The sequence below is a fragment of the Curtobacterium sp. ME12 genome (assembly GCF_903970855.1).
In the GTDB taxonomy this organism is placed as follows: domain Bacteria; phylum Actinomycetota; class Actinomycetes; order Actinomycetales; family Microbacteriaceae; genus Curtobacterium; species Curtobacterium poinsettiae_A.
In genome coordinates, this window is record NZ_CAJCKD010000008.1 from 56,246 (window position 1) to 109,715 (window position 53,470).

The window sequence follows — 53,470 nt, forward strand, 5'->3', positions numbered from 1 at the left end:
ATGGCGACGACCACGCTGACCCACGCGCCGACGCAGGCGCAGCCACAGCACCGCACGGCCGCCCCGGAGCACTCCGGGGCGAGGACGCAGCAGGCGCCCCCGCCCCCGCTGACACACCGCGCACCCGCGCTCGACGGACTCCGGACCCTCGCCATCCTGGTCGTCGTCCTGTACCACCTGCACGTGCCGCAGTTCGAGGGCGGCTTCATCGGCGTGACGGTGTTCTTCGTGCTGTCCGGCTTCCTCATCACGACGCTGCTGCTCGGCGAACGGCGTCGCACCGGGCAGGTGCGCCTCGGCTCGTTCTGGGTGAAGCGGCTGCTCCGCCTGTACCCGGCACTGCTCGCGTTCGTCGTCGTCGGGCTCCTGCTCTGGAACTGGGTCGGTGACTACAAGGGCGCTTCGCTGCAGTCGGGCGAAGCGGCGTTCATCGCGCTGACCTACACGGGCAACCTGTTCCGCGCCTTCTGGGACACCTCGCAGGGCGTCTTCGCGCACACGTGGAGCCTGTCGATGGAGGAGCAGTTCTACCTGGTCTGGCCGCCGGTGCTGGTCCTGCTCGCCGCACTCCGGGTCCGCCGCCGCTGGCTCCTGACGGGGCTCGGGGTCCTGGTCGTCGGGGCGTCGGCGGCGTCGTGGGCGAGCTACCGCAGCCCGAGCGGCGGTGCCACGCCCGACGTCTACTTCTCGCCCGTGCTCGGGGTCGTGCCGCTGGCGATCGGCTGTGCACTGGCTCTGCTGCTCGACGACGAACGGGTGCGCGTGCGGGCCGCCGGGATCCTCGGGCACGTGGCGACCTGGCTCGGTCTCGTGCTGCTGGTCGGAGTGCTGCTCTGGATCGACGACGACTGGACGCGGCACGCGTCGACGTTCGGCATCGTGCTGCCGCTGACCGGGCTGATCGCAGCGGTGACGATCGGTGGGCTCGTCTCGGTCCGCTCCCCGGTGTCGGCCGCCCTGGCCTGGACGCCGGTGTCGTGGTTCGGCCGCCGGGTCTCGTACTCGGCGTACCTCTGGCACCCGCTGGTGATCGCCCTGCTCGGCACCTTCGCGATCGGCCCGTGGGGCACGGTCGGCCTGGTCGGCGCGGTGGTGATCGTGTCGATCGGTGCCGCGTACGCCGTCGAGGTCCCCGTCGAGCGGTTCCGCGCACGGGTCCGAGCGGGTCGCCGGGCAGCAGCCCCGCGCAGCACCTCGAGTGAGCAGAAGACGTCGAGTACGGCCCGCTGACCCGACGTCTTCTGCTCGCTGAACGCCGCGGTGAACGGTCACCGTAGGCTCGCCGACGTGCCCATCGAACGCGTCGACGTCCTCGTCGTCGGCGGCGGCCCCGTCGGGCTGTTCCTGGCGGCACTCCTCGCGGCGCGGGGCGTCGACGTCCGCGTGTGGGAACGCCGGGCCGAGCCGCCGACCGGTTCGCGGGCCATCGGCATCCACCCGCCGTCCCTCGACGCGTTCGCCGCGATCGGCGTGGACACCGCGGTGCTCGCCGAGGCGTCACTGGTGCGAGCCGGCGTGGCCCGGAGCCGCGGTCGGACCATCGGCACCCTGCGCTTCGACCGGGCATCGCCGACCCATCCGTACGTGGCCACCCTCGACCAGCACCGTACCGAGTCCCTGCTCCGGGCCAGCGCATCGAGCGCCCTGCGGACCGGGACCACCCTGACCGCGCTGTCCCGGCAGGCCGACCACGTCGACGCCGTCGGGACCGGACCGGACGGCGGCACCGTGACGCTCCGCGCAGCCTTCGTCGTCGGTGCCGATGGTGCGCGGAGCGCCGTCCGCGACCTGCTCGGCATCGGGACGACCGGGCGCGAGTACCCGGACCGCTACGTGATGGGTGACTTCGCCGACCCCGAGGCGCCGTCGGCACGGTCCGCCGCGCTGGTCGACGTCGGCCCGGACGGCGTCGTCGAGTCCTTCCCGCTGCCGGGCGCACGGCGCCGGTACGTCGCCCTGGTGCCGGACGACGACGCGTTCGCTTCGGCCGAGGGCAGCTGGACGAGCACGCCCGACGCCGCGGTCGTCGCACGCCTGGCCGCGCTCGTCGCCGAACGGACCGGGGTCGTCCCCGACCCCGCGAGCTGCTCGATGACCAGCGGCTTCCGGGTGCGCCGCCGCACTGCCGAGCGCGTCGGCGTCGGCCGGGTCGTGCTCGTCGGGGATGCCGCCCACGAGATCAGTCCGATCGGCGGGCAGGGCATGAACCTCGGGTGGCTCGACGCTGCCGAGCTGGCGCCCCTGCTGGCGGGCGCGGTCCGCACCGGCGTCGCCGGTCCGTGGCCGGGCTACGCCGCCCGCCGCCAGGCAGCCGCCCGCCGCGCGGCACGGCAGGCCGAGGTGAACATGGCACTGGGCCGTCCGCTCGGCCCCGTCACGGCGACCGGCCGGGAGGCGCTGCTCCGGACCGCCCTGTCGCTGCCGACCGCGCACGGCCTGGCTCGGCTCTACGCGATGCGCTGGGCCTGACGGCCCGCGTTCTGCGCAGTCGCGGCGCGCGTTCTGCGCAGTCGCGGCGCGCGGTCGGGGCGATCGCGCGATCGCGCGGTCGCGCCGTGTGTTCCGCGTCGTCAGGCGACGAGTCGCGCGCCTGCGAAGCCGAGCTCGACGACGAGCACGAGGGACGACGCGATGACCAGCCGGAACAGGGTGCGTGATGCGCGTCCCGCGAGCACCAACCGGACGCCGACGACGGCGAGCACCGCCACCACGACGGCTCCGAGGACCGCGAGCACGATCCCGGGCCCCTGCACGGGGTCGTCGCCGAGCACCTGTCCGCCGAGCACCAGGGCGGCCGCGACGACGAGCGAGGCGAACGCGACGATCCCCGCGCCGCGGAGCCCGAGGCGGTGCGGGAAGCCCCGTACTCCGGTGGCGTCGTCGTCGACCAGGTCGGGCAGCACGTTGGTGCAGTGGATCGCGATGCCGAAGACGGCCCCCGTGGCGATCGCCCACCACGCCGGCCACTGCCCCTCCGGCCCGGCCGCGACGGACACGACGGGCAGCAGCCCGAAGGCGACGACGAACGGCGCCACCGACCACACCGAACGCTTCAGCCCGGCGTCGTAGGCCCACCCGGCGGCGACCAGCACGAGGTGCGCGACCGCGGCGACCGGCCCCAGGAACAGCGAGAGCACCACGGCGATCCCGGCGGTGGCGTACGCCGCGGCGCGGACGGTGCCGACGGCGATGAGGCCGCGGGCCACGGGCTTGTCGCTCCGCCCGACGGCTCGGTCGCGGTCCGCGTCGATCCAGTCGTTCGCCAGGCCGATGGACAGCTGCCCGGCGACAACCGTCAGCGCCACCAGCACCACGAGCCACACGGGGTGCCCCACGGCGGCGGCGATCACCGCGGCGAGGACGGTCACGGTGACCGTGGGCCCCGGGTGCGACGACGCGAAGAGCAGTCGTGCGGTCGACGGGGTGCGGCTGGCGGTCACCCGGTCAGCGTACGGATCGCTCCTGCGCGGTCGTGCCGCCGGTCACGGGACCGCGGGCACCTGGACGCCGAAGCGGTCGACGAGCTCGCGCTTGAGCACCTTGCCGCTCGGGCCGAGCGGCAGCGCGTCGAGGACGTGCACCACCCGGGGGTACTTGTACGCGGCGATCTCGGCGGCGACGAAGTCGACCAGGACCTGCGGCTCGACGGACGCGCCGGAGCGCAGGACCACCGCTGCCTCGATCTCCTGCCCGTGGACCGCGTGCGGCACGCCGAACACCGCGGCCATCGCGACGTCGGGGTGGGTGGCGAGGACCTCCTCGACCTGCCGCGGGTACACGTTGTAGCCGTTGCGGATGATCATGTCCTTGGTGCGGTCGACGATCGTCAGGTACCCGTCGTCGTCCTTCGTGCCCAGGTCACCGGTGCGGAACCACCCGTCGACGATGGCCTCGGCGGTGTCCTCGGGCCGGTCGAGGTACCCGTTCATCAGGTTGTGGCCCCGGATCACGAGCTCGCCGATCTCGCCGCGCGGCAGCATGACGATCGCGTCGCGGACCTCGGGGTCGGCGATCTCGACGTCGATGCCCCAGACCGCCGTGCCGATGGTGCCGGGCCGCGGCGGTCGCCCGACGTGGTTGAAGGTGGCGACCGGCGAGGTCTCGGTCAGCCCGTACCCCTCGTGGATCGGCGCGTCGAAGACCTGCTGGAACCGCTCGAGCACCGCGAGCGGCAGCGAGGCCCCGCCGGAGATCGCGTACCGGAGCGTCGGACGGGCCTCGGAGCGGGTCGCGGCGTCGAGCAGCGCCATGTACATCGTCGGGACGCCCATGAAGATGCCGCAGCCGTGCTCGACCATCGCGGCGAGCGCCGTGTCACCGTCGAACTTCGGCAGCATGACGAGCGTCGCGCCGGTCCGGAACCCGGTGTTCATCGTGCAGGTCTGCCCGAACGTGTGGAACAGCGGCAGGGCGCCGAGCAGGACGTCCCCGCGGTGCATGTCGAACGTGGTCATCAGGTTGGTGTTGACCTGTTCGAGCAGCGCGAAGTGCGAGCCCTCGGCACCCTTGGGCTGGCCGGTGGTGCCGCTCGTGTACAGGATCGTGGCGGTGTCGAACGGGTGCCGCGGCACGTAGGTGTCGAGCGGTTCGCTCTGCGCGGCCAGGGCCTCGAGCCGGTCGGGGCCGGCCGCGGACCCGTCGTCCGTCGTCGCCGGTGCGAGCACGGTCACGACGTCGACCCCGGCGAGCTCGGCACCGGCGGCGCCTTCGCCGAGCAGCGGGGCGGCACAGACGAGCAGGGTCGCGCCGCTGTCGCGCAGGACGTACTCGATCTCGCGGCGCTTCAGCAGCGCGTGCACGGGCACGGCCACCGCGCCGAGGGCCAGGGTGGCGTAGTAGACGCGGGGGAAGTCCGCGACGTTCGGCACGAGCATCGCCACCTTCGACCCCTCGGTCACGCCCCGTGCCCGGAGTGCCCCTGCGTAGGCCAGGGTCTGCGCCCACAGCTCGGCGTAGGTGGTGCGGACGTCGCCCACGATGACGGCGACGTCGTCCGGGTACCGTGCCGCGGACTCGGCGAGGATCGCCGCGACCGACGCGGTCGCGCGGGTGGTGTGGGTGTCGTGCATGCCGGTCTCCGTCTTCCTCGACGACCTCGTCGTCGTCACCGCCGATCCTACGGCTGGACCCGCCGGACTGGTCAGGCAGGCCCGAGCCTCCGGACCGGTCAGGCAGGCCCGAACCGGCGGACCACTCAGGCAGGCTCGGCCCGGGGCCCCGGTCAGGCCGCGGACGCCGTGGGTTCCCGCCGCCGGATGAGCACCCCGGACGCCAGGGCGATCCCGAGCAGGACGACGAGTCCGCCGACGGGCTCGTTCCACCGCACCCGCTCCCCCAGCACGAGCACCCCGAGCGCCACCCCGACCACCGGCGTCAGGTACGTGACGGTGGAGGCGCGGCCGGCACCCCACGCCTGCACGAGCCGCGTGTTCCAGGCGTAGGCCAGCCCCGTGCCGACGCAACCGAGCGCGATCATCGCGGCCACGATCCTCCCGTCCAGCTGCACCGGACCGGTCGCGATGACGGGCGCGACCAGCAGGAGCATCCCGGAGGCCAGCGTCAGCTGGACCGTCGCCAGCGTGACCGGGTCGTACGCGCTCGCCACGGCCACCCGGCGCAGGTAGGCGAGCCCGACGCCGTAGGAAGCGGTCATGCCGAGCAGTGCGACCTGCCCCGGCACGCTCGCCAGGACCTCCGGGTCGGTCAGGACGTCCCACGGGCCGACCAGCACGAGCACCCCGACGATGCCGAGCACGATCCCGAGCACCTGTCGTCCGCGGAGCCGTTCGGACGGCACGAGCACCGCGAGCGCGGCCAGCGTCATGATCGGCGTGGTCGCGTTGTAGATGCTCGCGAGCCCGGACGGCACCGTCTGCTCGGCCCACGCCATCAGCGACGACGGGACCGCGTTGAGGAACACCGCGACGACCGCCAGGTGCGCCCAGGTCCGCGGCTCCCGTGGCCACCGGCGCCGGGTCGCCAGGAGCACCACGACGAGCGTCGCCCCGCCGAGCACGGTCCGCACGGTGGCGACCTGCTGCGGGGCGAGTCCGTCGAGGCCGATCTTCGCGAAGAGGAAGCTCGAACCCCAGGTCAGTGCGACGAGGGCGTAGAGGAGGGCGTTCACGAGGTACAGTCTCGGCAGATGCGCGGCATGTGGCGAACGCATGTCGCTCATGGACACATGAGGAGGACGCATGACCGTGTCGGTCCAGCAACTGCGCGCGTTCGTCGCCACGCTCGACGCCGGGTCCTTCACCGCGGCGGCCGCCGCGCTGGGTGTCGGCCAGTCCGCGGTGTCCCACGCCGTCGCCGGGCTCGAACGCGAGGTCGGCGGTCCCGTGGTGCGCCGTGGCACGGTCGCCGCCGCCACACCGCTCGGCGACCGCCTGCTGGCCCACGCCCGGAGCGTGCTCGCCTCGGTCGAAGCCCTGGAGGCGGTGGTCCGGCCCGCCACGGCGCGCGGCACCGTGCGCCTCGCCGCCGTCCCCACCGTCTGCCAGGGCCTGCTGCCGCGGCTCCGTGAGCTGTGGACCGTGACCCTGCCGGACGTCGACGTGCAGGTCTACGAGGGGGACGACGACGAGATGCCGGAGTGGCTCGAGGCCGGCACGGTCGACGCCGCCGTGCTCGTCGACCCCTCGCCGGTGCCCGACGGTGGCGTGGTCGTGGCGCGGGACGAGATGGCCGCCGTGATCCGCCGCGACCACCCCCTCGCCGAACTGCCCGCACTCACCCTCGACGACCTGCACGAGGACGGTCTGGTGGCGGGCGGCGGCGGCTGCGAGTACCAGATCCAGAAGCTGCACGAGCTCGACGGCCGACCGTTCCGCTACGCCCACCGGGTGCGGGAGATGAGCACGATGTTCGGGATGATCCAGCGGGGCGAGGGCGTGTCGATCGTGCCGACCCTGGGCCGCGGGATGCTGCCGCCCGACCTCGTGATGATCCCGATGGCCCGGCGGCTCGAACGGACCCTGGTGCTGAGCGGTCCGTCGTCCCGTGCGTGGCACCCGCTGGCGCGGGCCCTGGTGGACGCGGTCTGAGACGGACAGTCCCCCGGTCAGGCAGCTCCGGCAGCTCAGGCAGCTCCGACCTTCGGCGGATCCGCTCGTCCCGACAGCTCCCTAGGCTCGGGGCATGACCTCGACCGCGCTCCCCGCCGTGCCGCTCGGGCAGCGTGTGTGGTCCCAGACCTGGCGTGTCGTCGTCGCGGCCCTGACCGGGCTGCTCACCGCGGGGCTCGTGTGGCCGTCGATGGACACCCGCGGCTGGAGCGACCTGCACGTCGGCGCGCTGATCCTCGGCGATGTGGGAGCCGGCCTGGTGGCCCTCGTCCTCCTGCCGTTCCGGCACCGGGCACCGCTGGTGATCACGGTCGTCATCGCTGCCCTCAGTTCGGTGTCGACGTTGGCGGTCGGGGCGGCCGCGATCGCCACGGTGTCACTGGCCACCCGGCGCCGGGCCGTCGAGCTCGCCGTCGCCGGTGCGGTGCTGCTCGGTGCCACGGTGCTCTACGACGTCGTCCTGGCGCCCCAGGGCGACGCCATGCCGCTCTGGCAGATCGTGGTCGCCGGCGCCGTCGGCATCGCCCTGCTCGTCGCGATCGGCATCGGGATCGGCCAGCGCCGGGCGCTGCTGCTGTCCCTGCGCGAGCGCGCAGCCCTGCTCGAACGCGACCAGCAGCTGCGCGAGGACCGTGCCCGCGAGCAGGAACGCGCCCACATCGCCCGCGAGATGCACGACGTCCTGGGCCACCGGCTGTCCCTGGTCGCGCTGCACGCCGGTGCGCTCGAGTACCGCGGCCCGGGGCTCACCCCCGACGAGACCGTCGCGGCGGCCGGGGTCGTGCGGGCCGAGGCGCACTCCGCGCTCACCGACCTGCGCGACGTCCTCGGGGTGTTGCGCGACCCCGCGGCGAACGGTGGCGACGAGGTGACCGGCACCGCGCCTCCGCAGCCGACGCTCGTCGACCTGCCCGCACTGCTCGACCAGGCGCGTTCCGGCGGTGCGACCGTCCGGGCGCGTGTCGACGCCGACGGCACGGCGGTACCGACCGCCGTGGGGCGACACGCCTACCGGATCGTGCAGGAGTCGCTGACGAACGCCCGCAGGCACGCCCCCGGGGAGCTCGTCGACGTCGTCGTCGAGACCGTCCCCGGTCCGGCGATCCGGGTGGTGGTGTCGAACACACTGGCCGACGGACCTGCGCTCGGCGACGACTCCAGGCACGCGGCCGGACACGGCCTGCGCGGGCTCGCCGAGCGCGCCCGACTCGTCGGCGGGAGCTTCCGCGCCGGCAGCGACGACGGTCGCGTGCACGTGGTCGAGGCGGTGCTGCCGTGGACCCCGTGACCGCTCCCGTCCGCGTCGTCCTGGTCGACGACGACCAGCTCGTGCGCGTCGGACTCCGCATGGTGCTCAGCGGCGACGACGGCCTGGTGGTCGTGGGCGAAGCGGGCGACGGGCTCGAGGCCGCGGGCGTCATCGCCGAGACCGCGCCCGACGTCGTGCTCATGGACATCCGGATGCCCCGGTGCGACGGACTCGTCGCCACCGAACGAGAACTGCGCCGCCGACCAGACCTGGCCGTCCTGGTGCTGACGACCTTCGAGGGCGACGACCTCGTGCTCGGAGCGCTGCAGGCCGGCGCCCGCGGGTTCCTGCTCAAGGACACCCCGCCGCACGAACTCGTGCAGGCCGTGCGGACCGTGGCGGCCGGGCGCTCGATCCTGTCCCCCTCCGTGCTCGACCGGGTCATCGCGTTCGCGGCCGGAACCCGCTCCGGCCGGATGACCGGTGGTCCGGGCGGCGGACCGGCCGGACCACCGGCCGGCACCGCTCCGGACGGCACCGACGCGCGCCGGCTGCTCGCCCTGCTGACCGAGCGGGAGCGGGAGGTCGCGCTCGCCGTGGCGAACGGGGCGTCCAACGCACAGATCGCGGCCGACCTGTACGTGGGCCTGGCCACCGTGAAGACGCACGTCGGGCACGTGTACGAGAAGTTCGGCGTCGAGAACCGGGTACAGCTGGCACTCGTCGTGCACGCGGCCCGGCGCGGGGACCCCACCGGGTGACCGGGTGACCGTCGGCTGAACGGTCGACGGTGGTCCCTCGGCAGGATGGGCCGATGGCCGAGACGCACGTGAAGACCTTCACCACCGCGGACGAAGCGGCAGCCGAAGCCGCCGGGCTCGCCTGGCTCGCCGAGGCCGAGGACACCGGAGGCACCCGCATCGCCCGCGTGCTCGGGCGCCCGAGCCCGACCGTGCTCGACCTCGAGCTGATCTCCGACGGCTCCCCCACCGCCGCCCAGGCCGAACGGTTCGGCCGCTCCCTCGCGCACACGCACGCCGTCGGTGCCGACCACTGGGGCGCGCCGCCCGCCGGATGGACCCGCGGTGCGGCGCTGCGGATGGGCGCTCGCGCACGCCGTTCGTCGCGACCGAGCAGGCACCGGCGACCTGGGGCGAGTTCTTCGCCGAGTACCGCATCCGCGACTTCGTCCGCCGCATCGTCGACGCCGGCGGGTTCGACCGCGCCGAGGCCGCCGTGTTCGAACGGGTCGCCGCACGCGTGCAGGACGGCACGCTCGGGTCGCCGCAGCCCGCGCTCGTCGGGGACCGACCCGCGCGCCTGCACGGCGACCTGTGGGCCGGCAACGTCCTCTGGCCGACGGACTCGTCCGAACCGACCGGCGCCGTGCTCATCGACCCGATCGCGCACGGCGGGCACGCGGAGACCGACCTGGCACTGCTCGGGCTGTTCGGGCTCCCCCGCCTCGAGACGGTGCTCGCCGCCTACGACCGGGAGTCACGGCTGGCGGACGGCTGGCAGGAGCGCGTCGACCTCCACCAGCTCGCGCCGCTGCTGCTGCACGTGTTCCTGTTCGGCGGCTCGTACACCGGCGCCGCGATCCGGGCAGCGCAGCGGTACGCCTGACCCCTCGCACCGTGCGAGGGGCGCCGCACGAACGGTGCGAGGTTCCACACTCCGTGCGACCCCGCGTGCCTCGCACCGAGCGCGGAACCTCGCACCACGGCAGACCGCCCCCTCGCACCGTGCGAGGGGGCGCACCGTGCGTCCTTAGGCCGCACACAGCCTGCGCAGTGCAGCAGTCGGGGAACGCCCCGGATGCTCATCGACATGACCACGTACCCGATACCCGTGACCGACCGACGCGATGCCGCGCGCAGTGCCGCGCGGGATCGGCGCCGCCCGCCCCTCGCCCGACTGTTCCTCGGCGAGCGCGAGGACGCCCGCTGGCTCCGGCCGGCGTTCTGGGCGCTCCTGACCGTGACCGCCGTGGTGTACCTGTGGGACCTCAGCATCTCCGGGTACGCCAACAGCTTCTACGCCGCCGCCGTGCAGGCCGGCACGAAGTCGTGGGAGGCGTTCTTCTTCGGCTCCCTCGACTCGTCGAACTTCATCACGGTCGACAAACCGCCGGCTTCGCTGTGGGTGATGGTGCTGTCCGCCCGGCTGTTCGGCTTCTCGAGCACCAGCCTGTTGCTCCCCCAGGCACTGATGGCCGTCGGTTCGGTCGCCCTGGTCTGGGGCACGGTCCGCCGCACCCTGGCCCGACTCGGCGCCACCACCGCGAACGTCGGCGCCCTGCTCGCGGGCTTCGTCGTCGCAGCGACCCCGGCGGCGGCGCTGATGTTCCGCTTCGACAACCCGGACGCCCTGCTCGTCCTGCTGATGACCGCCGGAGCGTACTGCACGGTGCGGGCACTGCCGCAGGGCAGCTGGAAGTGGATCGCGCTCGCCGGGGTCGCCCTGGGCTTCGCGTTCCTGACGAAGATGCTGCAGGGCCTGCTCGTCCTGCCCGCCTTCGGCCTCGTCTACCTGTTCGCCGCCCGCACCGGCTGGGGCCGACGCGTGACCGGTCTGCTCGTCGCGGCCGGCTCCCTCGTGGTGGCCGCCGGTTGGTGGGTCGTCGCCGTTTGGCTCTGGCCCGCCGAGTCGCGCCCGTACATCGGCGGCTCGACGAACAACACCGTCCTCGACCTGGTGTTCGGCTACAACGGCCTCGGCCGGATCTTCGGCGGCTCGGGCAACGGCGGCGGAGGCGGCGGCATGACCGGCGGGACCGCCGGAGGCTCGTTCGGCGGCTCGACCGGTCTGGACCGCCTGTTCTCGTCGGAGATGGGGCTCGAGATCTCGTGGCTCCTGCCGGCAGCGCTCATCGCCCTGGTCGTCGGCCTGGTCGTCGTCGGCCGCCGGCACCTGGCCGATCCCGCACGCGCAGGTCTGGTCCTGTGGGGCGGTTGGCTCCTGGTCACCGGACTCGTGTTCTCGTACATGTCCGGCACGATCCACCCGTACTACACGGTCGCCCTCGCCCCGGCCATCGCCGGACTCGTCGGCACCGGCGGTGCCCTGCTCTGGCACGCACGAGCCCGGTTCGTCGGCCGCCTCGGCCTGGCTGCGATGATCGGCGTCACGGCGTTCTGGGGCTGGTGCCTGCTGAACGAGAACCCGACCTGGCTCCCGTGGCTGCGCTGGGTGATGCTCACCGGTGGGCTGCTGTCCGCAGCGCTGATCGTCATCGGCAGCGTGCCGTCGCTGCGCAGGCTCGTCACGGTCGGCGTCCTCGCCGGCACCCTGTTCGGGCTGTCCGGCACCACCGCCTACGCCCTCGCGACGACGACCGTCGCGCACTCCGGTTCGATCCCGAGCGTCGGTCCGGCGGGCAGCAGCTCCGGCGGGATGGGCGGCGGTGGTACCGGTGGCTTCCCGGGAGGCACGGGCGGACCGGGTGGGTCGACCTCCGGTGCCGACGACGGCGGCTCCGACAGCACGTCGGACACCCAGCAGGGTCCCGGCGGGACCCCGCCCGAGGGCGGGTCCGGCGAGGCACCGGACGGTACGACCGGCGAGGTGCCGGAGGGCACCACCGGGCAGGCACCGGGCAGTGGCCAGGACGGCACGGACGACGCGACCTCCGAGGCTGGGTCGGGGACGGGCCTCCAGGCCGGGGGTGGTGGCGAGGGTGCGTCGACCTCGTCCGCCCTGCAGGAGCTGCTCGAGGCATCCGACGCGAAGTGGGCGGCCGCGGTCAACGGATCGCAGTCGGCCGCGCAGCTCGAACTCGACACCGACACCGCCGTGATGGCGATCGGCGGCTGGTCGAGCGACCCGGCACCGACGCTCGCGCAGTTCAAGGCGTCCGTCGCCGACGGCGACATCGGGTACTACGTGTCGTCCGGCTCCGGCGGTGGCATGGGCGGCGGTTCGTCCACCGCCTCGGCGATCCAGGAGTGGGTCGCGGCGAACTACGAGTCGACGACCGTCGGCGGCCAGACCGTCTACGACCTGAGCAGCACGAAGTGACCGGCGACGAGGGCGCGGTGGATAGGCTCCGGGACATGCCCGGCCCCCCGCTGCAGCGCACCGACGGCTCCCCCGTCCGCGCCCTCGTCGTCGACGACGAGCACGCCCTGGCCGAGGCCGTCGCCCTCGCGTTCGCGGGCGACGGCTGGGCCGTGCGGTCCGTGCACCGCGGGCGCGACGTGCTGTTCGCGGCCCGGGAGTTCCAGCCCGACGTGATCGTGCTCGACGTGATGCTGCCGGACATCGACGGGTTCGAGGTGCTCGAACGGCTCCGCGACGCCCGCGACGGCGTCCGGGTGCTGTTCCTCACCGCACGCGACGCCCCCGAGGACCGGCTCACCGGGCTGACCGGCGGCGGCGACGACTACCTGACCAAGCCCTTCGGCATCGAGGAGCTGCTCGTCCGTGCGCGGATCCTGGCGCGCACCTCGGCCCGGGTCGCCGCGGCCGGGGTGAGCGCCGAGGTCGTGGTCGGGGACCTCCGGCTCGACGAGGACGCCCGCTCGGTCAGCCGTGCCGGGGAACGCATCGAGCTCACGCCGACCGAGTACGAGCTGCTGCGGCACCTGGCCCGGAACGCCAACCGGGTGCTGTCCCGCGAGCAGCTGCTGGCGAGCGTCTGGGGCATGGACTTCGGCACGTCGTCGAACCTGGTGGACATGTACGTGTCGTACCTGCGGAAGAAGCTCGACGCCGGACGCGAGCCGATGCTGCAGACCGTCCGTGGGGCGGGGTACGTGCTCCGGCCGGCGACGTGAGCCGCCCCGGGCGCACCGGGCGTGTGCCGTCGCTGCGCTGGCGGATCGTGGCGGCCGTGGCCCTGCTGCTCGTGGCGACGAACGTCGTCGTGGGGGCGGTGACCGTCGTCGCGTTCCGGGGGTACCTGGTCGACCGATTGGACGCGGAGCTGTCGACGGCGGCGATGCGGACCGTCGGCGGACGGGACGGGGCCGAACCGCCGCCGGGGGCGTCCGGGCCACCGCCGGGGTCGTCGTCGTCCTCGTCCTCGTCGTCGGACTCCGATGATCCGCCGGATCCCGACAACGCCTTCATCGGTGCGCCGGGGCAGTCGGCGGGCACGGTCATCGCCATCGTCCGCGACGGCGACGTGGTGCTCGGTGGCTACACCGACGGTGACGGTGACCAGCGCCGTCTGACGGCGGCGCAGCAGCGGACCCTCGCCGCGGTGCAGACCGGCGGCGACCCCGTGACGGTCGGACTCGGCGCGCTCGGCGACTACCGGGTGCAGGCGGTCGGCGACGACGGCGACGTGTTCGTCACCGCGCTCCCCCTCGGTGACCTCGACGCCGCGATCGCTCGGTTGCTGCTCGTCATCGGGGTCGTCACGGTGCTCGGGCTCGCCGTCGCCTCGTGGGCCCTCACGGTGCTCGTCCGTCGATCGCTCCGGCCGCTCGAACGGGTCGCCGCGGTGGCGTCCGGCGTGACCGCGCTCGACCTGGAACGCGGCGACCCGGACATCCCCGTCCGCGTGTCCGACTCCGACCTGCGCGCGAACCGCGAGGTCGCGCAGGTCGGCAACGCGCTGAACCGGCTGCTGGGCCACGTCGCCCGGGCGCTCACCGTCCGTCGTGACGCCGAGGCCGGCATGCGGACGTTCGTCGCCGACGCCTCGCACGAGCTGCGGACCCCGATCGCCACCGTCCGGGCGTACGCCGAGCTGTCGGAGCGGACTGCCGACCTGGACACCGTGCACCGCAACGTCCAACGGATCGGACGCGAGGCCGTCCGGATGGGCGACCTCGTCGACGAGCTGCTGCTGCTCGCACGGCTCGACGCCTCGGCCCTGGCGTCGGAGTCGCCGGCGTCGCAGGTCGTCCGCGAGCCGCTCGACCTGACGTCGCTCGTGGTCGAGGCCACCATGGACGCCCGTGCGACCGCGCCGGACCACCGGTGGACGTTGCAGATCGTGGACGACCAGCCGGTCAGCGTGGCCGGCGACGAGGTGCAGCTCCGGCGGGTGGTCACGAACCTGTTGACCAACGCCCGGACGCACACGCCGCCGGGGACGGCCGTCGTGGTGTCGTTGCAGTCGGTGCCCGGGTCGGGAGGTGCCGTCGTCCGCTTCGTCGTGGCGAACGACGGGCCGCCGATCCCCACCGAGTCCCTGGCGACCCTGTTCGACCGGTTCACCCGGGGTGAGGCCTCGCGCTCACGGGAGCACGGCACGAGCGGCCTCGGGCTCGCGATCGTGCGGGCCGTGGTCCTGGCGCACGGCGGCGGTGTGCGGGTCGCGTCCGAGCCCGGACGGACCGCGTTCACCGTGGACCTGCCGGCCTCGGGCGGGTCGACGGGGGGCGCTTCGGGCGGGTCGACGGGGGACGCTTCGGGCGCTTCGTGCGCTTCGGGCGCTTCGTGAGCAGGAGATGTCGAGTGCCGCGACCGCACTCGACATCTCCTGCTCACCGAACGCCGCCCGGGTCGCATACTGGTCCGAGAACGCCCGACGAGGAGGCCCCGTGACGAACGCGTACGACAAGCTCCCGGGCCGCCCGGACCCCACCGACCTGGTGGTCGAGGTCCCGGCGTTCGAGGACGACCGCCCCCAGCCCGAAGCCGCTCCGCCCGCCGCGGCGCCAGAGCTCGTGGCCGCGACCGAGTTCGCGCGCTCCTCGCACGCACCGCCGACGGTCCGCCGGACGCAGATGCGGGCGGGTGCCTGGATCGCGGGCGTCCCGATCGCGGCACTCGCGGTCGTCGCGATCGTGCAGATCCTGCTGCCCCGCTGACCGAGAGCGCCACTGATATGTAGAGTGGTACGCCGTGGGGACGCGGTGGTGACGACAGCGACGAACGGGTACCGAGAGATCTTCGTCGATGAGTCGAAGGTCAAGGACTACCTCCTCGTCGCCGTCTGCCTCGAACGCTCATCGACACGGGCCGCACGGTCGGCACTCACCGGCCTCGTCCTGCGTGGGCAGTCGCGCCTGCACATGCGGAAGGAGAGCGACGCCCGTCGCCGGCTGATCCTCAGCACGATCGCGTCCTTACCGGTGAAGGTCGCGGTCTTCCGTGCCGTCAAGGACGGGCGATCCGACACAGCACGCCGTGCTGCGTGCCTCAGACGACTCGTCGCCGCCACCGCGGTGTCCCCGCGCGTCAGCGTGTGCTTCGAACGGGACGAGACACTCATCCGCAAGGACCGACAGTGGATCGTCGAGGCGACGCGGGACTCGGGTGGCGCCCGTCTGGTCCACCGCCACGAGACGGCTGCACACGAGCCGCTCCTGGCCCTGCCGGATGCAGTCGGGTGGGCGTGGGCGAAGGGCGGCGACTGGAGACGTCGTTGTCCACCGGAGATCACCGTGATCGACGTCTGAAACGCGCAGAACCCGAGCGCCCAACCGTCCGGATGGGTCTCGGGTCCACTTCTCGAAGCTCAACGCAACGAGCACGATCACGCTACCACCGTGCCATGTCACACGCCAGGACCGGCAGACGATGGCACGGCGATCCGGCGTCGTCCGGATCGTCAGACGATCGACCAACGTCGAGGCGCATCGCGTGCATCCGCGTCGGAGCGCACGCAGGCTGGGTCCTGTCCGAGCAAGACGACCCGAACGGGTCACCACTGCAGAGATGGGAAACACGATCATGAACTCGTTCAAGCGCACGTCCGTGAAGCTCCTCGCCGGCACCGCCCTCGGTGGCGCCGTCATCGCCGGGGCGTTCGTCGCAGCCCCCGCGCAGGCCGCCGAGCCCGCGCCGCCCAGCACCTCGTCGTCCGTCGGCGGCAGCGTCAACGTCAACCTCGACCCGGTCGCGATCGTCAACGCGATCAAGGACGCCGTCAACGACCAGAGTGATCGCGGCGGCGCCGTGCAGTCGGCACTCGACGTCGGCTACTGGAACGCCGGCAACCCCGACCGCCTCACCGTCGCGGTGGTCAACAAGAACCAGGACATCACCGTCGAGGGCGACGTCGCGGACGCCCAGTCGATCGACATCAAGGGTGGCAACTACGTCATCTACTGGTTCAAGGGCCCCGGCAAGATCACCAACAACGGTGACGGCGGCTGGCTGAACTGGGGTGCGTTCGGCACCATCGAACGCATCGACAACGTCATCCACGTCAACGGCGGCTGACCACCCCGTTCGTCGGCGACGCCCCCTGGGACCTCGGTCCCCGGGGGCGTCCCCGTGTGCGGTCGACCTCAGGGAGCGTCGTCGTCCGTCCGCGCCGCTTCGATCGCCGACGGCCGGTTGCGCGCAGCGAGCCTGAGGTCGCGCCGGGACCGGATCCAGCCCCGGACGAAGGCGACCGACACCAGCGCCGTCCGGTTCGGCGCGTTCCAGGACTTCATGAGCCGGCCGAGGTGCCAGGCGACGGCCTGCCGGCTGTAGGCGGTCTCCTTGGCGATCGCGTCGTTCGAGAGCCCGCGGGCGGCGAGCGCCAGCATCCGTTCCTCGGTCTCGTCCAGGCCGGGCGCCGACGCCACCAGGTCGATGTCGTCGGCGCCGAGTGCTGCGGTCGCGTCCCCCGACGCCCCTCCCCGCTGCTGCGCCCAGGCCTCCGCCCAGCACGAGCCGAGTTCGTGTGCCACGAGTGATGCCCGGCTCATCGCGAGCATCGTCCGTCCGGCGTGGTCGATCGTCGTCGCGTGCTCGCGGGTGGCCGTGTGCATGACGAGGGCGAAGACACGGATCGCGGGCAGGGCGCCGCGGAGCACGACCGAGACGTCGACCTGCGGGTCGTCGGCGCTGGCGGCTGCGACCTCGCGGAGCCGCACCAGGCACTCCGGGTCGAGTGGCTCCCCACGCTCGACCGCGCGCAGTGCCGCCGGGAGCACGAGCGGGACGATCTGCTCGTACCGACGCCGGAGCCAGTCGTGCCCGTCGGGTCGGATGCCGTGCAACGGTGGCGCGAGCAGCAGCTCCGTGAACTCCGGGCACCGCTCGTCGAGCGCCAGGCCCAGCCGCTCCCCGGGGAGCAGCACGGCCGTCCGTCGTGCCTCGTCGCGCTCGGTCGTCATCGTGCGTCGACGGTATCCGGACGACAGGTGTCGTGTCCGCTGCGTTCACGTGGTGTTCGTTCTTACCCGGGCCACAGCGCCCTGCCTCGGCCCCCGTAGCCCCGCTGCCGAGCATGAGCGGCATGACGGAGACGAACCAGCCCCTCGACATCGACATCGTCGTCCCCTGCTACAACGAGCAGGACACGCTCGCCGCCCACGTGCGACGGCTCCACACCTTCTGCCGGACGTCGTTGCACCACTCGTGGCGGATCACGATCGCGGACAACGCCTCGACCGACGACACCGCCCGGATCGCCGACGACCTCGCCGCGATGCTCCCCGGCGTCCACGCGGTGCACCTGCCCGAGAAGGGCCGGGGCCGCGCACTCAAGGAGGTCTGGGCGGCATCGCCCGCGACCGTGCTCGTCTACGTGGACGAGGACCTGTCCACCGACCTCGCCGCGCTCGACCCCCTCGTGGCACCCCTGCTGTCGGGGCACTCGGACCTGGCGATCGGCACCCGGCTGGCAGGTTCGTCGCGCGTGGTGCGCGGCAGCAAGCGGGAGTTCATCTCGCGCTCGTACAACCTGCTGCTCCGGACGACGATGGGGGTGTCGTTCTCGGATGCGCAGTGCGGGTTCAAGGCGGTCACGAAGGCCGCTGCCGACCACCTGCTGCCGTTGTGCGAGGACGACGCCTGGTTCTTCGACACCGAGCTGCTCGTGCTGGCCGAGCACGCGGGACTCCGCATCCACGAGGTCCCCGTCGACTGGGTCGACGACGTCAACTCCTCGGTGCACATCGCGTCGACCGCGACCGAGGACCTGAAGGGCATGTGGCGGGTGTCGAGGAACATCGCCACCGGGCGGGTGCCGATCAGCACGGTCTACACGGCGATCGGTCGGCAGCCGTTCAGCCCACCGAGCGTCGGGTTCCTCGGGCAGGTCCTGCGGTTCGGGGCGATCGGGGTGCTCTCGACCCTGGCGTTCGCCGCCCTGTACGCCCTGTTCCGGCCGGCGATCGGTGCCCAGACCGCAGACTTCCTCGCGCTGCTGGTCACGGCGATCGGCAACACCGCTCTGAACCGACGGTTCACGTTCGGGGTGCGAGGCCGTGCGGGAGCGGGTCGGCACCACGTGCAGGGCCTGGTCGTGTTCGGCGTCGCCTGGGCGATCACGTCGGGGTCGCTGGTGGTGCTGCACGCGTCGGTACCGGGCGCTTTGCACGGTGCGGAGATCGCGGTGCTGACGGCAGCCAACCTGGTGGCGACCGGCGTGCGGTTCGTGTTGTTCAAGGCGTGGGTGTTCCGTGCTCGCCGGCGCCCGGAGCTCATCCGCCCCGGCACCACCCCGGCGGCCGACGCCAGCACGGCGGTCACCGAACCGATCGCGACCGCCGAACGCACCGGTGACCGCGCCGCCTGACACCGCGAGCAGCACGGCAGCGACCCGCCGCGCCGCCCATCCGGTGCGAGGTCGTCCGCTCCGTGCGGCGCTGCGGCCTCGCACCGAGCGATCACCCTCGCACCACCGCGAGAACGCCGCACGGTGCGCCACACCACCCGTGTTGCACGGTCGGTATACCAAGCCGTAGCATCGCCGTACCGCACCACCACCCCACAGGGCCCGACTGCCACCATCGGTCTGCCCGCGGCGAGCGCTCCATCGATGCAGCCCGCGCCGTCCGCTGCCGGCAACGCCCCACTGGACCCGCACGTGAACCCCACCTCTTTCGGTCTCTACGACCCTGCCCGCGAATCGAGCGATTGCGGCGTCGGTTTCATCACCCGTCTCGACGGGACACCGAGCCACGACGTCATCCGCAAGGGCGACGAAGCGCTGTGCTCCATCCCGCACCGCGGCGGCAAGTCCGCCGAGGGTGTCGGTGACGGCGCGGGCGTCAGCATCGACCTGTCGGTGGAGTTCTTCAGCGCGATCACCGGCGAGCAGCTGCGCGCCGGGCACTTCGGCGTCGCGAACTGCTTCGTGCCGAGCGGCGCCGGCCCGGCCGCGGACGCCGAGCGCGCGCGTGCGCAGCAGACCGTCACGGACGCCATCGAGCAGCAGGGCTTCGAGCTCCTGCTCGTCCGCGACGTCCCGGTGGACCACTCCGTCGCGCGCCCCGAGGCCGAGCAGTACCAGCTGCCGATCCTGCAGTGGGTCTTCCGTGCACCGTCCGACTGGGACCGCACCGAGGTCGACGCCGCCGCGAACCGCGCCCTGCTCGCGATCGAGGCGGTGTCCTACGCGCAGGCCGCCGCCGAGCGTGCCGAGCACGCCGCCCTGTACCCGCTCTCGCTCAGCGCCCGGACCCAGATCCTGAAGGGCCGGCTGAACTCGGGCGAGGTGATCGGGTACTTCACCGACCTCCGCGACCCCCGGCACTCGGTGCGGACGCTGTACTTCCACACCCGGTTCTCGACGAACACCGAGCCGCACCCGACGATGGCGCAGCCGTTCCGCCTGATGGCGCACAACGGCGAGCTCAACACCGACCGCAAGAACCGGCTGTCGGACGAGGCGCTCGCGCGGGCCCGCACCCGGAGCATCGTGCGTCCGCCCGGGCAGTCGGACTCGAGCCGACTCGACCAGACCCTGCAGAGCCGCGTGTTCGACGACGGGCTCGAGATCATCGAGGCCGTGGTCTCGCTCATGCCGCCGGCGTGGGAGAACGACCGCACCCTGACCCCGGACGTCCGGGACATGCTCGAGTACTTCTCGCTGTACGAGGAGAAGAACGACGGCCCCGCCGCCGTGATCTTCAGCGACGGCGACGTCGTCGGCGCCCGCCTGGACCGCCTGGGCCTGCGGCCGCTGCGCACCGTCGAGACGGCCGAGTACCTGATGGTGTCGTCCGAGGCCGGCCAGGTCGAGTTCGACGCCGACGAGGTCGTCCACCGCGGCCGCATCGAGGCCGGCGGCATGCTCGTCGTCGACCACCGCACCGGCACCCGCATGCGCACGGGCGAGGTGCTGCACATGCTCGCGGCCCGCCGTGACTACGGCGCCCTGCTCGACGCCGCCCGCGTGAACCTGGACGACGTGCCCGCTCCGGACTACGAGCGCACGACGTCCACCCTGGGCTACGACGGCGACCTGTCGCTCGCGGGGCGGTACGTGGCGTACTCGTTGAACCAGGAGAGCTTCCGGTTCATGCTCGACCCGATGCTGCAGAACGGGTCGGAGCGCATCTCGGCGATGGGCTACGGCAACGCGATCAACGCCCTGAGCGACACCGAGGGCGGCATGGCGAAGTACTTCTCGCAGCGCTTCGCCCAGGTGACGAACCCGCCGCTCGACTCGATCCGCGAGGCCGACGGGATGTCGATGCGCGTCGCGCTCGGCGCGAAGCCGGACGGCACGGGCACCACGGGGCGTCAGCTCGTCGTGCAGTCCCCGATCCTCGGGCACCTCGACATGGTGCGGCTGCGCGAGCAGGACATCGTGCCGCTCGAACGTTTCGACATGCTCTACGTGCCGGTGCCCGACGACGAGCAGGCCAACGCCGACGCGGTGCGCGGCGCGCTGGACGCGCTGTGCGACGCGATCGAGGCGTTCGCGGCGCGCGGTGGGGGGATCGCGGTCGTGACCGACCGCGAGGTGTCGTCGACCCGTGCGCCCCTCCCCGTGATCCTGGCCGTGGCCGCCGTCAACCAGCGGCTCATCGAGACCGGTCTGCGCCTGCGGGTGTCCGTCGTCGCGGAGAGCGGTCAGCTGCCATCGTCACACCACGTCGCGACCGCGCTGGGCTTCGGTGCCGCCGCTGTGTACAGCTTGAGCGCTCGGCTGCGTGCGGAGGAGAAGTACCCCGCCGCACCCGCACCCGCCGGCGAGCTGACCGCGACCGACCTCGCACTGAAGCAGTTCCGCAAGGCCGCCGAGAAGGCCCTGGCGAAGACCATGGGCCGCGTCGGCCTCTGCACCGCCGAGAGCTACATCGGTGGCGAGTTCTTCGAGCCGAACTACCTCGACACCGGCGACGACGTGCTCGCGCGGATCTTCCCGCACATGCAGGCACCGGTCGGCGGCGTCGGTTTCGCGCGCATCGCCCAGGCGGCGACGGACTGGCACGAGCGTGCCCGCTCGGTGGCGTCCGAGGGCCAGGTCCCGCTGCTCGGGCTGTTCAAGGAACGCTCCGACGGCGCCGGCCACTCGTTCGGCGTCGCGAGCGTCCGCGGGTTCGGTGGCATGACCGAGGAGCGCCCGGCCTTCGAACGCTCCGGCGACTCGGACGCGCTACGCCTGCTCACGCTCGGCCAGCTCGACGACTCGTTCGGCATCACCGACGCCGCGTACCGGAACACCGGGTACGACCGACTGAGCGATGCCGAGATCGACGCGCACCGCATCACGCCGGGGTACGTCACGTTCCTGCAGACGACCCACGACGAGCGGTCCCGTCGTCCCGCCGCGCTCCGCGACGTGCTCGCGCTGCCCGCGGACGTCACCGGGATCGACACGGCCGAGGACTTCGCCCGCGAGCTCGGCCGCTTCTCGACGAGCGGCAACGCCAGCGTCACCGTGCGCGGGCTCTCCGGCTCGCGTCCGTCGGACGACCAGGACCTGCCGGGAGGCACGGAGCGGTTCCGGCTGGAGCTCACGTCGACGGGGTCCACGGGTGCACTGCGCCACGCGGCACTGGCGGACGGCCTCGCGCTGCTCCACCCGGGGCAGATCGACGTCGACGCCGTCGACGACACCGGGGTGACGCTCCGCGCCACCGGTGCGGCCGTCGCCCTGCTCGCGCTGCTGCAGAGCGCCCCGGCGAGCGTCGGGCTCGACGAGGTGCAGCCGGCCCACGAGATCACCCGGACACTGGCCTCCGGTGCGATGAGCCACGGTGCGCTCGTCGCCACCGCCCACGAGGCCGTCGCGCACGGCACGAACATGGTCGGCGGCATGTCGAACAGCGGTGAGGGCGGCGAGCACCACTCCCGGTACGGCACCATCCGCGGCTCGCGCATCAAGCAGTTCGCCTCGGGCCGCTTCGGCATCTGGGCCGGCTACCTCGCCGACCCCATGCTCGAGGAGCTCGAGATCAAGATCGGCCAGGGCGCGAAGCCCGGCGAGGGTGGCCAGCTGCCCGCACCCAAGGTCACGGTGGACATCGCCGCGGCCCGTGGTGGCACGCCGGGCGTCGAGCTGATCTCGCCGCCGCCGCACCACGACACGTACTCGATCGAGGACCTCGCGCAGCTCATCCACGACTGCAAGGCCGCTCGTGTCCGGGTGATCGTGAAGCTCGTCTCGTCCGAGGGCATCGGCACGATCGCGGTCGGCGTCGCGAAGGCCGGGGCCGACGTGATCAACGTCGCGGGCAACACCGGCGGCACCGGCGCCGCGGCGGTCACCAGCCTGAAGTACGCCGGCCGCTCCGCGGAGATCGGCGTCGCAGAGGTGCACCAGGCCCTGGTCGCGAACGGCCTGCGCCAGAAGGTCACGCTCCGCTGCTCGGGTGCGCACCAGACCGGCAGCGACGTCGTCACGAGCGCCCTGCTCGGCGGCGACAGCTTCGAGTTCGGCACGACCGCGCTCATGATGCTCGGCTGCGTGATGGCGAAGAACTGCAACGTGAAGTGCCCGGCGGGCCTGACCACGAACGCCGAGGCGTTCGAGGGCGACCCCCGCGCGCTCGCGCAGTACCTGCTCAACATCGCCCACGACGTGCGGCAGATCCTGGCCCGTCTCGGCCTGCGCTCCCTGCGCGAGGCGCGCGGCCGGACCGACCTGCTGCAGCTCCTGGACCACCCGGCCAGCGTGGGCCGGCTCGACGCCCGCGCCCTGCTCGCCCAGGTGCCCGAGAAGATCGTCGCGGACCCGGAGTACCTGGAGAAGGACTTCCACACCGACGACGCCCTGCTCGAGCGCGTCCGCACCGCGCTCGTCGACCACGCGCAGGAGCACGTACTCGTGCACGGCGTGCTGCTCGGCAACGCCGACAAGTCGGTCGGCGGCCAGCTCGGCATCGACCTCGAGCGCCTGCTCAACCACGAGCTCGGCGCCGAGGACGTCCAGGGCCTGCCCGCCGTGACGACGGACGACCGCGGACGCCGCCGGCTGGTGGACGGCGCGGTCACGATCCGCACGCAGGGCTCGGCAGGGCAGTCCTACGGCGTCTTCAACAACGACGGCGTCGTGCTCGAGCACACCGGCACCGCGAACGACGGCGTCGGCAAGAGCCAGAGCGGCGGACGGATCATCGTCCGCGCCCCCGGTGGCGGCAGCGCCGAACAGGGCGGCAACGTGCTGGTCGGCAACTTCGCGCTGTTCGGGGCGACCGGTGGACGCACCTTCGTCGAGGGCGAAGCCGGTGACCGGTTCGCCGTCCGCAACTCCGGTGCGACCGCCGTCGTCGAGGGCGTGGGCGACTTCGGCTGCGAGTACATGACCGGTGGCGCCGTCTTCAACCTCGGCGCGTTCGGCAAGGGCCTCGGCAACGGCATGTCCGGCGGGTTCCTGTACCAGTACGACCCGTCCGGCCAGGTCGCCGAGCGGGCCAGCACGGATTCGCTCCTGGTGTTCCCCGTCACCGACACCGAGCGCGGTGCCTTCCACGAGTCCGCCGCACGCCTGCTGCTCGAGTGGCACCTCGAGGCGACCGGTTCGGCCCTGGCCGACCGGCTGCTCGCCGAGTGGGACACCGCCCGAGCGCACGTGTACGTCGGCATGCCGCGTGCCCTGCTGCTCACGCAGGACGCCGGCGAGATCCTCGCGGCGGCGACCAGGCCCGACCTCCTCGACGAGCTCGCGACCTCGATCGCCACCGACAAGCTCCGCGCGTTCAAGCTCGACTACCGCGACCAGCGCACGGTGCTCGACGGCCGTGCCCCGGCGCTCGGCGACCAGGGCGAGGACATGTTCTCGCTGCTGTCGTCGTACACGGTGCTCGGGGTCGCCCAGGACGTCGCCCTCGAGCGCGTCCCGGGTGCGTTCGGTGCCGCCGACCCGCGGGTCGCCGAGGCCGTCAAGAACCTCGTGCTCACCGAGGACTTCTCCGTCAAGCAGCGCGTCGTGAAGTACCTGCGCGGCACGCTCGACCGGTTCGCCGACGACCAGCTCGCGACCCTCATCGCGATCAAGCGGCTCGACGACTACAAGCGCGCGCTCACGCAGCGGAACAACCGCAGCATGGACGCGCCGGGCACCACGGGGTGGATCATGCACCAGAACGCCAAGAACGACGGTCGCGTCCGCGAGGCCCGCTTCGACGAGCTGCTCGCCACCGCGGCGCTCGAGGACATCGCCCGCCGTGCACCGCAGGCACCGACCGAGGCGGTGACCGCGTGAGCCTGCTCCCCCCGACCGGGTCGCTGATCCCCGTCGACGCACCGTTCTCGGCCGCCCAGGAGTCCTGGCTCGCCGGGTTCATCGCGGGCATCGCCGCCGCCGGCAAGAAGGTCGCAGCCAGCGCGCCCACGACGACGATCGACGTGCTCTTCGGCACCCAGACCGGCAACGCCGAGTTCCTGGCCGACGAGCTCGTCGCCGGCGCGAAGGCCCGCGGACTCGGCGGTCGTGCCAGTGCGCTTGACGCCGTCACCCCCGAGCAGCTGGCCGAGATGTCGCACGTGCTCGTCGTCACCTCGACCTACGGCGAGGGCGAGATGCCCGACAACGCCGGGCTGTTCTGGGACGCCGTCCAGGCGAGCACCGTGCCGCGGCTCGAGGGGCTGCAGTACGCCGTCCTCGGACTCGGCGACACGAGCTACGACGAGTTCTGCCAGGCCGGCAAGCTCCTCGACACCCGGTTCGAGCAGCTCGGCGCGACCCGCATCCACGACCGTGTCGACTGCGACGTCGACTTCGAGGACCCGGCCGCACTGTGGACCGCGGCGGTCCTCGACCGCCTCGCCGCCGAGGCCGGCGCGACAGCTGCACCCGGCGCGACCCCGGGCGGTGGTGCCGGCGACGGTGCCGGCGCGACCGGCGGGGCGGGCGCGAGCCGTGCCTCCCGGCCGGGGTCGCAGTGGAACAAGCGCAACCCGTACCCGTCGCGCCTGGTCGAGAACCGGCTGCTCTCCTCGCCGCGCAGCGCGAAGGAGATCCGGCACTACGAGTTCGACCTCGGCGACTCGGGCATCGAGTACGCGGCCGGCGACGCCCTGGCGGTCGTGCCGGTGAACGACGAGGTCTTCGTGGCCGACCTGCTCGAGCAGGTCGGCGCGAACGGCGGCGAGGCGTTCGACGGCCGGCCGATCACCGAGGTCCTGCGGACCGACCGTGAGATCCGGACGCCCTCGAAGGACCTGATCGCCGACCTGGTGCAGCGCGCGCCGTCGAGCGAGCTCGCGGCCGTCGTGGCGCACGGCGACAAGCACGAGCTGGACCGCTGGCTCTGGGGACGCGACGTCCTCGACCTGCTCCGCGACGCCGGCCCGGCCGCCCCGGGACTCGACGAGCTGCTGCCGAACCTGCGGCCGCTGCAGGCGCGCCAGTACTCGATCTCGTCGAGCCCGCTGGCGCACCCGGACCGCATCCACCTGACCATCGCGTCGGTGCGCTACGGCGACCCGCACCGGATGTACGCCGGCGTCGCGTCGACGTTCCTGGCCGACCGGGTCGACCCGGACGGCACCGTCGACGTCTACCTGCAGCCGAACGTGTCGTTCGGGGTGCCGGCGGACGAGTCGGCCCCGATGATCATGATCGGACCGGGCACGGGGGTCGCGCCGTTCCGCGGGTTCCTGCACGAGCGCGCGGTGTCCGGCGCGACGGGGCGCAACTGGCTGTTCTTCGGCGACCAGCACCGGGACACCGACTTCGTGTACCAGGACGAGCTCACCGAGCTGCAGGAGCAGGGTGTGCTCGACCGCCTCGACCTGGCGTTCTCGCGCGACCAGGCCGAGAAGGTCTACGTGCAGACGCGGATGCTCGAGCGCTCGGCGGAGCTGTTCGCCTGGCTCGAGGACGGCGCCCACCTGTACGTGTGCGGCGACGCCTCACGCATGGCGAAGGACGTCGAGGCCGCACTGCTCCAGGTGATCCGGACCGGACGCGGGCGCGGCGAGGACGACGCGCAGGCCTACCTGGCGGACCTGCGTCGCGCGAAGCGGTACGTGCGCGACGTCTACTGAGCCGCACACGGCGTGCGGCCCGCGTGACGGCGGAGCCCCGTGCGGGTGCGACGGCGGCTCTGCACGCAGGCCTGATGAGTCCGCCCCGGCCACGGAACCCGAATCCGATGGCCGGGGCGGTCCCGGAGGAGCGCCGGTCGATGGGGGCGGACCGGCGGGCCCTGCAGTGTGACGCACGCGTCGTCGACGCACAGCGTCGGTGATGCGTGCAGCGAGTCCCCTGATCCGGGACTCGCGTCCCTCGCGATTCTCGGCGACCGGTGGTTGGTCGGCACCGGACTCGCTGTGCGTCACGGACTGTTCGGGTTCCCCTCCTGCCGCGGACTCTGTCAACACCGGAGCCCGAGCAGACCGGTGCGGGGGACGACAGCCGACCGCGGTACGGAAACGGTACGACGGTGGAGAGTCCGAGCGGAACCCGTTGACCGGGACCAGCGCACGTGCTACCGCGCCGGGACCAGCGCACGTGCTACCGCGCCGGGATCAGCGCGCGGTGCTCCCGCTCGGTGTCCCCGAGGCGTCGTCCGCGTCGCCGGGCGCCACCGCCCGCGACCACGCGGAGTCGGCCGCCGTGCTGGTGTCCTGCGGCTCCGGGGTCAGCACGAGCCCGGACCCCGAGGTGGCCGAGGCGTAGAGGTCCTCGAGCCAGCTGCGGTTGATCGACGGCACCCGGCTGCCGGTGAACTTGAAGTGCAGGCTCACGTTGGGGTTCAGCCAGATCGTGCTGCGACCGTTGCCGTGGACGACGTCGTCCTTCCACGAGAACGCGAAGCGGTGATCGCGCCGGAGCATGTTGACGATGACGATCTGCAGGTGCGTGAGCGCGCGGTCGTCGATCCGCAGGTCGAGCGGTCGGCCGTCGTAGATGAGCTGCCCCATGGCTCCTTCTACTCCTGTGTTCCGGTGTGCGCGAGACCGGACGCCCAGTTCGTGATGGTGCGGTCGAACCAGACGGCGTCGACGTTGCGCTCCCAGGCGTGCTCGGCGGGTTCGCTGACCGCCAGTGTGACCGTGCCGGGGTGGGCGTCGGCGAACTCCTGACTGGCCGAGAACGGCACCGTGGTGTCCCCGGTGGAGTGGATGAGCAGGGTCGGGGGCAGCCGCCGCGGCGCACGCAACCAGGACAGCTCCCGCACGTCGACCGGCGAGCGCAGCCCCACCAGCCGGCAGAGGACCGGCGTCGCCATCGCCCCGAGGGCAGCGCCCACCACGGGGCCCGGCAGCCCCGCGCGACGGGCCTGGGACCGGACGGTGACGGCCCAGTCCAGTGCCGGGGCGACGAGCACGATCCCGGCCACGCGGTCGCGGTGCGCCGAACGGGCGAGGAGCTCGTGTGTGATCGTCGCGCCCATCGACCACCCCACGATGACGAGCCGTTCGGCCCCGTTCGCGACGGCGTGGTCGAGCGCCACCTCGACGTCCGCCCACTCGCGCGTGCCGAGGTGCGAGGCCCGGCCCTCCCACGGGGCCTCGCCGTCGCCGCGGAACGACGGGACGATCGAGGTCCAGCCGAGCTCGAGCGCCGCGGGGACGGTCCGGAGCGCGGTGACCCGGGTCGTCCGGATCCCGTGCACGTGGACGGCCCAGGTCCGGGCGGCCGCAGGGTCGGCACCCTGCGCAGCCCCGCGGTCCGGGCGTGCAGCACCGTCCGGCCCGGGCCGCACCACCCACGCTGGCGCCGGCCCCACCGGCGTCGGCAGCGACACCTCGGACCAGTCGACGTCCATCGCCGCCGGGTCCGGGTACACGTGCCCGCTCCACCGCACCCGCGACGACACCGCGCCGGTCGTCCGCACCACGGCCCGGCGCACGAACCCGGCGGCTTCGTCGACCTCGAGCACCGGCCCGACGGTGGTGTGCCCCGGGCCGTCGTGCCACAGCCCGTACTCCCCCGGCCGCACGGTGTCGTCGGTGATCGGCAGCCGCACGGAGTCCGCGTCGGACTCGATCACGGGCGTCCACCGATGGCCACCCGGCAGCACGATCCTGCCGACGACCTTCCGCAGGACGACCAGGACCGCCAGGGACACCGCCGCCAGCACCACGAGCGCTCCGAGCACCCACCACACGATCGTCACGCCGTCATCCTCCGAGGTTCCGGGTCAGGGTCCGTTCCGCCGACCGCACCTGCGCGAGTTCGGCGTCGTCGAGGGTCCGTCCCTGCACCTCGGCGTCGCGGATCGCGATGACCAGGTCGTAGGTCCGGGCCTGCGGGTCCCCCGGCCGCTCGACCGCCCGCACCGCGTGCCGACGGGCGATGCGGCGCAGGCGTCGGTGGTGCCCGCGGTGGCGCAGGTCACGGCCCCACCGCCGGAACGTCAGCGAGGCCATCGCCACGACGATGAGCACGATGCCGAGGTAGAACGGCGGGTCGAAGGCCAGGCGCAGTCCGTCCCGCACCCCGGCCGGGAAGAGTCCGAAGTGGTCGGCGGTGAGCGAGGCGACCTCGTCGACGCTCGCCACGACGACCAGGGCGAGCCCGACGCGGAACACCACGAGCGCCACCGGGTTCTGCAGCACGCCGCGGCGCAGTGTCGTCGCGGCGATCAGTCCCACGCCCACCATGTACACGGTCGCGTAGAGCCACATCGGGGTCTGTTCGATCTCGCGCACGATGAAGTGGAAGTCGGTCCCGCCACGCTCCTCGACCAGCAGGAACGGCACCGTGAACGCCACGACCACGAGGAGCAGCGCCACAGGCCGTGCCAGCAGTGGGCGCTCCGGCAGGTCGTCCGTGCTCGCGCGCAGCATCAGCCAGAACGCGACGGTCGCGCAGACGTTCTGCACCAGGTTGATGAGGTTCGAGCCGCCCAGGGCACCGTCGAGCGCCGGCTGCGGCACGACGCTGCCGAGGGTCAGGAGCCCGAGCGCCCCGACGCCGGTGGCGCCCCAGGCAGCCCGACCACGGGGGTTCCGCAGCACGTACGGCGTGCGGGCGAGGAAGATCAGCGCCGCGAACCAGAAGGCCGCGGCGTGCAGGACGGCCATCAGCCGTAGGCCCGCTCGTCCGCGCCCGTGGCCCCGGCGAGCAGGACGGTCGCGAGCTCGTAGGCGAACCGTTCGGCGAAGTGCTCGTCGTCGTCGGAGATGCTCACGAGCCCGGAGTCGGCGTCGAGCGCGCGACGGCAGACGTGGCCCCCGGCGGCGAACTCGGCGACGGACGACCGGGTCGGTGTGCCGACGTCGCCGTGCACCAGGTGCCCGAGCTCGTGCAGCACGCAGTGCATGCGGTAGAGCGGCGGTGCGCCGGCCGGCACGAGCACCAGGTTCTCGTGCTCGAACTGCGACACGAGCGCGGTGAGCGGACCCCAACTCGGCCCGTCGACGTCGACGACGCGCGTGGGCTTGCCGACCATCCGACCGACGCCGCTCACCACGTCGGACAGCTGCGGTGCACGAGGCAGGGTGGCCACGAGGGCACGGACGGCACCGGACGCACCCAGCTGCTCCGCCATCGCCCCTCCGATCTCCGCGGCAAGACTACCGGCAGGTCCCCCTTGCGGACGAGACCGGCCGGACGTAACCTACAACCAAATGGTTGTACGAATCGAACTGTCCGACGCCGAGGTCGACCGGGTGTTCCACGCACTGGCCGACGCGACCCGTCGTGACATCGTCCGGCGCACGCTCGTCGGGTCGTCGTCCGTCAGCGAGCTCGCGGACGCCTACTCGATGTCGTTCGCCGCCGTCCAGAAGCACGTCGCCGTCCTCGAAGGAGCCGGACTCGTGAGCAAGGAGGCCCGCGGCCGCACCCGCATCGTGCGCGCCGAGCCGGAGCAGCTCGACCGGGTCCGTGCCCTCCTCGACGCCTACGGCCGCCTCTGGCACCGCCGGATGGACCGTCTGGGCGACCTGCTCAACGGCGACGCGTCCGGACGCCCAACACCAGACGACACCTGACGACACCAGGAGCGATGATGCCCACCACGTCCGTCCACACCGATCCCGACACCCGCTCGATGACCCTCGTCGCCGAGTTCCCCGTCCCCGTCGAACGCCTCTGGGCCGCCTTCGCCGACCCACGCCAGCTCGAGCGGTTCTGGGGACCGCCCGCGTTCCCCGCGACGTTCACGACGTTCGACCTGCGCCCCGGTGGCCGTGCCGACTACCGGATGACGTCTCCGCAGGGCGAGCGGTTCCACGCCGTCTGGCAGGTCACCGAGGTCGACGAGCACCGTCGCATCGTCTTCCGCGACCTGTTCACCGATCCGGAGGGCACGGTCGACGAGTCGCTCCCCACCAGCGAGACCGTGTTGTCGTTCGAGCCGGCCGACGACGGCTCGCGGGTCACCGTGGTGTCCTCGTTCGCCTCGACCGCCGACCTCGACGCGATGCTCGAGATGGGCATGCTCGAGGGCTACCAGCAGGCGTTCGGCCAGCTCGACCGGGTGCTCGCCGACCTGCGCGAGTGGGCCCTCGGTGCGGGCACCGAGACCGAGGTCCTCGACGACACCCACGTCCGGATCACCCGGGCGTTCGCGGCACCGAGGCACCTGCTCTGGCGCGCGCACACCGAGCCCGACCTGGTGCGCCGGTGGCTGCTCGGACCCGACGGGTGGGAGATGACGGTGTACGAGAACGACCTGACCCCGGGCGGCGCGTTCCGGCAGGCCTGGGCGCCGACGGGTGACACCGAGGGCGAGCCCTTCGGGTTCGAGGGCGAGAACCTCGTCGTGGAACCGGAACGCCGGATGGTGTCGACCGAACGCATGACCGGGGCGCCCTTCCCGCCGAACACGAACGACCTGCAGTTCGACGAAGCCGACGGCGTCACGCTCATGACCCTGCTCGTCACCTACCCGGACCGCCAGCAGCGGGACGCGATCCTCGCGACCGGCATGACGGAGGGCATGGAGGCCAGCTACCGGCGGCTGGAACGCGAGGTCCTGTCCGCAGCGTGACCAGTGGACGGACAGGAGGCCCGTGGCGGCGCCGCCACGGGCCTCCCGTCCGTCCCGGTATCCGGTCTAGGACGCCTCGTAGTGACGCGCGCCGCCGCGCACGCCGGCGAACCGGAACGGCGCGGTCGTGACGCGCGGACGCTCGACGTCCTCGCTGGTGGCGGCACCCGCGGCGTGCAGCGCGCGGTAGGCGTCGACCGTCAGCGGGACCCGTGCCTCGAGCAGCGACCGCACGCGACCCGCACGGCGGTGCTCGCGGTAGTCGGGCCGGACGGTGCCGGTGATGAGCTCACCGACGCTGCCGGAGCCGTAGCTGAACAGGCCCAGCCGCTCCCCCGCCAGGTCGTCGTCCAGGTCGAGCAGCGCCGCGAGCCCGATCCAGAGCGACGCCGTGTAGGTGTTGCCGGTCTGCCGGTTGTAGGTGAACCCGATCGCCAGGTCGGCCTCGTCGAACGGTGCGCCGACGTGCTGCGTGAGCTTGCGGTGCGCCTTGATCGCCATCTTGGTGAAGGGCTGGTGGTGCACGAACCGGGCGATGTCGTCGTACGCCGGGCCGCCCTGTTCCGCCAGGTCGTCCCAGGCTCCGACGAACGCGTTGACGTACGCGCTCACCGAGAGCCGACCGTCGACCAGCGCGGTGGAGCGGTCGTTCGGCCGCCAGAAGTCGTCGACGTCCGCCGTGTACACGCCGGCCGCCGGCTCGATCTCGATCAGGTCCGGGTCGGCGGACACCAGGATCGCGGCGGCACCGGCACCCTGGGTCGGTTCGGCCGGGGTGTCGACGTCGTACCGGGCGACGTCGGCGGCGATGACGAGCACCCGCTCGTGCGGGGCCCGGGCGACGATGCCGAGTGCGAGCTGCACCGCGGCCATCCCGCCGTAGCAGGCCTGCTTCAGCTCGACCACGCGGACGGCCTTCGGTAGCCCGAGCAGGCCGTGCACGTACACGCCGGCGGCCTTCGACTGGTCGACGCCGGACTCGGTGGCGAACAGCACCGTGCGGATGCCGTCGACGCCGTGGCGCTCGATGAGCTCCTTCGCGGCGGCGGCGCCCATCGTGACGATGTCCTCGTCGGGCGCGGGCACGCTGAAGGCGTCCTGCCCGATGCCGACGTGGTACTTCGCCGGGTCGACGCCGAGCCGTTCGGCCAGGTCGTCGAGCTCGAGCACGTGGTGCCCGGTCGCGATCGCGATGTCGTGGATGCCGACGCCGGTCATGCCACACCCCCTGCGGGCTTCGCGCCACGGCGTTCCATGGCGACGTGGGCGGCCATCAGCTCACCCGGGTTGGTCTGTGCGGCGAGGAGCGAGAGCTCCCCGCACAGGACGGTCGCGGCGCACAGGGCGGCGAGGCGGCGGGCGTTCCCGCCCGGCTCCCGCTCCTGTCGGCAGCCGAGGCGCACCAGTGCGTCCTCGACGACGGGCAGGTCCCCGCCCTTGCCGTTGCCGACCGTGCCGACGATCAGGTGCGGCAGCGAGGTCGCGAAGTACAGGTCGCCGTCGCGGTCCTCGGCGCTCGTGATGCCCTGCGAGCCCTCGACGATGTTGGCGGCGTCCTGCCCGGTGGCCAGGTAGAAGCCGAGCAGCATGTTCGCGTAGTGCGCGTTCGCCGAGCGGATGGCCCCGGCGATCGTCGACCCGATCAGGTTCTTCGCGATGTTGAGCTCGACGATGCGCGCGGTGCTCGACCGCAGGCGCTTCTCGACGACCTCGCCGGGGATCACGATCTCGGCGATGGTGTTGCGGCCTCGGCCACGGATGCCGTTCACGGCGGTGGCCTTCTTGTCGGTGCAGAAGTTGCCCGACACCGAGACGTACCGCAGGCCCGGCTGCCAGTCCAGGATCGCCGGCAGCAGCTTGTCCGCCGCCTGCGTGACCATGTTGTGACCGGAGGCGTCGCCGGTGGTGAACGCGAAGCGCAGGAACAGCAGGTCCCCGACGATCTCCGGGTGGACCTCGATGAGCTTGGCGAACCGGCTCTGCCCGGACACGATCGCGGCGAGCTCGTCCTGGCGCGCGAGGATCTGGCCCGCGGCGACGTGGGCTGCTGCCGCGCTGTCGGCACGGACCACGACCGAGCGGGTCATGCGCTCGTCGACGACGGTCGCGACGATGCCGTCCTCGACCATGCGCGAGATGCGGGCGCCGCGGCCGACGGACGGCCAGAGCGGCGACTCGTAGGTGGCGAGGGGGACCTCGTGCTCCCCCTGCACGGCGTTGCCGCTGACGCGGATCGGACCGACCCACTTGGTGGGGATCGGTGTGAGCAGGTCACTCATCGAGGGCTCCTTCTGGTGCTCGCACCGCAACGCTGAGGTGTCTGATGTCGTGCGCCTCCCAGGCGCGGTGGATGCCGGCGGGGTCGGTGTCCGCCGGGACGAGCGCGATGCCGCAGTCGCCGCCACCGGCACCGGACGGCTTCGCCGCCCCACCCGCCGCCTCGACGACGTCGCACAGGGTCGCGAGACGCTCGGTCTCGATCTGCGACCCGACCGAGTCGCCGAGGCGCTGCAGCAGCCCACGGGCGCGTCTGAGGGCGCCCAGCGTGCGCTCGGCGTCGCCGGTCTGGAGGCCCGTGGTCAGGTCGTCGACGGCGCTGCGGCTCTCGTCGAGGAACGCCTGGTACCCGCCGTTGCGGTGCCGACGCACCACGTCGACGAGCTTCGTGGTGGACGCGGGCGAGCCGGTCCAGCCGACGAGCAGCTGCAGGTTCTCGGGGGCGGGCAGCCGCTGGACGTCGAAGCCGTCCCATGCGTCGGCGTCCGTCAGGATCGCGGACACGGCGTGGTCGCCGAGCATCGCGGCGAGGCGCTCGCGGTCCGGGGCGCTGTACCGCAGCCAGCCACCGAACGTGCTCGCGGCGAGGTCGCCGCCGGAGGCCCGCGGGTTCACCCGGATGGTGGCGAGCAGGGCGACCTGGAAGCGCTGGCGCTGCGTCAGGCCGATGCCGTAGAAGCGGTCGAGTGCGCCGACCGTGGCGACGGTGACCGCAGCCGAGGACCCGAGGCCGAACTTCCGCCCGCTGGCGTCGTCGAGCTGGCTCTCGATGCGCAGGTCGTGGAACCGCGGGGCGATGCCGTGTTCGGCGCGGAGCTTCTCGACCAGGTCGATCGTGGCCATCACGTAGTCGTACGGGTGGTGCTCGCGGTCGAGCGCCAGGCCGTCCTCGGCACGGGTCCACGTGAGCGGCAGGTGCCCGTACTCCTCGGAGTGCACGCTGCCCGCGCCGTGGCCCTCGCGCACCTTCGCCGTGATGGCTCGGTCGAGGGCGATCAGGACGGACGGTTGGCCCGGCTCGACGACGGCGTACTCGCCGGCGACGAACAGCTTGCCGTGTGCACGGAACTCGATCACTGCGCGGACTCCTTCTGGTCGGGATTGCTCCCGATCTCTTCGGAGCGGAGCACCCGCGCGGCAGGTCCGGTGCCGGACTCGATGACGTCCCCCAGCGACGCGAGCGCCCCGGCGACGGCCGACCGGTCCTGCGGCTTCGTGAGCACGACGACGTTCGGGCCCGCGTCGGCCGTGGCGTAGGCCTCGGTGCCGCCGGCACGCAGCTCGGCGACGGCGTCGAACACGGCGACGCTGCGGGCGTTGAGGTAGCGGATCGGGGGGAACGCGCCCTCGATCGTCGCGTGCATGCGGAGCGCGTTGCTCTCGGTGATCTCGCCGATGCGGGTGAAGTCGCCGGCGGCACACGCCGTGAGCATGTCGCCGACGGTCTCGGTGGTCGAGGTCACCCAGGCCGGGTAGAAGGGCGACGTCGCGATGGTGCGGCGCATGGCCTCACGCGATCCGATCGGTTTCGGGCCGGCGTCGATCGTGACCACGACCATGGCCATCGGCGGGGCGGGGATCGGCTCGGCGAAGGAGCCCTGGTCGTCGCCGGCGTGCCAGACGGCGACACCACCCGGGATCGAGCGCGTGGCCGAGCCGGAACCGCGACGGGCCAGACGGGACAGGTCGCGCTGCGACAGGTCCAGGCTGTAGGCCGCGGCGGCCGCGGTCGCCAGGGCGGCGAAGCCGGACGCGCTCGATGCCAGCCCCGCGCCGGTCGGGACGGTGTTGTCGGACACCACCGACGCCCGCTCGGACGACCCCGCGAGCTCGCGCACCAGGTCGAGGAACTGCTGCACTCGCCCCAGCGCACCGTCGTCGACGACGTGACCGTTCAGCGTGAACGCATCACGCGCCTCCCGTCCGCCGTCCACCGTGACGGTGGTCGTCGTCGGGAACACGTCGAGCCCCATCGAGACGCTGCCCGTGGCGGGCAGCGCGAGCTGCGCGTCCGCCTTCCCCCAGTACTTGACGAGGGCGATGTTGGGGTGCGCGACGGCGGTGGCTGTCAGCAAGCGCGGGCTCCGATCGTGGTGGTCCAGGTGGCTGCGGCCCCTGCGCCGCGGAGTGCGGCCGCGATGCGGTCCGCGTGGTCGTCGTCCGCGGCGAGCGCGAGGACGCACCCGCCCCGCCCGCCGCCGGTGAGCTTCGCGCCGAGGGCGTCCGCAGCACGTGCGGCGTCGACGAGCCGGTCCAGGTCGTCACTCGACACGTCGAGTGTGCTGAGCAGGTCGTGCGCGGCGTCCATGGTGGCACCCAGAGCCTGGGCGTCGCCGTCCTCGAGTGTCCCCCGTGCCCGCCGGGCGAGCGCGCCGATCCGGTCGATCACGGCACCGACGCCGGTCGGGTCCTGGTCGTGGCGGGCGCGGACGGCCGACACCGCCTGTCGGGTGTGCCCGGGGACGCCGGTGTCCGCGACGACGAAGGTGAACCGGGCGCCGAGCGTGACGGGTTCGATGTGCCCGCCCTCGAACCAGACCGGCGCGGACGCGACGACGCCCCGGGCGTCGAGGCCGGACGGTCGGCCGTGGGCGACGCGCTCGCACTCCTGGATGAGCTCGTGATGGGTCTCGACGTCGAGGGTCTCGCCCAGGGCGTCGGCGACGGCGGCGGTCACGGCGGCGGCGACCGCGGCGCTCGAGCCCATGCCGCGTGCTGTCGGCACCTCGCTGTCGACCCGGACGTGGAAGTGCCGGTCGGTGACCCCGAAGTGGCGCAGGGTCGCGGTGACGGCGGTGACGGTCGGCATCACGGCGGCGGGTGCGAGGTCGAGGGGGCCGGTGTGCACGGTCGACTGCAGGCTGTGCCCGGGCTGCTCGGCGTCGGCGGCGACCGGAGTCACCGTCGCAACGACCCGTGCGTCGAGCACCGGCAGGACGAGAGCGGGTGCGCCGTAGACCACGGCGTGCTCACCGATCAGGATCGTCTTGCCGTGGGACGACGCCGATCCGTTGCCGGGGGTCGTGGTGTTGTCGAGGTCGCTGCTGGTCATCGTGGGTCACGTCAGCCTAACCGCCCGGGCCGTCGGCGTGTTCGTCAGCTGGGCATCCGCTGCATCGAGTTGTGCACAACTGGGTTGCGTGACAGTGTGGACATATGCCCGTGACCGACGAGATGGTGTGCTTCTCCCTCTACGCGGCGTCCCGTGCCACCACGCAGGCGTACCGCACGATGCTCGAACCCTGGGGTCTGACGTACCCGCAGTACCTGGTGCTCGTGACCCTGTGGGTCGAGGGCGACCAGACCGTCTCGAGCCTCGGGGAACACCTGCAGCTCGACTCCGGCACCCTCTCGCCGCTGCTCCGCCGCATGGAGCAGAGCGACCTGGTCCGCCGTGCGCGCCGCAGCACCGACGAGCGCGTGGTCACGGTGACCGTCGGCGAGCGCGGGCGCGAACTGCGGTCCGAGCTGAGCGGCATCCCCGCGCGCATCGCCGCCGGGATGGGCCTGGCCGACGAACGCGCCGCCGCCGAGCTCATCGCGACGCTGCACCGGCTGACCGAGACGATGCACGCGGCGGCCGACCCCGAGCGTGACGCCGCCGGCGCTGGCGCTGACGCTGGCGCCGTTTCGCGCTGAGCGACACCGCACGCCGCCGTGCGCCCGTGAACTGTCGCTGATCGCGAGAGCACGCCGCACACCCACTTCACGATCCGCCCCACAAGGAAGGAACCCCATGGAAACCCTCTACACCGCCGAGGCCCTGGCCACCGGCGAAGGCCGCAACGGCCACGTCGCCACGAGCGACGGCACGGTCGAGTTCGACCTCGCCATCCCGAAGGAGATGGGTGGCTCCGGCAACGGCGCCAACCCCGAGCAGCTCTTCGCAGCCGGCTACGCCGCCTGCTTCCACTCCGCACTGCAGGGCGTCGCCCGCAGCCAGAAGGTGAAGATCACCGACTCGTCCGTCGGCGGACGCGTGTCGATCGGCCCGAACGGCAACGGTGGCTACCAGCTCGCCGTCATGCTCGAGGTCGTCATCCCCGGCCTGGAGCACGACCAGGCCCAGGCCCTCGCCGACGCTGCCCACCAGGTCTGCCCGTACTCGAACGCGACCCGCGGCAACATCGACGTCACCATCGTCGTCTCGGAGGACTGACCCGTGAGCACCACCACCCCCACCACCATGCGCGCCGTCGTCCACGAGACGTTCGCCGAGCCCGCCGACGCCCTCGAGGTGCAGGAGCGCCCCGTCCCGACGCCCGGCGCCGGCGAGGTCCTCGTCCGCACGGTCCTCTCCCCCATCCACAACCACGACCTGTGGACCGTCCGCGGCACCTACGGCTTCAAGCCGGAGCTCCCCGCGGCCTCGGGCACCGAGGCACTCGGCGTCGTCGAGGCGCTCGGCGAGGGCGTCACGAACCTGCAGGTCGGCCAGCGCGTCGCCGGCGGCGCCTTCGGCGTCTGGGCCGAGTACTACACCGCGAACGCCGCCGGACTCGTGCCTGTGCCGGACGCGATGTCCGACGAGGCCGCCGCCCAGCTCGTCTCGATGCCGTTCAGCGCCATCAGCCTGCTGCACTCGCTCGACCTGCACGAGGGCGACTGGATCATCCAGAACGCCGCCAACGGTGCGGTCGGACGCATGGTCGCCCAGCTCGGCGCCGCCCGCGGCATCAACGTGATCGGACTCGTCCGTCGCGCCGCCGGAGTCGACGAGCTCCGCGAGCAGGGCATCGAGCGCATCGTCGCCACCGACGCCGACGACTGGCAGGACCAGGTCGCGGCGATCACCGGCGGCGCCCCGATCATCGCGGGCGTCGAGTCGGTGGGTGGCAAGGCGGCCGGCGACATCGCCTCGGTGCTCGGCGAGGACGCCACCCTCGTCGTCTTCGGCGCGATGGCGTCCCCGACGCTCGAGATCCCGTCGGGCAAGGTCATCTTCGGCCAGCTCACCGTGAAGGGCTTCTGGGGCTCCGTCGTCAGCAAGACGATGCCGGCCGAGACGAAGGGGCAGCTCTTCGGTGAGCTCATCACCCGCGTGCTCGACGGCTCGCTGACGCTCCCCGTCGCCGAGACGTTCGCCTTCGAGCAGGTCCGCGACGCCGTGCGCGCCAGCGACACCGCCGGCCGCGTCGGCAAGGTGCTCCTGCGCCCGTAGCGCGACCAGCAGACGGACGGGAGGCCCGTGGCGGATCCGCCACGGGCCTCCCGTCCGTCCCGGAGTGCGTCCCGTCGGCGTCAGCCGCCGATCACGTGGATGCCGTAGGCGGCGAAGAAGCCGAGGACGGCGATGAGGCCCGTCCAGGGTCCGGTCTTCCGGAACGCCTCCGGCAGCATGGTGTCGGCGAGCATCGCCAGGATCGCTCCCGCGGCGACGGCCGTCACCGCGCTCTGCACCCCGGCCGGGGCCTGCCCGAGGATCGCGTACCCACCGAGTGCCGACAGGGCGCAGGCGAGGGCGATGGCCCCCCACACCGTGAAGACGTAGCGGGCACCGCGGCCGTTCGCCTTCATGTCCGAGGTGCTCGACAGCCCCTCCGGCAGGTTCGAGATGATGACGGCCGCGACGACCGCGATGGACAGCGACCCACCGGCGGCGAGTCCGACGCCCTGCACCGCCGTCTCCGGGATGCCGTCGAGCAACGCGCCGAGGGCGATGCCGAGTCCCGTGCCCGAGCCGGGTGACCCGGCTCCGCTGCGCTTCTTGCGCGCACCGCGCCGTTCCAGCAGGACGTCGAGGCCGACGTAGACCACCGCTCCACCCAGGAACCCGGCCATCGCCGTCCAGAACGTGCCGGACCGGGTGGCCTCGGCGACCAGGTCGAAGGAGAGCGCGGAGATGAGGACGCCGGCACCGAAGGCGGTGATCGTGGCGACCACGGTGCGCGGCACGCGGACGAACCAGGCGATCGCGGCGCCGACGACGAGGGCGAGACCGGAAGCCAGGCCGGCCCCGGTCGCCAGGAGGAGGGGATGCACGCGTCGAGTGTAGGAACCGGGTGGTGGGGACGCGCCAAGGTCACCCGGACACGATTGCGTGCCCATGGTGCGCAGAAGACGTCGGGTGCCCTGGGGCGACCCGACGTCTTCGGCGCACTCGGTGCAGCGTGGTGCGGACTAGCGGCGCGACGCCTTCACGGGGACGGTGAAGATGTTGCCGGTGGTGACGCCCTCCTCGACCTCCTCGAGGGTGCGACCGCGGCTCTCGGGAACGAACTTCCAGATGAAGAGCAGCGCCAGCAGCCCGACGACCCCGAAGCCGAAGAAGGTCCCGGTGATGCCGGTCGCGGCGACGATCGTCGGGAAGTACAGCCCGAGGAACGCGTTCGCGATCCAGAGGCAGAACACCGAGATGCCCATGCCGAGCGCACGGATCTGCGTCGGGAAGATCTCGGACAGCACGACCCAGACGGCGATGTTGAGGAAGGTCTGCATCGAGCCGACGAACGCGACGACGAGGAACAGGATGACCCACGGGCGGGCCGGGTTGCCGTCCGGCAGCGCCACCGAGGCGATGCCGATGAGGAAGTGGCAGACGGTCGTCAGCGAGAACCCGATGATCAGGGTCGTGCGACGGTTGATCTTCTCCATGTTGGAGATGGCGATGATGCCACCGATCACGGCGATGACGCCGGGCGCGATGTTGGCGATGAGCGCTGCCGACTGCTCGAAGCCCGACTCGATCAGCACGGTCTGGCCGTAGTACATGATCGAGTTGATGCCGGTGAGCTGCTGCGCGACCCCGAGCCCGGCACCGATGAGCACGATGCGGATGAGCCACTTGTTGCCGAGCAGGGTGCGCCAGCCGCTGACCTTCTGCAGCTTCGCCTCGAGGTCGTTGGTGCGCTTGATGTCGTCGAGCTCGGCGTTCGCCCGCTCCGTCGTGCGGATCTGCCCGAGGACCGAGAGTGCCTCGTCGTTGCGCCCCTTCGACGCGAGCCAGCGCGGCGACTCCGGCACGCGGAGCATGCCGACGAACAGCGCGATCGCGGGGAGCGCACAGACGGCCAGCATGACGCGCCACACGCCGTTGCCCTCACCCCACACGGTGCCGATGAAGGCGTTGACCACGAACGCAGCGAGCTGGCCGATCACGATCATGAGCTCGTTGCGGCCGGACAGCGACCCGCGGATCTCGTACGGTGCGAGTTCGGCGAGGAACACCGGCACCACCGTGGAGGCGCCACCCACCGCGAGCCCGAGGAGCACACGACCGACGACGATGACCTCGAACGTCGGCGCGAACACGCAGATCAGCGTGCCGACGAAGAACGTGACGGCCAGCAGGATGATGGTCTTGCGGCGACCCCAGCCGTCGGCGATGCGGCCGCCGAGCATGGCACCGATCGCGGCGCCGAAGAGCAACGAGCTGGTGACCACGCCCTCGGTGAAGTTCGTGAGGCCGAGCTCCGCCTTCATCGGGTTCAGGGCACCGTTGATGACACCGGTGTCGTACCCGAAGAGCAACCCGCCGAACGTGGCGACGAGGGCCAGCACGCCGAGTCGTCGGCGGTGCGGACCGGTCCCCAACGGGGGCAGTGCGACAGTCGGGGCTGTCGGTTTGATGTCGACCATTCGGTGACTCCTTCGTCGGTGATCGCGCTTCATCGCGTGGACCGATCGTAACCCGATTCCATGTCCTGTCAATTGGACATTCTGTCGTCAGGTCGTTTGGATCGGTCCACATAACGCCTGATGAGGAGGGGAGCGGTCCAATGCGCGGGTCGGGCCTAGCGCTCGTCGTCGACGGGGCCCTCGCCCAGGACGTCCCCCAACGAGGCCATGTCGGCGCCGTGGTCGGTGTAGCGGCGTACGGTCCGGCGGGCGGCGGCACTCGCGGCACCGGCCAGGGCGGGGTTGCGTCGGGCAGCGTCGGCGACGCGGCCGGCGTGCCCCGCGGTGGAGAGCAGCACGTTGGCCAGGGCTCGGGCGTCGCCGCGCTCGGGGACCCCGGTCACGGTCCACGCCGTGCGGACCTGCGCATCGGGGGTGACGCCGCGACGGGTGCCCATCCGGTGCCAGTCCGACAGGACGCCTTCGGTGCGCGAGGCCGCGCGGTCCGCCTCGCCTGCACGTCGGCGCGCGGCGTCGCGGGCGTCGGACTCGCCGCCCGTGCCCTCGACCGTGTCGTACCGGTCGGTGAGCCCGTCGGCCCGGCGCCGGACACTGTCGGCCCGTTCACGCGCTGCGACGTCGTCACCACCGGCCGCTGCGATGCGGGCGGCGTGCGCGGCGGCAGCCGCGGCGAGGATCTCCGAACGCTCCATGCCCTCGACCGTAGCCGCTCCGACCGACACCGTCGGACCGTCCGGCGCGGTGGCGGGGCGCGGCGGTGGGCGCGTTTCGCGCTGGGCGACACCTCTCGGGCCAGCGCGCGCGTGAGGTGTCGCTGAGCGCGAAACCGGCCCGGCGTCCGGCCCGCGGCCGCAGCGCACGCACACGACGGACGGGAGGCCCGTGGCGGATCCGCCACGGGCCTCCCGTCCGTCAGGTGGGGACGTGCGCTACGCGCGCAGCTCCAGGTACTTCGCGATGAGCGCCTTGGTCGACGGGTCCTGCGCGTCGAGCGCAGCCTGGTCGCCCTCGACGGCCGGCGTGACCTGCAGCGCCAGCTGCTTGCCGAGCTCCACACCCCACTGGTCGAACGAGTCGATGCCCCAGATCGTGCCCTCGGTGAACACGATGTGCTCGTACAGCGCGATGAGCTGGCCGAGGACGCTCGGGGTGAGCTCCGGCGCGATGATCGACGTGGTCGGCTTGTTGCCCGGGAACGTGCGCGCCGCGACGATCCCTTCGTCGGTGGTGCCCTCGGCGCGGACCTCGTCGGCGCTCTTGCCGAACGCGAGCGCCTTGGTCTGCGCGAAGAAGTTCGCCAGGAACAGGGTGTGCACGTCCGTGCCGGGCGCGACGCCCTTGCCGTCGCCGGTCTCGTCCTTGAGCGGACGGGCCGGGTTGGCGACCGTGATGAAGTCGGCCGGGACCAGGCGGGTGCCCTGATGGATGAGCTGGTAGAACGCGTGCTGGCCGTTCGTGCCGGGCTCACCCCAGAAGACCTCGCCGGTCTCGGTGGTGACGGGCGAGCCGTCCCAGCGGACGCGCTTGCCGTTCGACTCCATCGTGAGCTGCTGCAGGTACGCGGCGAAGCGGTGCAGGTACTGCGTGTACGGCAGGACCGCGTGGCTCTGCGCACCGAGGAAGTTCGTGTACCAGACGTTGAGCAGGCCCATCAGGACGGGCACGTTCTGCTCGAGCGGCGTGGTGCGGACGTGCTCGTCGATGGCGTGGAAGCCGGCGAGGAACTGCTCCCAGTTCTCCTTGCCGATGGCGATGACGACGCTCGTGCCGATGGCCGAGTCGACCGAGTAGCGGCCGCCCACCCAGTCCCAGAAGCCGAAGGCGTTCTCGGGGTCGATGCCGAACGCCTCGACCTTGTCGAGCGCGGTGGAGACGGCGACGAAGTGCTTCGCGACGGCGTTCTTCTTCTCGTCGTCCGCGGCGTCGGTCAGGCCGAGCCGCTCCCACAGCCACTGGCGGGCGAGGCGCGCGTTCGTCAGGGTCTCGAGCGTGCCGAAGGTCTTCGACGCGACGATGAACAGCGTGGTCTCGGGGTCCAGGTCCGCGGTCTTCTCGTAGATGTCCGCCGGGTCGATGTTCGAGACGAAACGGGCCTCGAGTCCGGGCTGGACGTAGGGCTTGAGCGCCTCGTAGACCATGACCGGGCCGAGGTCCGAGCCACCGATGCCGATGTTGACGACGGTCTCGATGCGCTTGCCGGTCACGCCGGTCCAGGCGCCGCTGCGGACCTGCTCGGCGAAGCCGTAGACCTTGTCGAGCGTGGCGTGCACATCGGCGTCGACGTCCTGGCCGTCGACGGTCAGGGGCGCGGCCGGCACGAGGCCCTCGGTCGCCTTCGGGCGGCGGAGCGCGGTGTGCAGCACGGCGCGGTCCTCGGTCACGTTGATGTGCTCGCCGGCGAGCATCGCCTGGAAGCGTTCGGCGACGCCGGTGTCCTTCGCGACCTGCAGCAGCGCGGCGAGGATCTCGTCGGTCACCAGGCCCTTGGACAGGTCGACGGTCAGGTCGGCCGCCTGGAAGGTGTACTGCTCGGCACGACCGGGGTCGCTGTCGAACCACCCTCGCAGGTCCGGGGTGAAGCCGGCAGCGATGCTGTCGAGCTTCTTCCAGCCTTCGGTCGATGTGGGGTCGACGGGAGCGGATTCGGTCACTTCGGTCCTCCTGGGGATCACGTTCGAGACGTACAGCCCGCGGGTCACGCAGCGCTGCGTCGCGGACCGTGTTCGAGCGTAGTGCGCTCCGGCAGGTGGTGCGCACAGTCGGCCGGGAGGCGCGGCTCGCGTTCGCTGCGCGCGTCACGCCTCCGGCCGGTCGCGTTCACGGCTGCGGTCGGCTTGCCGGGTCCACGGCTGCGGTCGGCTCGCCGCGTCCAGGCTGCGGTCGGCTCGCCGGGTTCACGGCTGCGCCGCGAAGCGACGCAGCCGCAGGCTGTTCGTCACGACGAGCACCGACGAGAACGCCATCGCCGCACCCGCGAGCACCGGGTTGAGCAGCCCCGCCATCGCGAGCGGGATCGCGGCGACGTTGTACGCGAACGCCCAGAACAAGTTGCCCTTGATGACGCCGAGCGTCGCGCGCGACAGCCGGATGGCGTCGCCCACCACCGTGAGCCGACCGCTCACGACCGTGATGTCGCTCGCCGCGATGGCCGCATCGGTGCCCGCCCCCATGGCGATGCCGAGGTCGGCCGCGGCCAGTGCGGCGGCGTCGTTCACGCCGTCGCCGACCATCGCGACGCTCCGCCCCTCGGCCTGCAGCCGGCGGACGGTCTCGAGCTTCGACGCCGGGGTCGCGCGGGCGTGCACCTCATCGATGCCGACGCTCGCGGCGACAGCACGTGCGGCACCGTCGTTGTCGCCGGTGAGCAGCACCGGGTGCAGGCCGAGCGCCCGGAAGCGGGCGATCGCGTCGGCGGCCTCGGGCTTCACGGTGTCGCCGACGACGACCACGCCGAGGGCCGTGCCGTTCCGGGCGACGACGACCGCCGTGCCCCCGTCGGCCTCGGCGCGATCGACGGCGTCGGACAGCACCGGGGGCAGGGTGATCGACCACGAGTGGGTGAGCCAGCGGGTCGTACCGACCAGGACCACGTCGCCGTCCACGACGGCCTGCACACCGGCGCCGGCGGTCGCGGTGAACTGCTCGGCCTCGGGCAGGTCGAGGCCTCGGGCACGGGCCGCGGTGGTGACGGCACGGGCGACGGGGTGTTCTGAGCCGTCCTCGACCGCTGCGGCGAGGCGCAGGACGACGTCCTCGGTCTCGGTGCCCCCGGGGTTCGCGGCGGCGGTGACCGACCGCAGGGTCATCGACCCCGTGGTGACGGTGCCGGTCTTGTCGAGCACGACGGTGTCGACACCGCGGGTGCGCTCGAGCACCTGCGGACCGCCGATCAGGATGCCGAGCTGTGAGCCTCGACCGGTCCCGACCAGCAGGGCGGTGGGCGTGGCGAGTCCGAGGGCGCACGGGCAGGCGATGATCAGGGTGGCGACGGCCGCGGTGAAGGCCGCGGTGACCGAGCCGCCGAACACGAGCCAGCCGACGAAGGCCAGCACGGCGAGCGCGATGACGATCGGTACGAAGACCCCGGACACGCGGTCGGCCAGGCGCTGTACCTCGGCCTTGCCGGTCTGGGCGTCCTCGACCAGGTGGCCCATCCGGGCGAGCTCGGTGTCGGCGCCGACGCGGGTGATCGCGACGACGAGCCGACCGCCGACGTTGATCGTCGCGCCGGTGACCCGGTCGCCCGGTCCGACCTCGACCGGCACGGACTCGCCGGTGAGCATGCTGAGGTCGACGGCCGAGGAGCCGTCCTGCACCAGGCCGTCACTCGGGATCCGCTCGCCGGGTCGCACCACGACGACGTCGCCCACGACCAGGGACGAGGCCGGCACGCGGTGTTCGGCACCCTCGCGCAGCACGGTGGCGTCCTTCGCACCGAGTTCGAGCAGTGCCCGGAGTGCGGCACCGGACTGCGTCTTCGCGCGGGCCTCCATGTACCGGCCGGCGAGGATGAACACCGTCACGGCCGTCGCGACCTCGAGGTACAGGTCGGTGGCCTCGGGGTCCGTGGCGAACCACGAGAACGTCATGTGCATGCCGGTCGTGCCGGCGTCGCCGAAGAACAGGGCGTACAGCGACCACCCGAAGGCGGCGAGGACGCCGACGCTCACCAGAGTGTCCATGGTGGCGGCGCCGTGGCGGGCGTTGACCCACGCGGCACGGTGGAACGGGAGCGCGCCCCAGACCGCGACGGGCGCGGCGAGCGTCAGGGCGAGCCACTGCCAGTTCGGGAACTGCAGCGCCGACACCATCGAGAGCACCACGACGGGCACCGCGAGCACGGCGGACACGATCAGACGTCGGCGCAGCGGGCCGGTCGGGTCGGCATCGGCCACGGCTTCGGCGTCAGCGGCGGCGGGCGGGGCCGGCACCGTGGCGCCGTAACCGGCCGACTCCACCGCGGCGATCAGCGCCTCGGGGTCGGCGGTGCCGTCAGCGGCGACCTGCACCTGCGCCTTCTCGGTGGCGTAGTTGACGGTGGCGGTGACCCCGGGCAGCTTGCCGAGCTTCCGCTCGATGCGGTTCGCGCACGAGGCGCAGGTCATCCCGGTGATGTCGAGTTCGACGGTGCGGTCGGTCACGAGCGCACGACCTCGTACCCCGCCTCGGCGACCGCGGCGCGGAGGGCGTCCGCGTCGACGGGTGCCGTCGAGCTGACGGTGACCTCGGACGATCCGCCGGGGACGAGTCGGACGTCGACGCCCGAGACCCCGTCGACCTCGGTGAGTTCCTCGGTGACGCTCATCACACAGTGGTCGCAGGTCATGCCCTCGACGAGCAGCGTTTCGGTGGTCATGGTGTCTCCTTCTCGGTGGTGGTCGTCAGGGTCAGGAGCGGACGAGCCGGGCGATCGCCTGGCTGGCCTCGCGCACCTTCTCGTCGGCGGCGTCCCCACCTTCTGCGACGGCCTCGGCGACGCAGTGCGCCAGGTGGTCCTCGAGCAGCGACAGCGCGACGCGTTCGAGCGCCCGGTTCGCCGCCGAGATCTGGGTGAGGACGTCGATGCAGTACGTCTCGTCCTCGACCATCCGCGCGATCCCGCGCACCTGCCCCTCGGCGCGACGGAGTCGCTTGAGCAGGTCGTCCTTGTCGCCGATGTACCCGACGTGTTCGTGCATGTCCGCCTCCACCGCTCTCAATACGGTACCCCCCTAGGGTATTCCGATCTCGTCCGGGCGCAACCGGTGGCATGATCAGCGCATGGACCCCTCGACGACGAACGGATTCCGCCGGCTGCGGTTCTCCGACGGCGAGGGTTCCGACTACTCCGCGATCTTCGCGGCCGAGTACGGCGGCTCGGACTTCGCCTCCGAGACCTTCGCCACCGACGACACCCGGTACGAGTACACGGTCGTGGGCGACGACGACCTGTCGCTGCGCACCATGCGTGCCGAGGGCGGCCGACGCGGCGGGATCATCGGCGTGCGGGACGACCACGTGGTGTTCTGGCTGACCAAGGGCCGGCTCGAGATGCACTTCGCCGACCGCACCCGCGTCGTCGAGCCGGGCAGCCCGTACATCGCCTCGGCGTCCGAGGCCTACCGGTTCGAGTCCGACGGCACCGTCTACAACGGCGTGCACGTGTCCGACCGGTTCCTGCGGAGCGTCGGCCGGGACCTCGGCTACCGCCTGCCCGACGGCCCGCTGCTGTTCGACCAGCAGGACGAGGTCGTCGCCCGGCGTGAACCCCTGCGGCACCTGATCCGCGAGCTCTTCCCGGCCCTGGTCGACGACCGCGTGCTCGGCCCGATGCGGACCGCCCTGAACCGTCGGCTGGCCGTGGTCATCCTCGACACGTTCCCCATCCGCAACCGTGGCGACGACGTGCCCGTGGCGAACCGGCTCCGCGACGCGATCCGGTTCATCGAACAGCACGCCGCCGAACGCCCCTCGGTGCCCACGATCGCCGCCGCGTGCGGACTGAGCCAGCGCGGGCTGCAGGACGTCTTCGCCCGGACGCTCGACACTACCCCGCACCGGTTCCTCCGCGACCACCGCCTGGACCGCGTGCGCGAAGAGCTCCTGCGTGCGGGCCGCGGGGGCGCGACGGGCGCAGACTGCCCACTCGTGTCGTCGGGGATCGCCGCGATCGCACGCCGCTGGGGCTTCACCAACCCCGGCCGGTTCGCCGAGACCTACCGCGAACGCTTCGGCGAGGACCCGGCCACCACGAAGCGCGCAGCACTCGCGGCGCAGCCGGAGTCCGGGAAGGCGTCGTGGCGGGTCCGGCGCGCAGTCGCGTTCATCGAGCAGCACCTCGACGACCCGCTCACGCTCGACGACGTCGCGGCCGCTGCAGGGGTGCTCCCCCGACGGCTGCAGCAGCTCTTCCGCGAGGAGCGCGGCGAGTCCCCGATGGCCTGTGTCCGCGCCATGCGGGCCGCTGCCGAGCGCAACGGCGCGGCCGGAATCGGCTGAACGGCCTGCTGGAACGCCTCAGGGGTACACACACGTCCCCGGTTCTCCGGGCATCCCTGGACATCGCCCGAGTCCGGGAATCCGCGTGTGACGAATCTCTTCCACAGCCCGTCTCATCCGTGAACAGCAACCGCTGGGAACGCCCGGCGGGTCAACGGAAGGAACGAACATGGCTGACACCATCACCCCCGCGACCACGGCCACCCGTGCCACCTCGCACGTCGGCACCAGCGGCGTCACCGGCAAGACCGTCATCGACGACACCGTCGTGTCGAAGGTCGCCGGCATCGCCGCCCGCGAGGTCAACGGCGTGCACTCCCTCGGCAACGGCGCAGCCCGTGCCATCGGAGCCCTGCGCGACGCCATCGGCCAGCGCGACTTCGGTCAGGGCGTCAAGGTCGAGGTCGGCGAGAAGCAGGTCGCCGCGGACATCGTGATCGTCGCCGAGTACCCGGTGTCGCTCCAGCAGGTCGCCGACGGCGTCCGTGCCGGAGTCGCCCGTGCCCTCGAGCAGATCGTCGGCATGGAGGTCGCCGAGGTCAACGTGACCGTCCAGGACGTCTACATCCCGGGCGACGACGACGACAACGAGGACGAGAAGAAGGAAGCGCGAGTCGCATGAGCAACACGCTGATCGGCGCCCTCATCGGCGCAGTCCTCGCCGTCGTGGCACTGCAGTTCGGGTTCTGGGGCTTCGTGCTCGTGATCGTGTTCGGTGCGATCGGGGCCCTCGTGGCCGCGCTCGCCACCGGTCGCATCGACCGCGGTGCCCTGACCGACGTGCTGACCGGACGCCGGAGCTCCCGGTGAACGCCGGCCCGAACGTCCCGGGCCGCGTCGAGATCACCGCACGCGCGCTCACCTCGCTGGCGCGGGCCGTCGCAGCCGAAGGGCTCGGCGCCCCCGCCAAGCGGGTGCGCGTCGGACTCGGCGACGCGTCGGGAGCACTGTCGCTCGACATCACCGGGCCGATCGCCGCGAGCGACGACATCGTCTCCGGGTCGATCCGGATCGCGGACCAGGTCAAGGGCCGCGTGAGCGACCTGACCGGTCGCCGCGTCGGCAGTGCCCACATCGAACTCACCGGGATCGTGCGCGAGCACGGGTCCCGTGCCCGCTAGGAGGCCATCATGAGCAACGGTTCCGTCGAACGACGCATCCGTCGTCGGAGCGTGCACCGCTCCCGCTCCACAGCAGTGGCGGTGGCGCTCGTGGTGCTCGCCCTGGTGGCCGCCTGGATCGGCACCGAAGCGGTGCTCAGCGCGATCGGACGCCCGCCGCTCGTCGCCGACCCCCAGACCGTGGTCGACACGGCGCTCCGCCCGGACGCCGCGTTCGTCACCGTCGTCGAGGTCGTCGCGGGTGCGCTCGTGCTCCTCGGTATCGTGCTGGTCGTCCTCGCGCTCAAGCCCGGCCGCAAGCACCGATCGGTCGTCGAGCACGAGCGCGGTGCGGTCGTCATCGACACCCGCATCGTCGCCTCCACCGCGGCGAACGCCGCCGGCATGGCGGCCGGTGTCCCCGAGGGGAACGCCTCCGCCACCGCCCGTGGCCGTACCACCGAGGTCCGCATCGTCCCCGTCACCGGAGTGCCGGTCGACGAGGCGAGCGTCCGCGCCGCCGTCGTGGAGCGTCTGAGCGGCCTCGACGAGCGCTTCGGCCGACGTGTCCGCGTCCGGGTCGAGGAGAAGGGAACCCTCGCATGACCAAGAGCAACCGGACCATGAACCGGATCATCCTCTTCGTCCTCGGCCTCGTCGCCGTCGTCGTCGGCCTCACCATCGGCGCGGGTGTGCTGCCCGCCGTGCAGGACGCGATGAAGCCCTACGTCGACCTGCCGAGCAACCTGGACGTCCCCGCGTCCGCGCTGTGGATCGTCGCCGGGGCCGCTGCCCTCGTGATCGTCCTGTCGCTCGTGTGGGTGTTCACCCGCGGTGGTGGCGGAACGTCCGTCGCCGTCCGCGAACGCTCGGGTGAGGACGCCGTCACGGTGAACGTCGCCCTCGTCCGCGACGTCGTCGAGCACGAGCTCGCCGGGGTCCGCGACGTCGTCGGCTCCCGCGTCGACACCTACCTGGTGCGCAAGCAGCGCGCCGCCCGGATCCGTGTCGCGGTCCGCCGCGGCGGGGACGCCGTCACCGTGCTCGACGCCGTCGACCGAGCCGTCGCGGTCCTCGACCGCACCCTCGGCCGCCCGGTCCCGGTGCTCGTGCACCTGACCGGCGGTACCCGCTCCGCGCTGGCGAAGTCGACCCGCGTCCACTGACACCGGTCAGCCGGACGCACCCCGGGCCTCCCGGCCCACCGCCACACCACCGGGCAGACGCCCACTCAGGAAAGGACCCGCCATGGGACTCGACGACAAGATCAAGAACGCCGCTCAGGACCTCGCCGGCAAGGCGAAGGAAGCCGTCGGCAACCTGACCAACGACGACGCCAAGGTCGCCGAGGGCAAGAAGGACCAGGCCGCTGCGAGCGCGAAGCAGACCGGCGAGGACGTCAAGGACGTCTTCAAGAAGTAGGTCGCACGACCGCATCGGGGCACCCGTCGAACGGGTGCCCCGATGCGTCACCGCGCAGATCCCGAACGAGGAGGAACCATGCAGCACGACCCCCGTGCGAACACGCAGGTCACCGAGGTGACCCTGCCCGCAGTACTGACGGAGCCGCTGCCCGACGACGCGAACACCGCGACGATCATCGCGCGCACCGCGGCGGAGACCGCGCTCGGCGTGCCCGGCGTGCACCACCTCGGCGGGATCGCCGCCCGTGCCGCCGACCAGCTGCGGAAGCAGCTCGGCCGCTCGGCGGGCACCGCCGGCGTGCAGGTCGACGAGCAGGACGGTGTGCTCGAAGTGCAGGTCGCCTTCGTCGTCAGCTACCCGCACCCGGTGCTGGACGTCGCCGCCGAGGTCCGGCAGCAGGTCACCGCAGCGACGCGGCAGCGGTCCGTGCCGCCGCCGGGGTACGGCTCGCCGCGGTGCTCGTCGTGCCCGTGCTGCCGACCGACATCCGGCACAACTCCAAGGTCGACCGCACCCGGCTGTCCCGCTGGGCCGGCTCGGTGCTGTCCGGCGGCCGGATGGTGCGTCCGTGAAGGTCCTGGTCACCGGGGCCAGCGGGTTCCTCGGGCAGGCCACCGCAGCCGCCGTGCGGGACGCCGGGCACGAGGTCCGGACCTTCCAACGTCGTCCCTCCGGAGTGCCCGGGGTGCAGGACGTCGCCGGGACGATGACCGACGACGCCGCGATCGCCCGCGCGGTCGACGGGGTCGAGGCCGTCGTGCACCTGGCTGCGAAGGTGTCGCTCGCCGGGGACCCGGCCGACTTCGCCCGGGTCAACATCGAGGGCACACGCTCGCTGCTGCGGGCCGCCCGTGCCGCCGGGGTCGGGCGCTTCGTCTTCGTGTCGTCACCGTCGGTCGCGCACACCGGGTCGTCGCTCGTGGGGGCCGACGCCGGTCCGGCCGAACCGTCCCGTGCCCGTGGCGACTACGCCCGCACCAAGGCCGCGGCGGAGCTGCTGGCGCTCGACGCCGACGCCCCGGACTTCGCCGTCGTGGCGGTCCGGCCGCACCTGGTGTGGGGTCCGGGCGACACGCAGCTCGTCGGACGGATCGTCGAGCGGGCTCGGGCCGGACGGCTCCCGCTGCTCGACTCCGGTGCCGCGCTCATCGACACGCTCTACGTCGACAACGCCGCGACGGCGATGGTCGCGGCGCTCGAGCGCGTCACGGACGACGGCGTCCACGGCAAGGCCTACGTCGTCACGAACGGTGAGCCCCGCCCGGTCGCCGACCTGCTCGCCGGCATCTGCACGGCGTCGGGCGTCCGACCGCCGCAGTGGCACGTGCCGGCCGCGGTCGCGCGGGCCGCGGGCTCCGTGGTCGAGGCCGTCTGGAGGGTCCGACCGGGCGAGGACGAGCCGCCGATGACCCGGTTCCTGGCCGAACAGCTGTCGACGGCGCACTGGTTCGACCAGCGGCGGACCCGGCAGGACCTCGGGTGGACCCCGTCGGTGTCGATCGACGAGGGGCTCGAGCGACTGGCGGCGGCAGCGGCTCAGGCCTCGTCGGCCGCCACGTAGACCCAGGCCGTCGAGCCCGAGGCCAGCGTGACCCGGATGCGCTGGTAGTCGGCGACCTCGTAGCCGTCGACCGCGCGGAGCTGCCACTCGTACCCGAGCGTCAGGGCCACACCCTCGACGACGTCGCCGGCAGAGCCGCGGCGCAGGATCGGGTGCAGGTCGGAGCCGCTCGTCCGGATGACGTCCGGGTCGGTGATCGCCACCCAGTCGAGCCGCCAACCGGGCAGGGAATCCGGGGTGGTCGGGACGTGGTCGCCGAACAGCGACTCCTGCACGAGCGGCTGCTGGAGCGTGCCGTAGGAGAAGACCCGGTGCGTCTCGCCGGCGCGCGGCGTCGGACGCTTGACGGGACGCGGAGCGATCGCCGGGGTCGAGGTCCAGACGAGTGCCCCGGCCAGGCCGGTCAGGCCGAGGTGCAGCAGCCCGATGACGCCGAGGGCGCTGCCCCAGAGGATCCCGGAGTCGTCGCCGAGGCAGCGGGACTGCGGCCAGACCTCGGAGTCGGAGAGGCACCCGTACCGGTTCGTGACCCCGACCACCAGCCCGATGACGCCGACGACGAGACAGACGAGCGCGAACGCGCCGAGACCGATGACCCAGCGCTGGCCGGGGGAGAGACGCTTCACGTCGCGAGGCTAGCGGACGGGCAGTGGACTCCGGGACCACCCGCGTGGGCCGACCTGGTCGGGCGGGGCGGGCCTCCAGGCCGGGACCGTGTGCACGACGTCAGCCGGTGAAGCGGGTCCAGAGCTCGGTGACGATCGGCCAGACGTCGCCCGCGCGGTCGGCGGAGCCGACGGCGACCAGGACGACGGGGACCAGGGTGACCGCCACGCTCACCAGGACGGCGAGCACGACGGCGGCCGTCGCGGTGGCGGTGTGCCGGCGGGTCAGGGCGAGCAGGAGCAGGGCGAGCACCACGACCGCACCGAGCAGTGCGATCAGGGTGACCCGGACGAACGGGAACGGCACGAGGCCGGCGGTGGTGGCGGTGACCCCGCCGAGGAACCCGACCAGCGGCAGGAAACCGCCGACCGCGACGGCGAGGACGAGGAAGACCCCGATGCCGCCGGCGAACCAGACGCCGCGGGGTCGGGGGCGCCGGTCGCGGGACCGGCGCCCTCCGGACCAGGCGGTGGTCACGGCTGGTCCCGGGGGCCGATCCGCAGAGCGTCGGGTAGGGCAAGAGTGTCCTCGCCTGTGGAGACATTCTGTGGCGCGGTTGCCTTTCAACAATTACTCTACAGCTAACAGCACGACGCGCATCC

The 53,470-nt window shown here is 72.5% G+C and carries 50 protein-coding genes and 1 pseudogene; 29 read left to right on the forward strand and 22 right to left on the reverse strand.

The window, feature by feature from the left end; translation table 11 throughout:
• Both H7A73_RS06130 and H7A73_RS06135 read left to right on the forward strand, forming a co-directional pair.
• Positions 1-1,230, forward strand: coding sequence for an acyltransferase family protein (locus H7A73_RS06130; protein ID WP_182065132.1), 1,230 nt, complete (start codon positions 1-3; stop codon positions 1,228-1,230).
• A gap of 57 nt (positions 1,231-1,287) precedes the next feature.
• A complete protein-coding gene (locus H7A73_RS06135) occupies positions 1,288-2,469 on the forward strand; it encodes an FAD-dependent oxidoreductase (RefSeq protein ID WP_259362740.1) in 1,182 nt (393 codons plus the stop codon).
• 101 nt (positions 2,470-2,570) lie between these two features.
• On the opposite strand, the gene H7A73_RS06140 is transcribed toward H7A73_RS06135, so the two are convergent.
• The 3 genes from H7A73_RS06140 to H7A73_RS06150 all read right to left on the reverse strand — a co-directional run bounded on the left by H7A73_RS06140 (position 2,571) and on the right by H7A73_RS06150 (position 6,127).
• Positions 2,571-3,440 (reverse strand): UbiA family prenyltransferase, encoded by an 870-nt coding sequence (locus H7A73_RS06140; protein ID WP_182065133.1) that lies wholly within the window; start codon positions 3,438-3,440, stop codon positions 2,571-2,573.
• Positions 3,441-3,482: 42 nt separating this feature from the next.
• Entirely contained in the window at positions 3,483-5,069 is a 1,587-nt protein-coding gene (locus H7A73_RS06145; protein WP_182065177.1) for a long-chain-fatty-acid--CoA ligase, read from the reverse strand.
• A 152-nt stretch (positions 5,070-5,221) separates the two neighbouring features.
• Positions 5,222-6,127 carry a DMT family transporter gene (locus tag H7A73_RS06150; protein ID WP_182065134.1) on the reverse strand — a complete coding sequence of 302 codons (906 nt, stop codon included), beginning with the start codon at positions 6,125-6,127 and terminating at the stop codon, positions 5,222-5,224.
• A gap of 70 nt (positions 6,128-6,197) precedes the next feature.
• On the opposite strand from H7A73_RS06150, the gene H7A73_RS06155 reads away from it, so the two are divergent.
• From H7A73_RS06155 to H7A73_RS06200, 10 genes are all read left to right on the forward strand, one after another.
• Positions 6,198-7,046, forward strand: a complete 849-nt coding sequence (locus H7A73_RS06155) for a LysR family transcriptional regulator (RefSeq protein ID WP_182065135.1) — start codon at positions 6,198-6,200, stop codon at positions 7,044-7,046.
• 94 nt (positions 7,047-7,140) lie between these two features.
• Positions 7,141-8,355, forward strand: coding sequence for a sensor histidine kinase (locus tag H7A73_RS06160; RefSeq protein WP_182065136.1), 1,215 nt, complete (start codon positions 7,141-7,143; stop codon positions 8,353-8,355).
• Positions 8,343-9,077: a response regulator transcription factor gene (locus tag H7A73_RS06165; RefSeq protein ID WP_182065137.1), complete on the forward strand. Its 735-nt coding sequence runs from the start codon at positions 8,343-8,345 to the stop codon at positions 9,075-9,077. Before H7A73_RS06160 ends, H7A73_RS06165 begins: the two co-directional genes overlap by 13 nt.
• Before the next feature lie 313 nt (positions 9,078-9,390).
• Complete coding sequence (locus H7A73_RS06170; protein WP_259362741.1) at positions 9,391-9,942, forward strand: fructosamine kinase family protein; 552 nt, start codon at positions 9,391-9,393, stop codon at positions 9,940-9,942.
• A gap of 204 nt (positions 9,943-10,146) precedes the next feature.
• Positions 10,147-12,336 (forward strand): ArnT family glycosyltransferase, encoded by a 2,190-nt coding sequence (locus H7A73_RS06175; RefSeq protein ID WP_259362742.1) that lies wholly within the window; start codon positions 10,147-10,149, stop codon positions 12,334-12,336.
• Between the two features lie 35 nt (positions 12,337-12,371).
• Positions 12,372-13,094, forward strand: a complete 723-nt coding sequence (locus H7A73_RS06180) for a response regulator transcription factor (protein ID WP_310648856.1) — start codon at positions 12,372-12,374, stop codon at positions 13,092-13,094.
• Positions 13,091-14,713: a sensor histidine kinase gene (locus H7A73_RS06185; RefSeq protein ID WP_182065139.1), complete on the forward strand. Its 1,623-nt coding sequence runs from the start codon at positions 13,091-13,093 to the stop codon at positions 14,711-14,713. Before H7A73_RS06180 ends, H7A73_RS06185 begins: the two co-directional genes overlap by 4 nt.
• A gap of 100 nt (positions 14,714-14,813) precedes the next feature.
• Entirely contained in the window at positions 14,814-15,083 is a 270-nt protein-coding gene (locus H7A73_RS06190) for a hypothetical protein (RefSeq protein ID WP_182065140.1), read from the forward strand.
• Positions 15,084-15,131: 48 nt separating this feature from the next.
• The gene (locus tag H7A73_RS06195; RefSeq protein ID WP_182065141.1) at positions 15,132-15,674 is read left to right on the forward strand and encodes a hypothetical protein; all 543 of its coding nucleotides are present in this window, start codon (positions 15,132-15,134) and stop codon (positions 15,672-15,674) included.
• 259 nt (positions 15,675-15,933) lie between these two features.
• Positions 15,934-16,440 (forward strand): hypothetical protein, encoded by a 507-nt coding sequence (locus H7A73_RS06200; protein ID WP_259362743.1) that lies wholly within the window; start codon positions 15,934-15,936, stop codon positions 16,438-16,440.
• A 68-nt stretch (positions 16,441-16,508) separates the two neighbouring features.
• Here H7A73_RS06200 and H7A73_RS06205 read toward each other — a convergent pair whose 3' ends face one another.
• Positions 16,509-17,327, reverse strand: a complete 819-nt coding sequence (locus H7A73_RS06205) for a helix-turn-helix transcriptional regulator (protein ID WP_182065142.1) — start codon at positions 17,325-17,327, stop codon at positions 16,509-16,511.
• A 113-nt stretch (positions 17,328-17,440) separates the two neighbouring features.
• Here H7A73_RS06205 and H7A73_RS06210 point away from each other — a divergent pair, with 113 nt between their 5' ends.
• The 3 genes from H7A73_RS06210 (at position 17,441) to H7A73_RS06220 (ending at position 26,382) form a co-directional block, all read left to right on the forward strand.
• A complete protein-coding gene (locus H7A73_RS06210) occupies positions 17,441-18,733 on the forward strand; it encodes a bifunctional glycosyltransferase family 2/GtrA family protein (protein ID WP_182065143.1) in 1,293 nt (430 codons plus the stop codon).
• Between the two features lie 291 nt (positions 18,734-19,024).
• Positions 19,025-24,595: a glutamate synthase-related protein gene (locus H7A73_RS06215; protein WP_182065144.1), complete on the forward strand. Its 5,571-nt coding sequence runs from the start codon at positions 19,025-19,027 to the stop codon at positions 24,593-24,595.
• Entirely contained in the window at positions 24,592-26,382 is a 1,791-nt protein-coding gene (locus H7A73_RS06220; RefSeq protein WP_182065145.1) for a sulfite reductase subunit alpha, read from the forward strand. The genes H7A73_RS06215 and H7A73_RS06220 overlap by 4 nt, the downstream gene beginning before the upstream one ends.
• A gap of 483 nt (positions 26,383-26,865) precedes the next feature.
• Here H7A73_RS06220 and H7A73_RS06225 read toward each other — a convergent pair whose 3' ends face one another.
• Genes H7A73_RS06225 through H7A73_RS06240 form a run of 4 tightly spaced genes read right to left on the reverse strand, consistent with a single transcriptional unit; the run spans position 26,866 to position 29,837 of the window.
• Positions 26,866-27,261, reverse strand: a complete 396-nt coding sequence (locus H7A73_RS06225; protein ID WP_182065146.1) for an ATP-dependent DNA ligase — start codon at positions 27,259-27,261, stop codon at positions 26,866-26,868.
• Positions 27,262-27,269: 8 nt separating this feature from the next.
• Positions 27,270-28,460: an alpha/beta hydrolase family protein gene (locus H7A73_RS06230; RefSeq protein WP_182065147.1), complete on the reverse strand. Its 1,191-nt coding sequence runs from the start codon at positions 28,458-28,460 to the stop codon at positions 27,270-27,272.
• Positions 28,461-28,464: 4 nt separating this feature from the next.
• Positions 28,465-29,370 (reverse strand): hypothetical protein, encoded by a 906-nt coding sequence (locus H7A73_RS06235; protein ID WP_182065148.1) that lies wholly within the window; start codon positions 29,368-29,370, stop codon positions 28,465-28,467.
• Positions 29,370-29,837 (reverse strand): hypothetical protein, encoded by a 468-nt coding sequence (locus H7A73_RS06240; RefSeq protein WP_182065149.1) that lies wholly within the window; start codon positions 29,835-29,837, stop codon positions 29,370-29,372. The genes H7A73_RS06235 and H7A73_RS06240 overlap by 1 nt, the downstream gene beginning before the upstream one ends.
• Positions 29,838-29,916: 79 nt before the next feature.
• On the opposite strand from H7A73_RS06240, the gene H7A73_RS06245 reads away from it, so the two are divergent.
• On the forward strand, positions 29,917-30,282 hold the full coding sequence (locus tag H7A73_RS06245) for an ArsR/SmtB family transcription factor (protein ID WP_182065150.1): 366 nt from the start codon (positions 29,917-29,919) through the stop codon (positions 30,280-30,282).
• A gap of 17 nt (positions 30,283-30,299) precedes the next feature.
• Positions 30,300-31,283: an SRPBCC family protein gene (locus H7A73_RS06250; protein WP_182065151.1), complete on the forward strand. Its 984-nt coding sequence runs from the start codon at positions 30,300-30,302 to the stop codon at positions 31,281-31,283.
• A 66-nt stretch (positions 31,284-31,349) separates the two neighbouring features.
• Here H7A73_RS06250 and H7A73_RS06255 read toward each other — a convergent pair whose 3' ends face one another.
• From H7A73_RS06255 to mvk, 5 genes are read right to left on the reverse strand one after another with little or no spacing between them, the layout of a single operon-like run.
• Positions 31,350-32,501, reverse strand: a complete 1,152-nt coding sequence (locus H7A73_RS06255) for a hydroxymethylglutaryl-CoA synthase (RefSeq protein WP_182065152.1) — start codon at positions 32,499-32,501, stop codon at positions 31,350-31,352.
• Positions 32,498-33,562: a hydroxymethylglutaryl-CoA reductase gene (locus tag H7A73_RS06260; RefSeq protein ID WP_182065153.1), complete on the reverse strand. Its 1,065-nt coding sequence runs from the start codon at positions 33,560-33,562 to the stop codon at positions 32,498-32,500. Before H7A73_RS06260 ends, H7A73_RS06255 begins: the two co-directional genes overlap by 4 nt.
• Positions 33,555-34,637, reverse strand: a complete 1,083-nt coding sequence (locus H7A73_RS06265; protein ID WP_182065154.1) for a phosphomevalonate kinase — start codon at positions 34,635-34,637, stop codon at positions 33,555-33,557. The genes H7A73_RS06260 and H7A73_RS06265 overlap by 8 nt, the downstream gene beginning before the upstream one ends.
• Positions 34,634-35,635 carry a diphosphomevalonate decarboxylase gene (gene mvaD / locus H7A73_RS06270; RefSeq protein ID WP_182065155.1) on the reverse strand — a complete coding sequence of 334 codons (1,002 nt, stop codon included), beginning with the start codon at positions 35,633-35,635 and terminating at the stop codon, positions 34,634-34,636. Before mvaD ends, H7A73_RS06265 begins: the two co-directional genes overlap by 4 nt.
• Positions 35,629-36,612 (reverse strand): mevalonate kinase, encoded by a 984-nt coding sequence (gene mvk / locus H7A73_RS06275; RefSeq protein ID WP_182065156.1) that lies wholly within the window; start codon positions 36,610-36,612, stop codon positions 35,629-35,631. The genes mvaD and mvk overlap by 7 nt, the downstream gene beginning before the upstream one ends.
• 104 nt (positions 36,613-36,716) lie before the next feature.
• Here mvk and H7A73_RS06280 point away from each other — a divergent pair, with 104 nt between their 5' ends.
• From H7A73_RS06280 to H7A73_RS06290, 3 genes are all read left to right on the forward strand, one after another.
• Positions 36,717-37,199, forward strand: coding sequence for a MarR family winged helix-turn-helix transcriptional regulator (locus H7A73_RS06280; protein ID WP_182065157.1), 483 nt, complete (start codon positions 36,717-36,719; stop codon positions 37,197-37,199).
• A gap of 97 nt (positions 37,200-37,296) precedes the next feature.
• Positions 37,297-37,719: an organic hydroperoxide resistance protein gene (locus tag H7A73_RS06285; RefSeq protein WP_071406102.1), complete on the forward strand. Its 423-nt coding sequence runs from the start codon at positions 37,297-37,299 to the stop codon at positions 37,717-37,719.
• Between the two features lie 27 nt (positions 37,720-37,746).
• Entirely contained in the window at positions 37,747-38,721 is a 975-nt protein-coding gene (locus tag H7A73_RS06290) for a zinc-binding dehydrogenase (RefSeq protein ID WP_182065180.1), read from the forward strand.
• 80 nt (positions 38,722-38,801) lie between these two features.
• Here the strand turns inward: H7A73_RS06290 and H7A73_RS06295 are convergent, their stop codons facing one another.
• The 7 genes from H7A73_RS06295 to H7A73_RS06325 all read right to left on the reverse strand — a co-directional run bounded on the left by H7A73_RS06295 (position 38,802) and on the right by H7A73_RS06325 (position 46,816).
• A complete protein-coding gene (locus H7A73_RS06295) occupies positions 38,802-39,542 on the reverse strand; it encodes a ZIP family metal transporter (RefSeq protein ID WP_182065158.1) in 741 nt (246 codons plus the stop codon).
• Between the two features lie 138 nt (positions 39,543-39,680).
• The gene (locus H7A73_RS06300) at positions 39,681-41,138 is read right to left on the reverse strand and encodes a sugar porter family MFS transporter (RefSeq protein WP_182065159.1); all 1,458 of its coding nucleotides are present in this window, start codon (positions 41,136-41,138) and stop codon (positions 39,681-39,683) included.
• Between the two features lie 155 nt (positions 41,139-41,293).
• Positions 41,294-41,830 carry a hypothetical protein gene (locus tag H7A73_RS06305; RefSeq protein WP_182065160.1) on the reverse strand — a complete coding sequence of 179 codons (537 nt, stop codon included), beginning with the start codon at positions 41,828-41,830 and terminating at the stop codon, positions 41,294-41,296.
• 237 nt (positions 41,831-42,067) lie between these two features.
• Positions 42,068-43,789: a glucose-6-phosphate isomerase gene (gene pgi, locus H7A73_RS06310; RefSeq protein ID WP_182065161.1), complete on the reverse strand. Its 1,722-nt coding sequence runs from the start codon at positions 43,787-43,789 to the stop codon at positions 42,068-42,070.
• Between the two features lie 243 nt (positions 43,790-44,032).
• The gene (locus H7A73_RS06315) at positions 44,033-46,279 is read right to left on the reverse strand and encodes a heavy metal translocating P-type ATPase (RefSeq protein WP_182065162.1); all 2,247 of its coding nucleotides are present in this window, start codon (positions 46,277-46,279) and stop codon (positions 44,033-44,035) included.
• Positions 46,276-46,494 (reverse strand): heavy-metal-associated domain-containing protein, encoded by a 219-nt coding sequence (locus H7A73_RS06320; RefSeq protein ID WP_182065163.1) that lies wholly within the window; start codon positions 46,492-46,494, stop codon positions 46,276-46,278. The genes H7A73_RS06315 and H7A73_RS06320 overlap by 4 nt, the downstream gene beginning before the upstream one ends.
• Before the next feature lie 31 nt (positions 46,495-46,525).
• Complete coding sequence (locus H7A73_RS06325) at positions 46,526-46,816, reverse strand: metal-sensitive transcriptional regulator (RefSeq protein ID WP_027466001.1); 291 nt, start codon at positions 46,814-46,816, stop codon at positions 46,526-46,528.
• Between the two features lie 82 nt (positions 46,817-46,898).
• Here H7A73_RS06325 and H7A73_RS06330 point away from each other — a divergent pair, with 82 nt between their 5' ends.
• The 9 genes and pseudogenes from H7A73_RS06330 (at position 46,899) to H7A73_RS06370 (ending at position 52,202) form a co-directional block, all read left to right on the forward strand.
• Positions 46,899-48,116 carry an AraC family transcriptional regulator gene (locus H7A73_RS06330; RefSeq protein WP_182065164.1) on the forward strand — a complete coding sequence of 406 codons (1,218 nt, stop codon included), beginning with the start codon at positions 46,899-46,901 and terminating at the stop codon, positions 48,114-48,116.
• A 169-nt stretch (positions 48,117-48,285) separates the two neighbouring features.
• Positions 48,286-48,738, forward strand: coding sequence for an Asp23/Gls24 family envelope stress response protein (locus H7A73_RS06335; protein WP_182065165.1), 453 nt, complete (start codon positions 48,286-48,288; stop codon positions 48,736-48,738).
• Complete coding sequence (locus H7A73_RS06340) at positions 48,735-48,926, forward strand: DUF2273 domain-containing protein (RefSeq protein WP_017885412.1); 192 nt, start codon at positions 48,735-48,737, stop codon at positions 48,924-48,926. The genes H7A73_RS06335 and H7A73_RS06340 overlap by 4 nt, the downstream gene beginning before the upstream one ends.
• Positions 48,923-49,237 (forward strand): hypothetical protein, encoded by a 315-nt coding sequence (locus tag H7A73_RS06345; protein WP_182065166.1) that lies wholly within the window; start codon positions 48,923-48,925, stop codon positions 49,235-49,237. Before H7A73_RS06340 ends, H7A73_RS06345 begins: the two co-directional genes overlap by 4 nt.
• 9 nt (positions 49,238-49,246) lie before the next feature.
• Entirely contained in the window at positions 49,247-49,822 is a 576-nt protein-coding gene (locus H7A73_RS06350; protein WP_182065167.1) for a DUF6286 domain-containing protein, read from the forward strand.
• Positions 49,819-50,382 carry a hypothetical protein gene (locus H7A73_RS06355; protein ID WP_182065168.1) on the forward strand — a complete coding sequence of 188 codons (564 nt, stop codon included), beginning with the start codon at positions 49,819-49,821 and terminating at the stop codon, positions 50,380-50,382. The genes H7A73_RS06350 and H7A73_RS06355 overlap by 4 nt, the downstream gene beginning before the upstream one ends.
• Positions 50,383-50,464: 82 nt before the next feature.
• Positions 50,465-50,638, forward strand: a complete 174-nt coding sequence (locus tag H7A73_RS06360; protein ID WP_182065169.1) for a CsbD family protein — start codon at positions 50,465-50,467, stop codon at positions 50,636-50,638.
• 78 nt (positions 50,639-50,716) lie between these two features.
• Positions 50,717-50,995 (forward strand): annotated as a pseudogene (locus H7A73_RS06365) (hypothetical protein); the annotation flags it as partial.
• Between the two features lie 214 nt (positions 50,996-51,209).
• Entirely contained in the window at positions 51,210-52,202 is a 993-nt protein-coding gene (locus H7A73_RS06370) for an NAD-dependent epimerase/dehydratase family protein (RefSeq protein WP_182065170.1), read from the forward strand.
• On the opposite strand, the gene H7A73_RS18050 is transcribed toward H7A73_RS06370, so the two are convergent.
• Positions 52,178-52,828 (reverse strand): gamma-glutamylcyclotransferase family protein, encoded by a 651-nt coding sequence (locus H7A73_RS18050; protein WP_259362745.1) that lies wholly within the window; start codon positions 52,826-52,828, stop codon positions 52,178-52,180. The genes H7A73_RS06370 and H7A73_RS18050 overlap by 25 nt on opposite strands.
• Positions 52,829-52,928: 100 nt before the next feature.
• Entirely contained in the window at positions 52,929-53,345 is a 417-nt protein-coding gene (locus H7A73_RS06380) for an MFS transporter permease (RefSeq protein ID WP_182065171.1), read from the reverse strand.
• Positions 53,346-53,470: the final 125 nt, after the last annotated feature.

Bases quoted from the DNA above. Each gene is read 5' to 3' on its own strand.
- mvk (WP_182065156.1), bottom strand. From the start codon at position 36,612: ATGACCAGCAGCGACCTCGACAACACCACGACCCCCGGCAACGGATCG.
- H7A73_RS06160 (WP_182065136.1), top strand. From the start codon at position 7,141: ATGACCTCGACCGCGCTCCCCGCCGTGCCGCTCGGGCAGCGTGTGTGG.
- H7A73_RS06145 (WP_182065177.1), bottom strand. From the start codon at position 5,069: ATGCACGACACCCACACCACCCGCGCGACCGCGTCGGTCGCGGCGATC.
- H7A73_RS06210 (WP_182065143.1), top strand. From the start codon at position 17,441: ATGAGCGGCATGACGGAGACGAACCAGCCCCTCGACATCGACATCGTC.
- H7A73_RS06175 (WP_259362742.1), top strand. From the start codon at position 10,147: ATGACCACGTACCCGATACCCGTGACCGACCGACGCGATGCCGCGCGC.
- H7A73_RS06245 (WP_182065150.1), top strand. From the start codon at position 29,917: ATGGTTGTACGAATCGAACTGTCCGACGCCGAGGTCGACCGGGTGTTC.
- H7A73_RS06130 (WP_182065132.1), top strand. From the start codon at position 1: ATGGCGACGACCACGCTGACCCACGCGCCGACGCAGGCGCAGCCACAG.
- H7A73_RS06280 (WP_182065157.1), top strand. From the start codon at position 36,717: ATGCCCGTGACCGACGAGATGGTGTGCTTCTCCCTCTACGCGGCGTCC.
- H7A73_RS06225 (WP_182065146.1), bottom strand. From the start codon at position 27,261: ATGGGGCAGCTCATCTACGACGGCCGACCGCTCGACCTGCGGATCGAC.
- H7A73_RS06260 (WP_182065153.1), bottom strand. From the start codon at position 33,562: ATGAGTGACCTGCTCACACCGATCCCCACCAAGTGGGTCGGTCCGATC.
- H7A73_RS06200 (WP_259362743.1), top strand. From the start codon at position 15,934: ATGGGAAACACGATCATGAACTCGTTCAAGCGCACGTCCGTGAAGCTC.
- H7A73_RS06240 (WP_182065149.1), bottom strand. From the start codon at position 29,837: ATGGCGGAGCAGCTGGGTGCGTCCGGTGCCGTCCGTGCCCTCGTGGCC.
- H7A73_RS06285 (WP_071406102.1), top strand. From the start codon at position 37,297: ATGGAAACCCTCTACACCGCCGAGGCCCTGGCCACCGGCGAAGGCCGC.
- H7A73_RS06350 (WP_182065167.1), top strand. From the start codon at position 49,247: ATGAGCAACGGTTCCGTCGAACGACGCATCCGTCGTCGGAGCGTGCAC.
- H7A73_RS06235 (WP_182065148.1), bottom strand. From the start codon at position 29,370: ATGGCCGTCCTGCACGCCGCGGCCTTCTGGTTCGCGGCGCTGATCTTC.
- H7A73_RS06205 (WP_182065142.1), bottom strand. From the start codon at position 17,327: ATGACGACCGAGCGCGACGAGGCACGACGGACGGCCGTGCTGCTCCCC.
- H7A73_RS06290 (WP_182065180.1), top strand. From the start codon at position 37,747: ATGCGCGCCGTCGTCCACGAGACGTTCGCCGAGCCCGCCGACGCCCTC.
- H7A73_RS06155 (WP_182065135.1), top strand. From the start codon at position 6,198: ATGACCGTGTCGGTCCAGCAACTGCGCGCGTTCGTCGCCACGCTCGAC.
- H7A73_RS06335 (WP_182065165.1), top strand. From the start codon at position 48,286: ATGGCTGACACCATCACCCCCGCGACCACGGCCACCCGTGCCACCTCG.
- H7A73_RS06360 (WP_182065169.1), top strand. From the start codon at position 50,465: ATGGGACTCGACGACAAGATCAAGAACGCCGCTCAGGACCTCGCCGGC.
- H7A73_RS06250 (WP_182065151.1), top strand. From the start codon at position 30,300: ATGCCCACCACGTCCGTCCACACCGATCCCGACACCCGCTCGATGACC.
- H7A73_RS06325 (WP_027466001.1), bottom strand. From the start codon at position 46,816: ATGCACGAACACGTCGGGTACATCGGCGACAAGGACGACCTGCTCAAG.
- H7A73_RS06320 (WP_182065163.1), bottom strand. From the start codon at position 46,494: ATGACCACCGAAACGCTGCTCGTCGAGGGCATGACCTGCGACCACTGT.
- H7A73_RS06330 (WP_182065164.1), top strand. From the start codon at position 46,899: ATGGACCCCTCGACGACGAACGGATTCCGCCGGCTGCGGTTCTCCGAC.
- H7A73_RS06340 (WP_017885412.1), top strand. From the start codon at position 48,735: ATGAGCAACACGCTGATCGGCGCCCTCATCGGCGCAGTCCTCGCCGTC.
- H7A73_RS06300 (WP_182065159.1), bottom strand. From the start codon at position 41,138: ATGGTCGACATCAAACCGACAGCCCCGACTGTCGCACTGCCCCCGTTG.
- H7A73_RS06170 (WP_259362741.1), top strand. From the start codon at position 9,391: ATGGACCCGCGGTGCGGCGCTGCGGATGGGCGCTCGCGCACGCCGTTC.
- H7A73_RS06180 (WP_310648856.1), top strand. From the start codon at position 12,372: ATGCCCGGCCCCCCGCTGCAGCGCACCGACGGCTCCCCCGTCCGCGCC.
- H7A73_RS06355 (WP_182065168.1), top strand. From the start codon at position 49,819: ATGACCAAGAGCAACCGGACCATGAACCGGATCATCCTCTTCGTCCTC.
- H7A73_RS06255 (WP_182065152.1), bottom strand. From the start codon at position 32,501: ATGACCGGCGTCGGCATCCACGACATCGCGATCGCGACCGGGCACCAC.
- H7A73_RS06305 (WP_182065160.1), bottom strand. From the start codon at position 41,830: ATGGAGCGTTCGGAGATCCTCGCCGCGGCTGCCGCCGCGCACGCCGCC.